The organism is Colwellia sp. 6M3, from assembly GCF_014077595.1.
GTDB lineage: Bacteria > Pseudomonadota > Gammaproteobacteria > Enterobacterales > Alteromonadaceae > Cognaticolwellia.
The window spans coordinates 1-57,671 of sequence record NZ_JACGWF010000016.1 but is presented as its reverse complement, the minus strand read 5'-3'; the positions used below and the strand labels follow the sequence as shown (position 1 = coordinate 57,671).

At 37.6% G+C, this 57,671-nt stretch carries 52 protein-coding genes and 1 tRNA gene (1 of these 53 running past the window's edge); 35 read left to right on the top strand and 18 right to left on the bottom strand.

What is annotated here, in order from left to right:
* The 6 genes from H4J50_RS05655 to H4J50_RS05630 all read right to left on the bottom strand — a co-directional run.
* Nucleotides 1-382: part of a cupin domain-containing protein coding region (locus H4J50_RS05655; RefSeq protein WP_182254982.1), annotated on the bottom strand (this coding region is incomplete at its 3' end). The annotated region extends 768 nt beyond the left edge of the window; the window shows 382 of its 1,150 annotated nt.
* A 148-nt stretch (nt 383-530) separates the two neighbouring features.
* The gene (purB, locus tag H4J50_RS05650; protein WP_108456011.1) at nt 531-1,901 is read right to left on the bottom strand and encodes an adenylosuccinate lyase; all 1,371 of its coding nucleotides are present in this window, start codon (nt 1,899-1,901) and stop codon (nt 531-533) included.
* A 21-nt stretch (nt 1,902-1,922) separates the two neighbouring features.
* Complete coding sequence (hflD, locus tag H4J50_RS05645) at nt 1,923-2,546, bottom strand: high frequency lysogenization protein HflD (protein ID WP_108456012.1); 624 nt, start codon at nt 2,544-2,546, stop codon at nt 1,923-1,925.
* A gap of 12 nt (nt 2,547-2,558) precedes the next feature.
* Nucleotides 2,559-3,704: a tRNA 2-thiouridine(34) synthase MnmA gene (gene mnmA, locus H4J50_RS05640; RefSeq protein WP_182254981.1), complete on the bottom strand. Its 1,146-nt coding sequence runs from the start codon at nt 3,702-3,704 to the stop codon at nt 2,559-2,561.
* Nucleotides 3,705-3,768: 64 nt separating this feature from the next.
* Nucleotides 3,769-4,248, bottom strand: a complete 480-nt coding sequence (locus tag H4J50_RS05635) for an NUDIX hydrolase (protein WP_108456014.1) — start codon at nt 4,246-4,248, stop codon at nt 3,769-3,771.
* Nucleotides 4,241-4,858, bottom strand: coding sequence for a pseudouridine synthase (locus H4J50_RS05630; RefSeq protein ID WP_239059154.1), 618 nt, complete (start codon nt 4,856-4,858; stop codon nt 4,241-4,243). The genes H4J50_RS05635 and H4J50_RS05630 overlap by 8 nt, the downstream gene beginning before the upstream one ends.
* Nucleotides 4,859-5,028: 170 nt before the next feature.
* On the opposite strand from H4J50_RS05630, the gene H4J50_RS05625 reads away from it, so the two are divergent.
* Both H4J50_RS05625 and icd read left to right on the top strand, forming a co-directional pair.
* Complete coding sequence (locus H4J50_RS05625; RefSeq protein WP_182254979.1) at nt 5,029-7,260, top strand: NADP-dependent isocitrate dehydrogenase; 2,232 nt, start codon at nt 5,029-5,031, stop codon at nt 7,258-7,260.
* Between the two features lie 269 nt (nt 7,261-7,529).
* Entirely contained in the window at nt 7,530-8,780 is a 1,251-nt protein-coding gene (gene icd, locus H4J50_RS05620; RefSeq protein WP_108456017.1) for an NADP-dependent isocitrate dehydrogenase, read from the top strand.
* A gap of 101 nt (nt 8,781-8,881) precedes the next feature.
* On the opposite strand, the gene cspD is transcribed toward icd, so the two are convergent.
* Complete coding sequence (gene cspD, locus H4J50_RS05615; protein ID WP_108456018.1) at nt 8,882-9,109, bottom strand: cold shock domain-containing protein CspD; 228 nt, start codon at nt 9,107-9,109, stop codon at nt 8,882-8,884.
* 219 nt (nt 9,110-9,328) lie between these two features.
* On the opposite strand from cspD, the gene clpS reads away from it, so the two are divergent.
* Complete coding sequence (gene clpS, locus H4J50_RS05610; protein WP_108456019.1) at nt 9,329-9,649, top strand: ATP-dependent Clp protease adapter ClpS; 321 nt, start codon at nt 9,329-9,331, stop codon at nt 9,647-9,649.
* A gap of 28 nt (nt 9,650-9,677) precedes the next feature.
* Entirely contained in the window at nt 9,678-11,933 is a 2,256-nt protein-coding gene (clpA, locus tag H4J50_RS05605) for an ATP-dependent Clp protease ATP-binding subunit ClpA (protein ID WP_108456020.1), read from the top strand.
* Nucleotides 11,934-12,170: 237 nt separating this feature from the next.
* On the opposite strand, the gene infA is transcribed toward clpA, so the two are convergent.
* From infA to ald, 6 genes are all read right to left on the bottom strand, one after another.
* Nucleotides 12,171-12,389: a translation initiation factor IF-1 gene (gene infA, locus H4J50_RS05600; RefSeq protein ID WP_011043571.1), complete on the bottom strand. Its 219-nt coding sequence runs from the start codon at nt 12,387-12,389 to the stop codon at nt 12,171-12,173.
* 84 nt (nt 12,390-12,473) lie between these two features.
* Complete coding sequence (locus H4J50_RS05595) at nt 12,474-13,175, bottom strand: arginyltransferase (RefSeq protein WP_182254977.1); 702 nt, start codon at nt 13,173-13,175, stop codon at nt 12,474-12,476.
* A 68-nt stretch (nt 13,176-13,243) separates the two neighbouring features.
* A complete protein-coding gene (locus H4J50_RS05590) occupies nt 13,244-14,347 on the bottom strand; it encodes a lipopolysaccharide assembly protein LapB (protein WP_182254975.1) in 1,104 nt (367 codons plus the stop codon).
* 103 nt (nt 14,348-14,450) lie between these two features.
* Entirely contained in the window at nt 14,451-15,161 is a 711-nt protein-coding gene (aat, locus tag H4J50_RS05585) for a leucyl/phenylalanyl-tRNA--protein transferase (RefSeq protein ID WP_182254973.1), read from the bottom strand.
* Between the two features lie 3 nt (nt 15,162-15,164).
* A complete protein-coding gene (trxB, locus tag H4J50_RS05580; RefSeq protein ID WP_182254971.1) occupies nt 15,165-16,124 on the bottom strand; it encodes a thioredoxin-disulfide reductase in 960 nt (319 codons plus the stop codon).
* A 231-nt stretch (nt 16,125-16,355) separates the two neighbouring features.
* A complete protein-coding gene (gene ald / locus H4J50_RS05575; protein ID WP_182254969.1) occupies nt 16,356-17,477 on the bottom strand; it encodes an alanine dehydrogenase in 1,122 nt (373 codons plus the stop codon).
* 123 nt (nt 17,478-17,600) lie between these two features.
* On the opposite strand from ald, the gene lrp reads away from it, so the two are divergent.
* The 7 genes from lrp (at nt 17,601) to H4J50_RS05540 (ending at nt 24,905) form a co-directional block, all read left to right on the top strand.
* Nucleotides 17,601-18,083, top strand: coding sequence for a leucine-responsive transcriptional regulator Lrp (gene lrp, locus H4J50_RS05570; protein WP_108456026.1), 483 nt, complete (start codon nt 17,601-17,603; stop codon nt 18,081-18,083).
* Nucleotides 18,084-18,262: 179 nt separating this feature from the next.
* Nucleotides 18,263-20,719, top strand: a complete 2,457-nt coding sequence (locus tag H4J50_RS05565) for a DNA translocase FtsK (RefSeq protein WP_404842744.1) — start codon at nt 18,263-18,265, stop codon at nt 20,717-20,719.
* A 1-nt stretch (nt 20,720) separates the two neighbouring features.
* Complete coding sequence (gene lolA / locus H4J50_RS05560) at nt 20,721-21,506, top strand: outer membrane lipoprotein chaperone LolA (protein ID WP_182254965.1); 786 nt, start codon at nt 20,721-20,723, stop codon at nt 21,504-21,506.
* Nucleotides 21,493-22,848, top strand: coding sequence for a replication-associated recombination protein A (locus H4J50_RS05555; protein WP_182254963.1), 1,356 nt, complete (start codon nt 21,493-21,495; stop codon nt 22,846-22,848). The genes lolA and H4J50_RS05555 overlap by 14 nt, the downstream gene beginning before the upstream one ends.
* Nucleotides 22,841-23,242: a fluoride efflux transporter CrcB gene (gene crcB, locus H4J50_RS05550; protein WP_108456030.1), complete on the top strand. Its 402-nt coding sequence runs from the start codon at nt 22,841-22,843 to the stop codon at nt 23,240-23,242. The genes H4J50_RS05555 and crcB overlap by 8 nt, the downstream gene beginning before the upstream one ends.
* A gap of 26 nt (nt 23,243-23,268) precedes the next feature.
* Nucleotides 23,269-24,555 carry a serine--tRNA ligase gene (gene serS, locus H4J50_RS05545; protein ID WP_108456031.1) on the top strand — a complete coding sequence of 429 codons (1,287 nt, stop codon included), beginning with the start codon at nt 23,269-23,271 and terminating at the stop codon, nt 24,553-24,555.
* Between the two features lie 143 nt (nt 24,556-24,698).
* Nucleotides 24,699-24,905, top strand: a complete 207-nt coding sequence (locus H4J50_RS05540) for a hypothetical protein (protein WP_108456032.1) — start codon at nt 24,699-24,701, stop codon at nt 24,903-24,905.
* Between the two features lie 81 nt (nt 24,906-24,986).
* On the opposite strand, the gene H4J50_RS05535 is transcribed toward H4J50_RS05540, so the two are convergent.
* Nucleotides 24,987-25,787 carry an ABC transporter substrate-binding protein gene (locus H4J50_RS05535; RefSeq protein WP_182254961.1) on the bottom strand — a complete coding sequence of 267 codons (801 nt, stop codon included), beginning with the start codon at nt 25,785-25,787 and terminating at the stop codon, nt 24,987-24,989.
* 274 nt (nt 25,788-26,061) lie between these two features.
* Here H4J50_RS05535 and H4J50_RS05530 point away from each other — a divergent pair, with 274 nt between their 5' ends.
* On the top strand, nt 26,062-26,475 hold the full coding sequence (locus H4J50_RS05530; protein WP_182254959.1) for a LexA family transcriptional regulator: 414 nt from the start codon (nt 26,062-26,064) through the stop codon (nt 26,473-26,475).
* Nucleotides 26,463-27,719, top strand: a complete 1,257-nt coding sequence (locus tag H4J50_RS05525; protein ID WP_182254957.1) for a Y-family DNA polymerase — start codon at nt 26,463-26,465, stop codon at nt 27,717-27,719. The genes H4J50_RS05530 and H4J50_RS05525 overlap by 13 nt, the downstream gene beginning before the upstream one ends.
* Before the next feature lie 197 nt (nt 27,720-27,916).
* On the opposite strand, the gene H4J50_RS05520 is transcribed toward H4J50_RS05525, so the two are convergent.
* From H4J50_RS05520 to H4J50_RS05510, 3 genes are all read right to left on the bottom strand, one after another.
* A tRNA-Pro gene (locus tag H4J50_RS05520) sits at nt 27,917-27,993 on the bottom strand.
* 99 nt (nt 27,994-28,092) lie between these two features.
* The gene (locus H4J50_RS05515) at nt 28,093-29,802 is read right to left on the bottom strand and encodes a DUF3413 domain-containing protein (RefSeq protein WP_182254955.1); all 1,710 of its coding nucleotides are present in this window, start codon (nt 29,800-29,802) and stop codon (nt 28,093-28,095) included.
* Nucleotides 29,803-29,857: 55 nt separating this feature from the next.
* Nucleotides 29,858-30,079 (bottom strand): DUF1414 domain-containing protein, encoded by a 222-nt coding sequence (locus H4J50_RS05510; RefSeq protein ID WP_081153610.1) that lies wholly within the window; start codon nt 30,077-30,079, stop codon nt 29,858-29,860.
* A 78-nt stretch (nt 30,080-30,157) separates the two neighbouring features.
* Here H4J50_RS05510 and yejK point away from each other — a divergent pair, with 78 nt between their 5' ends.
* The 6 genes from yejK to H4J50_RS05480 all read left to right on the top strand — a co-directional run bounded on the left by yejK (nt 30,158) and on the right by H4J50_RS05480 (nt 35,364).
* Nucleotides 30,158-31,276: a nucleoid-associated protein YejK gene (gene yejK / locus H4J50_RS05505; RefSeq protein ID WP_108456037.1), complete on the top strand. Its 1,119-nt coding sequence runs from the start codon at nt 30,158-30,160 to the stop codon at nt 31,274-31,276.
* Nucleotides 31,277-31,361: 85 nt separating this feature from the next.
* On the top strand, nt 31,362-32,390 hold the full coding sequence (gene pyrC, locus H4J50_RS05500; RefSeq protein ID WP_182254953.1) for a dihydroorotase: 1,029 nt from the start codon (nt 31,362-31,364) through the stop codon (nt 32,388-32,390).
* 17 nt (nt 32,391-32,407) lie between these two features.
* A complete protein-coding gene (locus H4J50_RS05495; RefSeq protein ID WP_182254951.1) occupies nt 32,408-33,289 on the top strand; it encodes a 6-carboxytetrahydropterin synthase in 882 nt (293 codons plus the stop codon).
* Complete coding sequence (locus H4J50_RS05490) at nt 33,282-34,121, top strand: M23 family metallopeptidase (RefSeq protein WP_182254949.1); 840 nt, start codon at nt 33,282-33,284, stop codon at nt 34,119-34,121. The genes H4J50_RS05495 and H4J50_RS05490 overlap by 8 nt, the downstream gene beginning before the upstream one ends.
* A gap of 49 nt (nt 34,122-34,170) precedes the next feature.
* The gene (locus H4J50_RS05485; protein ID WP_182254947.1) at nt 34,171-34,926 is read left to right on the top strand and encodes an ABC transporter substrate-binding protein; all 756 of its coding nucleotides are present in this window, start codon (nt 34,171-34,173) and stop codon (nt 34,924-34,926) included.
* A gap of 123 nt (nt 34,927-35,049) precedes the next feature.
* The gene (locus H4J50_RS05480) at nt 35,050-35,364 is read left to right on the top strand and encodes a cupin domain-containing protein (RefSeq protein ID WP_182254945.1); all 315 of its coding nucleotides are present in this window, start codon (nt 35,050-35,052) and stop codon (nt 35,362-35,364) included.
* Nucleotides 35,365-35,427: 63 nt separating this feature from the next.
* On the opposite strand, the gene H4J50_RS05475 is transcribed toward H4J50_RS05480, so the two are convergent.
* Complete coding sequence (locus tag H4J50_RS05475; RefSeq protein WP_108456043.1) at nt 35,428-36,327, bottom strand: LysR family transcriptional regulator; 900 nt, start codon at nt 36,325-36,327, stop codon at nt 35,428-35,430.
* A gap of 301 nt (nt 36,328-36,628) precedes the next feature.
* Between H4J50_RS05475 and H4J50_RS05470 the strand changes: the two genes are divergently transcribed.
* The 16 genes from H4J50_RS05470 to H4J50_RS05395 all read left to right on the top strand — a co-directional run bounded on the left by H4J50_RS05470 (nt 36,629) and on the right by H4J50_RS05395 (nt 57,420).
* Nucleotides 36,629-39,076 carry a TonB-dependent receptor gene (locus tag H4J50_RS05470; RefSeq protein ID WP_182254943.1) on the top strand — a complete coding sequence of 816 codons (2,448 nt, stop codon included), beginning with the start codon at nt 36,629-36,631 and terminating at the stop codon, nt 39,074-39,076.
* A gap of 465 nt (nt 39,077-39,541) precedes the next feature.
* Complete coding sequence (locus H4J50_RS05465; RefSeq protein ID WP_182254941.1) at nt 39,542-40,264, top strand: histidine phosphatase family protein; 723 nt, start codon at nt 39,542-39,544, stop codon at nt 40,262-40,264.
* 38 nt (nt 40,265-40,302) lie between these two features.
* The gene (locus H4J50_RS05460) at nt 40,303-41,070 is read left to right on the top strand and encodes an SDR family oxidoreductase (RefSeq protein ID WP_182254939.1); all 768 of its coding nucleotides are present in this window, start codon (nt 40,303-40,305) and stop codon (nt 41,068-41,070) included.
* Nucleotides 41,071-41,123: 53 nt separating this feature from the next.
* Nucleotides 41,124-42,245, top strand: coding sequence for an NADH:flavin oxidoreductase (locus H4J50_RS05455; RefSeq protein ID WP_182254937.1), 1,122 nt, complete (start codon nt 41,124-41,126; stop codon nt 42,243-42,245).
* A gap of 100 nt (nt 42,246-42,345) precedes the next feature.
* Nucleotides 42,346-43,554 (top strand): acyl-CoA dehydrogenase family protein, encoded by a 1,209-nt coding sequence (locus H4J50_RS05450; RefSeq protein ID WP_182254935.1) that lies wholly within the window; start codon nt 42,346-42,348, stop codon nt 43,552-43,554.
* Between the two features lie 59 nt (nt 43,555-43,613).
* A complete protein-coding gene (locus tag H4J50_RS05445) occupies nt 43,614-44,663 on the top strand; it encodes a phosphotransferase family protein (RefSeq protein ID WP_182254933.1) in 1,050 nt (349 codons plus the stop codon).
* 73 nt (nt 44,664-44,736) lie between these two features.
* Complete coding sequence (locus H4J50_RS05440) at nt 44,737-45,498, top strand: SDR family NAD(P)-dependent oxidoreductase (protein ID WP_108456050.1); 762 nt, start codon at nt 44,737-44,739, stop codon at nt 45,496-45,498.
* Nucleotides 45,499-45,575: 77 nt separating this feature from the next.
* Nucleotides 45,576-47,381 (top strand): acyl-CoA dehydrogenase, encoded by a 1,806-nt coding sequence (locus tag H4J50_RS05435; protein ID WP_182254931.1) that lies wholly within the window; start codon nt 45,576-45,578, stop codon nt 47,379-47,381.
* A 116-nt stretch (nt 47,382-47,497) separates the two neighbouring features.
* Nucleotides 47,498-47,962 carry a MaoC family dehydratase gene (locus H4J50_RS05430; RefSeq protein WP_108456052.1) on the top strand — a complete coding sequence of 155 codons (465 nt, stop codon included), beginning with the start codon at nt 47,498-47,500 and terminating at the stop codon, nt 47,960-47,962.
* Between the two features lie 51 nt (nt 47,963-48,013).
* Nucleotides 48,014-48,934 (top strand): SDR family NAD(P)-dependent oxidoreductase, encoded by a 921-nt coding sequence (locus H4J50_RS05425; RefSeq protein WP_182254929.1) that lies wholly within the window; start codon nt 48,014-48,016, stop codon nt 48,932-48,934.
* Between the two features lie 74 nt (nt 48,935-49,008).
* Nucleotides 49,009-50,190 carry an acetyl-CoA C-acyltransferase gene (locus tag H4J50_RS05420; RefSeq protein ID WP_182254927.1) on the top strand — a complete coding sequence of 394 codons (1,182 nt, stop codon included), beginning with the start codon at nt 49,009-49,011 and terminating at the stop codon, nt 50,188-50,190.
* Nucleotides 50,191-50,267: 77 nt separating this feature from the next.
* Nucleotides 50,268-51,926: an AMP-binding protein gene (locus H4J50_RS05415; protein ID WP_182254925.1), complete on the top strand. Its 1,659-nt coding sequence runs from the start codon at nt 50,268-50,270 to the stop codon at nt 51,924-51,926.
* An 83-nt stretch (nt 51,927-52,009) separates the two neighbouring features.
* Nucleotides 52,010-53,008, top strand: coding sequence for an NADP-dependent oxidoreductase (locus H4J50_RS05410; RefSeq protein ID WP_182254923.1), 999 nt, complete (start codon nt 52,010-52,012; stop codon nt 53,006-53,008).
* Between the two features lie 180 nt (nt 53,009-53,188).
* The gene (locus H4J50_RS05405; protein ID WP_182254921.1) at nt 53,189-55,306 is read left to right on the top strand and encodes a molybdopterin-dependent oxidoreductase; all 2,118 of its coding nucleotides are present in this window, start codon (nt 53,189-53,191) and stop codon (nt 55,304-55,306) included.
* A 102-nt stretch (nt 55,307-55,408) separates the two neighbouring features.
* The gene (locus H4J50_RS05400; protein ID WP_108456057.1) at nt 55,409-56,242 is read left to right on the top strand and encodes a MoxR family ATPase; all 834 of its coding nucleotides are present in this window, start codon (nt 55,409-55,411) and stop codon (nt 56,240-56,242) included.
* 5 nt (nt 56,243-56,247) lie between these two features.
* On the top strand, nt 56,248-57,420 hold the full coding sequence (locus tag H4J50_RS05395) for a VWA domain-containing protein (protein ID WP_182254919.1): 1,173 nt from the start codon (nt 56,248-56,250) through the stop codon (nt 57,418-57,420).
* Nucleotides 57,421-57,671 lie beyond the last annotated feature (251 nt).

The window sequence follows — 57,671 nt, the reverse complement described above, 5'->3', positions numbered from 1 at the left end:
CTACACCGCCTTTTGGTGTTGAAAAGCTTACCATCACATCATCTATGCGCCAGTTAGGTATGAACGAAAAAGGGCTAAGCAAGTTATGAGTGGGTCGAGACCAGTTGTTTACTGCTTGCACCAATAATGTCCAATTATCTTCCCCATACTTTGAGAAATCTTCAAATGGACCATGATCAACTTGCCAGTCACCTTGGTTGTTAACACTGATAATGCGAGACTCTATTTCTTGTTCCATCGCTAAGCCGGCAAGTTCATCCGCTGATATTGTGTCTTCAAAGTCAGTAAAAGCTTGTTTGATCAATAACGGTTTTTTTTGCCAGTATTGTTTAAGAAATATTTCTGGGGATAATTCCCCCCAATTGACTGATTCAATATTCATAGTGCAACCTTGTTATCAAAAGCTTACGAACAATGTAACTAGCATATCTAGTGAATTGTATAGTGCAGACCATTGATATTTATATTTAAATAACAAAAAGGGAGCCTATAGGATCCCTTTTTTAATCTTAAAAGCTTATGTTAATAAACTAGTCTAGCTCATTAATAAACTCTACAGCTCGACCAATGTAAGAGGCAGGTGTCATTTCACATAACTGTGCTTTTGCAGCGTCTGGTAATGCTAACGTCATAATAAATTCGCGCATTGAGTCACCGTTAACACGTTTACCACGGGTTAACTCTTTAAGTTTTTCATAAGGTTTTTCAATACCGTATCGACGCATTACAGTTTGAATTGGCTCGGCCAACACTTCCCAGTTTGAATCTAGTTCAGCTAACAAGTTTGCTTCATTAACTTGTAATTTACTGATACCTTTACGAGTTGCTTGATAAGCAATTAATGTATGTGCAAAACCAACCCCTAAGTTACGTAGAACAGTAGAGTCAGTTAGATCGCGCTGCCAGCGAGAAATAGGTAATTTTTGGGCTAAATGCGTAAACAAAGCATTGGCAATACCTAAGTTACCTTCAGAGTTTTCAAAATCGATAGGGTTAACTTTATGCGGCATAGTTGATGAGCCAATTTCACCGGCAATCGTTCTTTGCTTGAAATGTCCCATGGCGATATAACCCCAAATATCACGGTCGAAATCAATTAATATGGTGTTAAAGCGTGCAATAGCGTCGAATAGCTCTGCTATATAATCATGCGGTTCAATTTGTGTGGTAAACGCGTTAAAGCTTAAGCCTAACGAGTTAACAAATTCATCAGCAAAATTGTGCCAATTTACTTCAGGGTAAGCTGATAAGTGGGCATTATAATTACCCACAGCGCCATTAATTTTACCTAACATTTCAACTTCAGCAATTTGCTTACGTTGGCGCTTTAAGCGCACGTATACATTGGCCATTTCTTTACCTAGTGTACTAGGAGAAGCCGGTTGACCGTGTGTACGACACATCATAGGTATGTTTTTATATTCAATGGCTAACGCTTTAATATCAGCAAGAATATCGTCTATCATTGGCATCAATACTGTTTCACGACAGTCAGATAACATTAAACCGTGTGAAAGGTTATTGATGTCTTCAGATGTACAAGCAAAATGAATAAACTCAGTAATGGCATTTAATTCAGCATTATGGCTAATTTTTTCTTTTAGAAAATACTCAACGGCTTTTACATCATGGTTGGTTGTTGCTTCAATATCTTTAATATTTTGCGCGTCGGCTTCAGAGAAGTCGCTAACAATTGCATTTAATAACGCGTTAGCTTCTGCCGAAAACTCAGGTACTTCGGCTATTTCAGCAGTCGTAGCTAATTTTTGTAACCAGCGTACTTCAACCGTAACACGGTATTTTATTAAGCCAAATTCGCTGAAAATAGGGCGTAATGATTTAACTTTACTGCCATAACGACCGTCAACCGGTGATATCGCACTTAATGCTGAAAGTTCCATAGTATATTCCTGAGGTTATATTTAAATTTCTTTAAGTAATTGTTGAGCGCACGCGACCATTTTTGTGCGACCAAAGAGTATATTTCTACGTTTTCCACCGACTTGACGCCATAATACACTTGAACGAATACCAGCAAGTAATAGCGCACGGATTTTATGTTGATTGCTTTGCTGTTTTAGCAAATTAGGTTCGCCAGCAACTTGTATTGGCGTACCGATAGGACTAAGCAGGTCACTATAAATACTGGCTAAACTAGCGATAAGAGTCTCGCTCGTAATATCGTAATGCGCTAATTGTCGTTGACTTTGTTCAATGCGATCACCCAAAAGCGCTAATTGCCCTTTTTTGTTGGCTAATCGACGCTCTAACCCTAATAAACTGACAACATATCGGGTTAACTCTGGATCTTTCTCTTTAGTTTGACTGCCAAGTTGCTCTATTAAAGCTTTTAAACCGGACTTTAAATGCGCAATATCGTTGCTGTAAACTTCTAAAATGCTATCTGGTGATGTCACCATAATGCTGTTTAGCATAATAGCGAGTTCGGTTTCTTCTACTGAGCCAGTACGCGCTATATTTTGTACTAGCGCTGAGGCTTGACATATTGCAGCCAGGGTAATTGTTTGTTTTTCTAAATTATTCATGCATATCTTTTATTAACGAATAAGGGAATTAATAATACCGCCACCTAGGCAAATATTATCTTGATAAAACACCACAGACTGTCCGGGTGTTACTGAGCTTTGTGGCTCTTCAAACATCACTAAGTATTCACCATTAGCCATAGGTGAAAGGTTACATGCGACATCTTCTTGTCGATATCGTGTTTTTACTGTGCATGAAATTGGCGTGGTTAAGTCTATTCTGTCGACTAAGTGCAATTGATTTGCTACTAAACCTTTAGAGAATAGGCGAGGGTGATCATGGCCTTGACCAACGATTAAAACGTTACGCTCAAGATCTTTATCAACAACATACCATGGCGCTTCACCAGCATTTGCAAGCCCGCCGATACGTAAACCTTTGCGCTGACCTAAAGTGTGATACATCAAACCGTCATGCTCACCAATAGCTTCGCCTTCAGGTGTTTCTATTATGCCCGGTTGTGCGGGTAAATATTTACCCAAAAAATCTTTAAATTTGCGTTCACCAATAAAGCAAATACCGGTACTATCTTTTTTATTATGGGTGATCAAGTCAGCCTTTTCAGCGATAGCGCGTACTTCTGGCTTTTCAATATGTCCAACAGGAAATAGTGTTCTGCCTACTTGCAGGTGACTTAATGTGTAAAGGAAATAGCTTTGATCTTTATTACTGTCTAGACCGCGAAGCATTTGCCATTTACCATCATTAAACTCACGTTGCACATAATGGCCCGTAGCAATGTAGTCAGCGGCTAAATCTTCACATGCAAATTCAAGAAATGCTTTAAATTTAATTTCTTTATTACACATAATATCAGGATTAGGCGTTCTGCCTGCTTTATATTCAGCAAGAAAATACTCAAAAACATTATCCCAATATTCGGTAGCAAAATTAATGGTATGAAGCTTTATACCTAATTTCTCACAAACATTTTGTGCATCTGCTAAGTCTTCTGCTGCCGCACAATATTCGTCATTATCATCTTCTTCCCAATTTTTCATGAACAAGCCTTCAACTTGGTAGCCTTGTTCAATTAATAAATAAGCAGAAACAGATGAATCAACACCACCCGACATACCTACAATAACTTTAGTATCTTGGGGTAACTTTTCGTTTGGTGATATTGAGTTTACCTTTGCATGTTCGTTCGAGGTCATGACAACTATATTTCTATGGAAAATGGCGCGAAATTATAGCATGGTCATTTAGCCTGATGATAGATTAAAGATTAGATTTTAGGTGACTTAATGGTATTTTTTTACCACTGAGGTAATCTTCGATGCATTCAAGCACTAATGGACTACGTAATTGACTTGATTTTGCTTTAATCTCTTCAAATGTTAACCAATGACAGGCAATAATTTCTTCATCTTGTGGTTGGCATTCTTCAAATGATTCACGTTCTATAACAAAGCAAAATCGTAAATAATAGAGTGATATCGACTGTCGGTAATAATAGTAAATACCGCTAAGGTAATCGACCGAGCAAGTTAAGCCTGTTTCTTCTTCAAGCTCGCGCATTGCTGCATTTATTAGGTTTTCATTGGCTTCTAGATGACCCGCAGGTTGATTGTAAACAGTATTCCCGTTTTCTATCTCTTCAACCAATAAAAATTTTCCTTGGCAAAAAACAACAACGGCAACAGTCGTATTGGGTTTAAATTGCTCACTACCATGTGGGTTTGTTAACAGATCAGTCATGTATAATTCTCTTATATTCGCCGTTATTAATACCATCTAAAGTCCACTGACCTATGCTATAGCGAATTAGTCTTAATGTTGGGAAACCGATATGAGCAGTCATTCTTCTAACTTGTCGGTTTTTACCTTCTTGTATAGTAATAGCTAACCAAGAAGTTGGAATCGCTGCGCGCTCACGTATGGCGGGTATACGAGGCCAAATATTGGGTTCTTCAATCATGTTAACTTTTGCTGGCTTTGTCAGTCCATCTTTTAACTCTACCCCTTGGCGTAGCGCATCAAGATCATGCTCTTTTGGGACACCTTCAACTTGAACCCAATATGTTTTATTCGTTTTTTGGCTAGGGTTTGCGAGTTTATGTTGAAGTTTTCCGTCATTAGTTAATAAGAGTAGTCCTTCACTGTCTCTATCTAGTCGACCAGCAGCATAAACATCTTTTACATGAACATAATCCTTTAAGGTTTTTCGGTTTTGATCATCGGTAAATTGGCATAAAACATCAAAGGGTTTATTGAAAAGTACAATTTCGGCTTTGAAATCAACTGGTCGTACCTTTTGAGGTTTGCGCTTGTATTTGCTTGTAAGTTTTTGTTTTTGTTTTAATTCCACGAAAGTTGACTCTGTAAATTTTAGTTTGAAAATAATTCATCTATTTTAATACGCCTTGATTTCCTATATTATGCGCGCGAAAATATTTTTTATCGATAAAATGAATAATTATTCGTAAATGAATGTGTATTCATTTTATCGATATATGGCAAATCAGCAAAGGATTTTAAATGACCACAGATACATCAAAAATTATTTATACAATTACCGATGAAGCGCCTGCTTTAGCAACGCACTCTTTTTTACCTATCGTTAAAGCATTTACTGCTTCTTCAGCTATTGATGTTGAAACTCGCGATATTTCATTGGCTGGTCGTATTATATCTAATTTTCCTAAATATTTGACGCCTGAGCAACGTATTGAAGATGCTTTAGCTGAGCTTGGGGAATTAGCAAAAACACCTGAAGCCAATATTATTAAATTACCTAATATTTCTGCGTCTATACCTCAGTTACAAGCGGCAATAAAAGAATTACAAGCGAAAGGGTATAACTTACCTAATTACCCTGAAGAACCACAAAATGAAGCAGAAGAGTCAATTAAACTGACTTATGCCAAAGTGCTTGGCTCAGCGGTAAACCCGGTTTTACGTGAAGGTAACTCAGATCGTCGTGCGCCTGGCTCAGTTAAGCAATATGCTCGTACTAACCCGCATTCTATGGGCAAATGGTCACCTACGACTAAATCACACGTTGCACATATGCAGTCTGGTGATTTCTATGGTAGCGAGAAATCAGTCACCATTGATGGCGCAACTAACGTAAAAATTGAATTTGTTGCACAAAACGGCGACGTTACTTTACTAAAAGAGCATTTACCTCTTTTAGATTTAGAAGTTATCGATGCATCAGTTATGAGCAAAAAAGCGTTGGTTGAGTTTTTTGCTACTGAAACTGAAAAAGCAAAATCTGAAAATGTATTACTTTCTCTACATTTAAAAGCCACTATGATGAAAGTATCAGACCCTATAATGTTTGGTCATGCTGTTAAAGTGTTTTATAAAGATGTTTTTGCTAAGCACGGCGCTACTTTCAACCAATTAGGTGTTGATGCTAACAACGGTATTGGCGATGTTTACGCTAAAATCGACCGTTTAGCAGCCTCAAAGAAAGCTGAAATTGAAGCAGACATTAATGCTGTTTACGCGACACGTCCTGAACTCGCTATGGTTGATTCAGATAAAGGCATCACAAATTTACATGTACCAAGTGATGTTATTATTGATGCTTCTATGCCAGCAGCGTTACGTGCTTCAGGTATGATGTGGGCACCAGACGGAACTCAAAAAGAAACTAAATTCATGATCCCTGATCGTAACTATGCGGGTGTATTTTCTGCGGTAGTCGATTTTTGTCGTGAAAATGGTGCGTTTAACCCAACAACAATGGGCTCAGTTCCTAATGTTGGTTTAATGGCACAAAAAGCAGAAGAGTACGGTTCACATGACAAAACATTTACGATGTCTGGTGAAGGTACAATGCGAGTTGTTGACGATAACGGTACAACGTTATTAGAACATGCGGTAAGCGAAGGCGATATCTGGAGAATGTGTCAAGCGAAAGACGCACCAATCCAAGATTGGGTTAAATTAGCCGTAACACGCGCTAAAGCAACGAATGTTCCAGCCATATTCTGGTTAGACGCAAACCGTGGTCATGATGCGCAAATGATCAAGAAAGTTAATACTTATCTTGCAGATCACGACACAACTGGCCTAGACATTCAAATAATGGCTCCAGTTGAAGCCTGTGATTATACATTAGCACGCGTTGCTAAAGGCGAAGATACCATTTCAGTAACAGGTAACGTATTACGTGATTACTTAACTGATTTATTCCCAATTTTAGAGCTTGGTACCAGTGCCAAAATGCTTTCAATTGTACCATTAATGAATGGCGGTGGTTTATTCGAAACTGGTGCTGGTGGTTCAGCGCCTAAGCACGTACAACAGTTCGAAAAAGAAAACCACTTACGTTGGGACTCATTAGGTGAGTTTTTAGCTTTAGCGGCTTCTTTAGAGCACTTAAGCGTGAATACAGGTAATGCTAAAGCTCAAGTGTTGGCAGATACGTTGGACGAAGCAACAGCTAAGTTCTTGCAAGAAAATAAATCGCCTTCACGTCGTGTTAACGAATTGGATAACCGTGGTTCACATTTTTACCTTGCTATGTACTGGGCACAAGCCCTAGCAGAGCAAACAAAGGATGAAACCTTGAAATCAAGTTTCGTTGCTATTGCTCAAGCATTAACTAAGCAAGAAGCAAAAATTGTAGAAGAGTTAAATAGTGCTCAAGGTCCAAGCATGGATATAGGTGGTTATTATTTTGCTGATGCTGAATTAGCAGAGAAAGCAATGCGCCCAAGTGCAACGCTTAATACTATTTTATCAAACTTGCTTTAATCTTAAATTAAAAAAGTCAGTCAAAAGCTAGGCAATTGCCTAGCTTTTTTTTGTCTTAAATTTAACCCGTAACGCGAGCGATATTTAAATAGATATGAGTTTTTTTCTATAAAAGTTTGCAATTGAATTAAAGCAACGGTTTAATCATTCATGACGGTTATACTAATTATCATGATTTCAGTATTAGTGTCGCTGCACTTTTTCTATTAGTTTAAAGGAAAAGAAACTAGCAAACGGCTATTTTTATTAGTAAATTTAGGAGATCTCGTATGTCGAACCATGTAATTATTCCAAGTGCTGGTGCCAAAATCACCTCAGAACAAGGTCTGTTGAAAGTACCTAATAACCCTATTATCCCTTTTATTGAAGGTGACGGAATAGGTGTCGATGTAACACCACCTATGATGAAAGTTGTTGATGCTGCAGTAAATAAAGCATACGGCAGCGAAAGAAAAATTCATTGGATGGAAGTTTATGCCGGTGAAAAAGCAACGCAAATGTATGATTCAGAAACTTGGTTACCAGATGAAACCTTAGCGATGTTCAAAGAATATAAAGTGGGAATAAAAGGTCCACTTACAACACCTGTTGGTGGTGGTATGCGCTCTTTAAACGTTGCCTTAAGACAAATACTTGATTTGTATGTATGTCAACGCCCTGTGCAATGGTTTACCGGTGTGCCGAGCCCGGTAAAAAAACCTAGCGAAGTTGATATGGTTATTTTTAGAGAAAACTCTGAAGATATTTATGCTGGGATTGAATATCAAGCAGGTACTGATCAAGCTAAAAAAATGATCAAGTTTTTAACTGAAGAAATGGGTGTTACAAAAATTCGTTTCCAAGAAAATTGTGGTATCGGTATTAAACCTGTTTCTAAAGAAGGTACACAAAGACTAGTTCGTAAAGCTATTCAGTACGCCATAGATAATGATCGTGAATCTGTTACTTTAGTGCACAAAGGTAACATCATGAAATTCACTGAAGGTGCTTTCAAAGAGTGGGGCTATGAATTAGCAAGAGAAGAATTCGGCGCTGACTTAATGAATGGTGGTCCGTGGTGTAGTCTTAAAAACCCTAAAACGGGTAAAGAAATTATCATCAAAGATGTTATTGCTGATGCAATGTTACAACAAATATTATTACGCCCAGCAGAATATAGTGTTATTGCTACGCTAAATTTAAACGGTGATTATTTGTCAGATGCTTTAGCAGCTCAAGTTGGTGGTATTGGTATTGCACCTGGCGCTAACTTAAATGATGATGTAGCCATTTTTGAAGCAACACACGGAACAGCGCCAAAATATGCAGGTCTTAATAAAGTGAACCCAGGCTCTGTTATTTTATCTGCTGAAATGATGCTTAGACATATGGGTTGGACTGAAGCGGCTAACTTGCTTTTAAAAGGTATGTCTGGTGCTATTAATGCGAAAACAGTTACTTATGACTTTGAACGTTTAATGGACAATGCCACACTTGTTACTTGTTCTGAGTTCGGTGATTGTATAATTGAAAACATGTAAAAGTTAGTTTTACGAGTTTTGTAATTTTTTTATAAAGTACTAAGCATAAAAAACACAGCCAATTTGCTGTGTTTTTATTTTTCTATCTGTAAATTATTACATTAGTTGTCAGAATCTGCTTCTATCTCTGATGGCGTAATACTTGCTGCGTGATCACCTTTAGGGCCCGCATTTAGCTCGTAATTTACATCCTGTCCTGCTTTTAACGTACGGTATCCTTCCATTTGAATTGTTGAATAATGTGCAAATATATCTTCACCACCATCCTCAGGACGAATAAAACCAAACCCTTTCGCATTATTAAACCATTTAACTGTACCGTGAGCCATACTTCAACATCCTTCTAAATTCATCGGTAATTAGGTATGCTTTCCTCAAAGCATTATCTAAAGCATCAATATTTACAACAGATGACGAAAAATTAGCCATCAAAGTAAATCGTAGATAATAATTAAAAATAGTCAAGTGTTAAGTCACATATTTCGAGTTTTTAGTTATTATTTTTTTAAATCTTAAGCAAAATTTAACTGACAGACTAATATAGAATTATGAGTAAATGGAAAGAATTGATAGACGACCAAACTGTTCTTGATGACGAGGTTATTGAAAAATTTGAGAAACCCCCAATGTATACAGTTGTGCTATTAAATGATGACTATACACCAATGGACTTTGTCATTGATGTACTGTGTAGATTTTTTAATATGAATGCTGAGCAAGCGACAGATGTTATGTTAGCGATTCATTATAAAGGGAAAGGGCGTTGTGGTACCTTTACTGCTGAAGTAGCAGAAACTAAAGTCGATCAGGTCTTGAGTTACGCAACGAGCAACGAACATCCGCTTAAATGTACTATGGAAAAAGCGTAATTACGCAAGATTTTAATTGGAGCATCTTATGCTGAATAAAGATTTAGAAGTATCGTTAAATATGGCTTTTCGTCAGGCTAAAGAGTCTCGCCATGAATTTATGACGGTTGAACACTTATTGTTGGCATTGTTAGACAATCCTTCTTCTATCGATGCTTTAAAAGCATGCGGCGCAGATATCGCGAATTTAAGAAAAGAATTGTTAGCTTTTATTGCTGATACAACGCCAGTTATACCTGCTGGAGAAGCTGAACGAGAAACTCAACCCACACTGGGCTTTCAGCGAGTATTACAACGTGCTGTTTTTCATGTGCAATCTTCAGGGAAAAGCGAAGTTAATGGCGCGAATGTCCTCGTTGCTATTTTTAGTGAACAAGAGTCTCAGGCCGCTTATTTCCTTAAAAAGTCTGACATTACCCGTTTAGACATTGTTAACTTTATTTCTCATGGTATCGCGAAAATTGACCAAGAAGGTGCTAATAACGAAGATCAGCAAGCACCTGCTGGTGACGAAGAACCTCGTACGATTGATAATTTTTCAACAAACCTAAATGAAGTTGCTTTGAAAGGGGGCATTGACCCTCTTATTGGTCGCGATAACGAATTAGAACGAACTTTACAAGTATTGAGTCGCCGTAGAAAAAACAATCCTTTATTTGTTGGTGAGGCAGGTGTAGGTAAAACAGCAATAGCTGAAGGCTTAGCAAATTTACTGGTATCAGATAAAGCGCCTGAATTTTTAAAAGATGCGACCATTTATTCTCTTGATATGGGGGCTTTACTTGCGGGTACTAAATACCGTGGTGATTTTGAAAAGCGCTTTAAAGCACTGTTAAAGGAACTTGAGCAAGACGGTAATGCCATTCTATTCATTGATGAGATTCATACCATTATTGGAGCTGGTGCTGCGTCTGGCGGGATGTTAGATGCGTCTAATTTGATTAAACCATTATTATCATCAGGTAAACTGCGTTGCATGGGTTCAACAACGTACCAAGAATACCAAAGTATTTTTGAAAAAGATCGCGCATTAGCTCGTCGTTTCCAAAAAATTGATGTGGTTGAGCCGAGTGTTGATGACACCACTAAAATATTACATGGCTTAAAAGAAAAATATGAAAGTCATCATGGCGTTAAATATACCAATAGTGCATTGCGAGCCGCAGCGCAACTTTCAGCAAAATATATTAATGACCGATTTTTACCTGATAAAGCCATTGATGTAATTGATGAGGCAGGCGCACGTCAACAGTTGGTTGCAGCATCTAAACGTAAAAAAACAATCAACAACACCGACATTGAAAATATTGTTGCTAAAATGGCACGTATTCCTGAAAAATCAGTATCGTCGACAGAAGTTGATAGTTTAAAAACGCTCGATCGTAATCTAAAACTTGTTGTTTTCGGTCAAGATCATGCTATTGACGAACTATCATCTGTTATTCGTTTATCTCGAGCAGGTTTAGGTAATGAACATAAGCCTATTGGTTCATTTATATTCGCAGGTCCAACAGGTGTTGGTAAAACAGAAGTTACTCAACAACTTGCAAAAGTACTTGGTGTAGAGCTACTGCGCTATGACATGTCAGAATATATGGAGAAGCATGCCGTAAGTCGTTTGATTGGTGCTCCTCCTGGTTATGTTGGCTATGAGCAAGGTGGATTATTAACTGATGCTGTGATTAAAAACCCACATGCGGTTGTACTTCTTGATGAAATAGAAAAAGCACATGAAGATGTATACAACATATTATTACAAGTTATGGATCATGGCACATTAACCGATAATAACGGTCGTAAAGCCGATTTTAGAAATATTATTTTAGTATTAACCACTAATGCGGGTGTAGAGCACACTGTTAAGCAATCTATTGGCTTTAAACAACAAGATAATAGTCTTGATGCTATGGAGGAAATTAACAAGGTATTTTCACCTGAGTTTCGAAATCGCTTAGATAACATTGTCTGGTTTAATCATTTAGGTGATGAAGTTATTCAGCAAGTTGTCGATAAGTTCATCGTTGAGCTTCAAGTACAACTTGATGAGAAAGGCGTATCGCTAGAAATAACTAAAGATGCTAAAAAATGGATGGCAAACAAAGGCTACGATAAAGCGATGGGTGCACGTCCTATGGCGAGATTGATTCAAGAGCACTTGAAGAAGCCATTAGCCAATGAATTGCTCTTTGGCGAATTAACACAGGGTGGTGTAGCTAAAGTAGCAGTTAAGAAAGATAAATTAGTTATTAACTATGAATCTAAGAAAGAGTTAGTTGAGCATTAATTTTTGACTGACATGAAACACATAGATGTTAAGTCACATTTATGTGTTTATTGATTCGTACTATCAATAAACACAGTTGAAAAAATTGACTTAAATTTCATACTAATTTTTAGACATAAAAAAACCGAGCTAGCTCGGTTTTTTGTTTTTAAATTGGCAATAACAAAAATTTTAGTTATAAAAAAACGCTTTGTTAATAGAAAGCTAAAGCGCTTTTAAAACTAAAACTTTAAATTTCTATCTAGCACGGAAGATAATACGACCTTTAGATAAGTCATAAGGTGTTAATTCAACAGTAACTTTGTCGCCAGTTAAGATACGAATGTAGTTTTTGCGCATTTTTCCAGAAATATGTGCAGTAACAACATGACCATTTTCCAATTCAACTCGGAACATAGTATTTGGCAAAGTATCTAAAACAGTACCTTGCATTTCAATATTTTCTTCTTTCGCCATTGGGCGCCGAACCTCTAAATTAGTGCGTAAATAAAAAGCTGCGCAGATAATGCCGAATTGCAGCCCTAATGTAAAGCTATAGTGTTATTTATTTACGGTTTGCCATTGATTTTCTACTAAAATTTGATGAGGAGTATAACGGTTTTTATAATTCATTTTACTGCACTCTTCAATCTGATAACCGAGGTAAAGGAATTGTCGTTTCTGTTGTGATGCAATATCTATTTGTTTAAGAATAGAATAAACACCTAAGCCATCTTTTTTGTAGTTTGGATCATAAAACGTATACACAGCTGATAAAGCATCAGGGATGTCATCCGTTACGGCAACACTTATTAAAGCTTCGTTATGCCAAATTTCAATGTAGCATTGCGGTGTAATATTATTTTGAGTAAAGCTTTTGAACTGTTCTTCAGACGCTGGAAACATACTACCATCATGATGAATGGTATTAATATAGTTCTCATAAAGAGGGTAGTAACTTGCTTTTACTTCATTACTTATTAAAACAGTAAATTGCTGATTACGTTTCAATAAACGTTTTTGACTTTTTGACGGGATGAAGTCGTTAACTAATACGCGTAATGACTTACATGCTTGACAAGCAATACAATGGGGACGGTAAATATCGTTGCCACTGCGTCTAAATCCTTGCTGCATTAGCCAACCATAATGGTCTCGGTCATGTAAAACATCGTCAACAGCAATTAATAATCGCTCTTCTTGTTCGGGTAAATAATTACAAGGAAACGATTTAGTAATACCTAGCTTATAATTTGTACTCATGAATGTTTTACTCGAAACCTTTCTCTATCAGACGATTAAAAATCGCTATTCTTTGATCATTTTTATTATTAATTAGCCGATTTTAACGTTAGATATGCAGACTCAAAGTCGCCGAGACTATAGTGGGCTTCAGCTAACATATGTATTAATTCAATTTTATCTCTTTGCATCTGATAAGTCTCTGCGAGCGCAATGGTTTCAATAAGTAAGACTTTACACTCTATGAATTCTTTATTTTGAGCTAATATGTTTGCCATATTTTTACGAACATGAATTTTTACACGTTCTGACGCACTTAAATCTGCGGCAATAATAGCTTCATTTAAATACTCTTTTGCTTCTTTGAAGTTTCCTAAATTATTTTGATATTCTGATAATCTAGACAATGAAAAAGCCTGATTGAGCTTATTTTTATCTTTTAAAGCTTGTCGATAAGATTTTAACATCCAAACACTGGCATCCTGCCAGTTTTCAGTTTCTTGATATATTCGCGCAAGGTTATAATACCCAATAGATAAGTAATGAGGTGTATCTATTTTTTCATAAATAACATTAGCTTGATTTTGATATTTAAGCGCAATTTTTATTTTTCCAAGCCGTTTATTAACAGCACTATATCTTTCTAAAATTGTTGCCTTATCAAAAACATTAGGCATCAATTCTAAATACTTAATCGCAAGGGTTAAATCTTTTACTGCTTTATCATTATTGCCTAACAAATTATACGCATAGGCTCTTTCAACTAAAGCCGCTATTTTGTAATTCGATAAACTTGATTGTTCAGCTTTAATCACCGCCATATTAGCAGTAGCTAAAAACTCATTGAATTGTCCCCGCTGAAAGTACCCTCTAGATTGGCTAATCAGTACTCTGGTATGCCAAGTATCAGTTAATAAACCAGTAGCTAAGGCTGCTTTTGAATATTTTAAAATATTTTCAGGTTGGTCAATGATGTAAGCTATTTCTGATTGAAGTACCATCAACTTAGCTTTTAAGTTAACGGTAACTTCAGGGTCGACTAATAAAGACTCTATTTTATAAAAAACAGCTTTTGGGTTAATAGCAATTTGATGATTAAGTGTTTGTTCAATATTATTGGTAGTGAAAGAAAATGCATAGTTTGAATAAAATACAATTAATATTACCGTTAACCAACTAAGATTTTTATTCAAATTTTTCACCACGATTAAATTTTTTTATATCAGCACTCATTATTAACAAATTTCAACGGTTATTCATACTTAAAGTTTTAAACGCTGAATAACAATAAGAGCGTTAATCTAAAAATAACTGTCTAGTTTGCCAAAATTCTATTGGTGGGTTTATAGTTTTTGCAAGTGATTGCTGTTTTAAAAATTGTTGACGTGAAACTTCAATACAACCCATTCCTGCTAAAAAAGGGTTAAGCATTTGGCAATCTATAAATTCAACATTTATTGATTTAAGTAAGTTAGCCAAATACACAAGTGCGATCTTTGACGCATTGCTCTCTTTGTAAAACATTGACTCACCAGAGAAATAACCATTTACTGCTACGCCATATAATCCGCCAACTAGTTGCTCGTTATGCCAAACTTCAATTGAGTGTGCTCGGCCTTGATCATGTAATAACTTATAAGCAGCTATCATAGGGTTAACAATCCAGGTTTCTTCTTGACGGAAGGGAGCATCAGCACATAATGCAATAACTTGATTAAAGTCTTTATTAAGTGTGACGGTAAAGGTTTCGCGTTTAAGCACCTTTTTTAAGGTTTTATTAATCGTAAGTTGTGAAATATTAATAATGCCACGTGGATCAGGGCTCCACCACATGACAGGTTCGCCATCACTAAACCATGGGAATATCCCATTTTGATAAGCTTGATAAATTCGTTGAGGTGATAAGTCATCGCCGAAAGCGAGTAGGCCGTTGGGGTCGGTAAGAGCGGTAGATAAATCAGGGAAAATCGAGCTATTCGAAGTAATCCAAGGAATAGCTCGGGTCATTGATTAGTGACTACCTTTTGCGTCTAAGTAACGCTCTGCATCTAATGCAGCCATGCAACCGGCACCAGCAGAGGTAATTGCTTGACGGTAAATATGATCAGCAACATCTCCAGCCGCATAAATGCCTTCAACACTGGTTTGTGTGGCATTACCATTAGTACCACTTTGAATGGTTAAATAACCATCTTTCATGTCTAATTGATCTTTGAAAATATCAGTGTTTGGTTTATGGCCTATCGCTATAAACACACCCATAACGTCAAATTCTTCTGTTGCATCAGAGTTCATGTCTTTAATGCGAACACCAGTAACACCCATGTTATCGCCAAGTACTTCGTCTAATGTACGATCAAGGTGTAATACGATATTACCGTTAGCTACTTTGTCCATTAAACGCTTAGTTAATATTTTCTCTGAACGGAAAGTATCACGACGGTGAATTAAATGAACTTCAGAAGCTATGTTTGATAAGTATAAAGCTTCTTCTACAGCGGTATTACCACCACCAACAACAGCGACTTTTTGATTTTTATAGAAAAATCCATCACAAGTAGCACAGGCAGAAACACCTTTACCCATAAAGGCTTCTTCAGAAGGTAAACCAAGGTACATCGCAGATGCACCAGTACAAATAATAAGCGCATCACAAGTATAAACACCTGAGTCGCCTTTTAGTTTGTATGGCTTTTCACTGAAATCTACTTCATTGATATGGTCGAATATAATTTCAGTTTCAAATTTTTCAGCATGCTTTTGCATACGATCCATTAATGCAGGTCCAGTAAGGTCATCTGCATCACCAGGCCAGTTTTCTACTTCAGTGGTTGTGGTTAATTGACCACCTTGTTGTAAACCGGTGATCATCACAGGTTTTAAGTTAGCACGTGCTGCATATACTGCTGCGGTATATCCTGCAGGGCCTGAACCCAATATGAGTAACGGGCAATGTCTTGCTTCGCTCATGAACTACTCCAAAAATAAAATATGTTAATGTCTTAATAGTTGGGATTCTAAGTGATTATCTCAAGAGAGCAACAAAGAAATAATTATAAATAATAATTTCTTTGACAAAACTGCAAGGCTATTTTTACAAATGCACCTAGATAATTGTAATGTTGCTGCTAATTATAAATACTTAAAAAACACAAAAGCCGCTTTATGTAAGCGGCTTTAAACATTTTTTGATGTTACAAGTTATAAAGTAGCTAGAGCGACTTCTGGTGCAACATAATCATAGCCAAGTACATCAGCCACTGGTTTGTAAGTGATTTTACCACCTAAAACATTTAAACCGGCCATTAAGTGTACGTCATCAAGCAATGCTTGTTTTGCACCTTTGTTGGCTAGTGTAACGGTAAATGGCATAGTCGCATTGGTTAATGCCATTGTTGATGTTCTTGCAACACCACCTGGCATGTTAGCAACACAGTAATGCACAACATCATCAACTACATAAGTAGGGTCTTGATGTGTAGTCGCTTTAGATGTTTCAAAACAGCCGCCTTGGTCAATGGCTACATCAACAATAACAGCGCCTTTCTTCATCATTTTAATATGTTCAGCTGTCACTAACTTAGGCGCTGCTGCACCTGGAATTAAGACTGCACCGATAACTAAATCAGCTTCAACAATAAGTTGGTCCATAGCATCAGCCGTTGAGTAAACGGTTTTAAGACGACCATCAAACTCTGTGTCTAACTGACGTAAACGAGGTAATGAACGATCTAAAATAGTAACGTCAGCACCCATGCCTACAGCCATACGAGCTGCTTGCGTACCAACAACACCACCACCAACAATAAGTACTTTTGCTGGAGCAACACCTGGAACACCACCTAACAATGCACCTAAGCCACCTTGTGCTTTTTCTAGCGCATGTGCACCTGCTTGTATTGACATACGGCCTGCAACTTCAGACATAGGTGCTAGTAGTGGTAAACCACCGCCATTTTGTGTAACCGTTTCGTAAGCAATACAAGTTGCGCCAGAAGCTACAAGTAGTTCTGTTTGCTTTGGATCTGGGGCTAAATGTAAGTAAGTAAAAAGTACTTGACCAGGTCGAAGCATTTTACATTCAATTGGCTGTGGTTCTTTTACTTTAATGATCATGTCAGCGGTAGCAAATATCTCTGCTGCTGAATCAATAATTTTTGCACCAGCTGTGATGTATTGTTCATTTTCAAAGCCGATTGCTGCACCACCATTATTTTCAACGATAACGTCATGGCCATTAACAACTAACTCTTTAACACCAGCAGGAGTTAAGCCAATACGGTACTCGTGGTTTTTTATTTCTTTAGGTACACCGATAATCATAGTTTCTATCTCTGTTGTAAAATATGGAACTAGTATAGTGACTTTATCTCGAATTAACCTGTCGTTATTCTATCAATGTTAGGATATAATCCTGTAAATGTTTATTTTATTAGTGGATTGTATATGAATTCTGCAGTGACAAAAAAAATAGATCGAATAGATAAAAATATCTTGTTTGAATTACAAAAAAATGGTCGTTTATCCAATATTGAACTTTCTAAAAGAGTAGGTTTAAGCGCTACTCCTTGTCTTGAAAGGGTGAAGCGTTTAGAAAACGACCAATTTATTGTTGGTTATCAAGCTATTTTAAACCCAAGAAAATTGGATGCCGCATTATTAGTGATAGTAGAAATTACACTAACTAAAACCAGCCCTGATGTTTTTGACGATTTTTCTAAAGCGGTGCATGGCTTAGACGTGATTCAAGAATGTCATTTAGTTTCAGGAAATTTCGATTTTTTACTTAAAACACGTGTTGCAGATATGACCGCTTATCGCGAACTATTGGGAGACACCTTGTTAAGGTTACCTGCGGTTAGTGAAAGTAGAACCTATGTCGTTATGGAAGAGGTTAAATCCTCAAATCACTTACCTATAAAGCGTTAAAAGCCATTATTCACGGTAAATATTCGGTATTACGTTTTATTCATCGCTAATGTTTGGTATTTTAGCATTATTATAATGATAATTTTCAGAAGAGTGTGCATTTGTCTTCTCCATCTCCAAAGTTAAATGGCGTTCAACGCCTGCTCGAAGCCGGACTTTTAGTGTCCTGCGTTTTTGCTATGTTTATCATGCTAGCATTATTTAGTTTTGATCCCGCTGATCCCGGTTGGTCTCAAACGGGTTATCAAAATCCTGTCCGAAATTTAGGTGGCGCAGTTGGCGCATATTTATCTGATTTACTGCTAAATTTATTTGGGTTAATTGCCTATAGCTTACCTTTTGTTATTGCGATAACAGGTTGGTTGTTATTTCAAAAGTATCACCAGTTAATTCGACTTGATTACCTAACATTAGGCTTAAAGTTTATTGGCTTTATTTTGTTTTATATCGGTATAACCTCGATAGCTAGCATGAATTTTGACGACGTTTTTTATTTTTCTGCGGGTGGTATTTTAGGCGACGTACTCAGTAACTCACTGATACCTTATTTGTCATTTGTTGGTAGCACACTGTTATTTGTTACATTTTGTGGGTCAGGCTTCGTTTTGTTAACCGGCATTTCGTTACTTAATGCTATTGATAAAGTAGGGGAGTTAGCGATAAATGCTATTGAATATAGCTTAACTATACCTGCGGTTATTAAACATCATTTAGGTACAAGCCCAGAAAAAGAAACAGTAACAGCTCAATCATTAAATATTGAGCAAGCTGCTGAAAAACTCAATAGTACTAAAGCGACTTCAAACGATAATGTTCCAGAGCATTACATAGCTTTTGAAAAAGAGTCTGATGAAGTCAAAGACGCTATGGAAGCTATTAGTGATGCTAAGCATGACAGCCTTATTGCCAAGAGTATCGATGACAGCGCTTATAACTCTCGCGACAATGAACCTTATGTTGATATAGATGAATTAATGGGGGAGCCGCTTGCCATGAATGTGCAAGAGCATGTCAGCGATGATGAAATTGCTGCCGCTTTCGAGCCCGTTGAAAAAATTGTTGTTGAAGAGCCTGTAACCCTACATGATAAAATTTATCAGCAGTTAGACAAAGATAAACCGGCAGAGCCAAATTATAATGATATGCCTTCATTAGATTTGTTAGACAGAAAAGATAAAGTTGAAAACCCAATTGATCAAGAGCAACTTGATTTAGTGTCTAGCTTAGTAGAAGCAAAACTGTTGGAATTTGGTATCAAGGCTGAAGTTGTTGGTGTATTCCCAGGCCCGGTTATTACTCGCTTTGAGCTAAACTTAGCGCCAGGGGTTAAAGCCAGTAAAATTACCAATTTATCAAAAGATTTGGCACGTTCTTTATCGGCTAAAAGCGTACGAGTTGTTGAAGTTATTGAAGGCAAATCAGTTATTGGTATTGAATTACCTAACAAACATCGCGAAACCGTATTTTTCGCTGATGTTATCTCTTGTGAAAAATTTGCACTTTCAAAATCAAACTTAGCTATGGCTATCGGTAGCGATATTTCTGGCCAACCGGTTATTGCTGATTTGGCTAAAATGCCACATTTATTAGTGGCAGGTACTACCGGTTCAGGTAAATCTGTAGCTGTTAATACCATGATAGTCAGTATTTTGTATAAGTCTTCTCCTGAAGATGTACGCATGATAATGATTGACCCTAAACAAGTAGAATTATCGGTTTATGATGGTATTCCTCATCTTCTATCTGAAGTAGTAACCGACATGAAAGAAGCGGCGAATGCATTACGTTGGTGTGTTGGAGAAATGGAGCGACGTTATCAATTAATGTCTAAACTTGGCGTACGTAACCTCAAAGGTTATAACGATAAAGTGGCTAAAGCCATTGCTGCCGGGGAACCTTTAATAGACCCTTTATGGCAACCAAGTGATGCCTTTACACAAACGCCTCCAACATTAGAAAAGCTACCTTCGATTGTTATTATTGTTGACGAATTTGCTGACATGATGATGATAGTAGGTAAAAAAGTTGAAGAACTTATTGCTCGAATTGCTCAAAAAGCGCGTGCTGCTGGTATTCACTTGATTTTAGCGACTCAACGCCCGTCAGCCGATGTTATTACGGGCTTAATAAAAGCCAACATTCCAACACGTATGGCACTGAGAGTACAATCGCGTATTGAATCTCGTATTATTCTTGATCAACAAGGTGCTGATCAATTACTGGGCATGGGTGATATGTTCTATTTACCGCCTGGTGAAGCCGTACCTATTCGTGTTCATGGTGCTTTTGTTGACGACCACGAAGTTCACGCAGTAGTTAACGATTGGAAATCAAGAGCAGAGCCTAATTACATTGAAGAGATCCTTTCAGGCGATTCAGAACAAGATATTTTACTACCTGGTGAGCAAGCAGATGCCGATAGTGAAGAAGAAATAGATACATTGTATGATGAAGCATTAGCTTTTATTACAGAAAGTCGTCGAGTGTCAATTTCTAGCATCCAAAGAAAATTTAGAATTGGTTACAACCGTTCTGCGCGTATTGTTGAACAAATGGAATCACATGGTGTCGTAAGCAGACCAGGTAATAATGGCGCACGAGAAGTGTTAGCGCCACCGCCAATTAAGGAACACTAACATGCTATTTAAGATTAAATTAATAAAAAATAGCGTTGCCATTGCAACGCTATGTAGTGCGGTATTTTCAACGGTTAGTTTAGCGGTAAGTCATGACAATTTGGATGTTCATTCTATAAAGGTTAATCCAGATCATACTAAAATTACCAAGCCAGTAGATTTAACCAAAAAACTAACAGATAACGGCACAGCAGAGTATTCAGCTGATGTATCGGTAATGAATAAAGCCAATGATCACAAAAGTGAGTTAATGGCCAAATTAGCGAAAATTGACTTTTTCAGCGCAGATTTTACTCAACGCATATTTGATGAAGCAGGTAATGAATTACAACAAGGCAGTGGTTCACTTTCTGTCAGCAAGCCTAATTTAGTGCATTGGCAGACCCTAATGCCTGATGAGTCATTGATAGTATCAGATGGCGAAAATTTATGGTTTTATGATCTCTTTGTTGAACAGGTCAGTGTTTACACTTTAGAAAGCGCGATAGCCAATACGCCTATTTTATTAATTACCAGTAACAATGAGCAACTATGGCAAGATTACACCGTAAGCCAGTTAACGAATAATCGTTATTTGGTCACGGCAAATAATGAAAACTCGCGCGTTAAAAGTTTAGAGCTTAGCTTTACCGGCAATGCGCAGAAAGTTGAACTTTCAGCGTTTAATATTCTAGACGCAACAGGGCAGCTTAGTGTTATTAGCCTTGAAGATAAAAATACAAAACCCGAATCGAGTTTATTCCAGTTTACCGTCCCTGAAGGTGTTTATTTAGATGACCAACGCTAACGGCTCACTCGAACTAGAGTTTGCTGAAGATGACCGTTTTAAACCCTTAGCGGCTAAATTAAGGCCTAGATCGCTCGCAGATTATGAAGGCCAAGAACACATACTAGCTAAAGGTATGCCATTACCCTTGGCTATAGAGCAAGGTAAAGTACACTCTATTATATTCTGGGGGCCGCCAGGCACTGGAAAAACTACCATAGCTGAAATTATTGCACATCATGCTAATGCCGATATTGAGCGAGTTTCTGCAGTAACATCAGGCATTAAAGATATTCGCCAAGCCATTGAAAATGCAAAAAGTCGCGCAACCCATCAACAACGAAGGACGGTACTGTTTGTTGATGAAGTACATCGATTTAATAAAAGCCAGCAAGATGCATTTTTACCGCATATTGAAGACGGCACCATTATTTTTATTGGTGCAACAACTGAAAATCCTGCCTTTGAGCTAAATCAGGCTATTTTATCGCGTGCCCGTGTTTATACTTTAAAAAAACTCAGCGAAGCTAACCTAAGTAATGTACTTGCTCGTGCGATAACTTATCAAACAAACAGCACTCAACTTGATATCATTATTGATGAAGCCACTAAAAAGCAACTTATTGCTTTAGCCAATGGTGATGCACGTAGGTTATTAAATTTATTTGAAAATTGTTTAGAAATTACCAAGGTTGAAAAAAACCAACAAATACTCAGTAAAGAGCAGCTAATTCAAGTTGCAGGTAATAAAATTGCCCTTTATGACAAAGGCGGTGATGCTTTTTACGACCTCATTAGTGCTTTTCATAAATCGGTTCGAGGCTCAGATCCCGATGCCGCACTGTATTGGTATGCACGTATTTTAACCGGTGGCGGCGATGCACTTTATGTTGCACGACGTCTTCTTGCTATCGCCAGTGAAGATATTGGAAATGCTGACCCTCGTGCTATGCAATTAGCAATAAACGCTTGGGATACTTTTCAACGGGTTGGCCCAAGCGAAGGTGAACGCGCAATAGCCCAAGCTACGGTCTATATGGCACTTGCACCGAAAAGTAATGCCGTTTATATGGCATTTTCACAAGCAAAAGCCTTAGCAAAAGAAACCAGTGATCTTGACGTGCCATTGCATTTAAAAAATTCTACCAGTGCCATTACAAAAGAGTTGGGACATGGTGAAGAGTATCGCTATGCTCATAATGAAGTTGGGGGCTTTGCTGCAGGTGAGAATTACTTTCCAGAAGAAATCGCCCAAACAACTCTTTATCAACCCACTGACCGTGGTCTTGAAAAACAACTGCGTGAGAAACTAAATTATTTAAATCAGTTAAACCAACAATCTGACCAACGTCGATATGACTAACACTATTAGTAACTTCACTTTATATCTATTTGTTGCCTTAGGTGGCGCTTTTGGTGCGAGCTTTCGATTTTATATTTCACAATTAATTTTAAATTGGCTCGGAAAAGGATTCCCTTTTGCTACGTTGGCGGTTAATATTTCCGGATCCCTGATCATGGGAGCACTTTATGGGTTAATTGAACAAGGTGTGATTGAAGTAAGTGTTTATCGAACACTTATTGGTATTGGCTTTTTAGGCGCATTTACCACTTTCTCAACCTTCTCATTAGACACGTTGTTATTAATTCAACAAGGTGACATATTTAAAGCGACAATAAACATTTTACTTAATGTTTGCTTATGCATTTTTGCAGCAGCGTTAGGCATGTATATTGTATCTATTTTTAACAAGTAAATAACAAAGAAAACACGTGACATATCATGCTTGATCCAAAACTACTTAGAACAGATATAGAAAACACCGCAGCTGAACTTGCTAAACGTGGATATACGTTAGACACCGCAGAACTAATGGCGTTAGAAGAGCAACGTAAAGCTATCCAAATGAATACGCAAGACTTACAAAACCAGCGAAATACTCGTTCTAAGTCTATAGGACAAGCTAAAGCCCGTGGCGAAGATATTCAGCCTTTATTGGCCGAAGTGAGTAAACTGGGTGATGAGCTAGAAGCGGCAAAAGAAGAACAAACTCAAGTGCTTGCGAAAATTGATTTTATTGCCTCAGCAATACCAAACTTAATTCATGAGTCAGTACCAGCCGGTGCTAGCGAAGACGACAACGTAGAAATTAAACGTTGGGGTACGCCACGTGAATTTGATTTTGAAGTAAAAGACCATGTTGACGTTGCTACGGCACTAGACAAAGGCTTAGACTTTGAAAGTGGAGCAAAGCTTGCTGGTACTCGTTTCGCCGTTATGCGCGGTCAAATTGCTAAGTTGCACCGTGCATTAGCCCAATTTATGTTAGACGTGCATAGCGAAGAGCACGGCTACCAAGAAATGTACGTACCTTACTTAGTCAATCATGACTCTCTATATGGTACGGGTCAATTACCCAAATTTGGTGAAGATTTATTCCATACCGAATTAAACAACAAAAAGCTTTCTTTAATTCCAACCGCTGAAGTACCGTTAACTAACTTAGTGCGCGATGAAATTATCGAAGAAAGTGACTTGCCAATAAAAATGTGTGCACATACACCGTGTTTTCGAAGTGAAGCAGGTTCTTATGGTAGAGACATTCGCGGCTTGATCCGCCAACATCAATTCGACAAAGTTGAAATGGTGCAAATTGTTAAGCCAGAAGACTCTTTTCAAGCTTTAGAGGACTTAACGGGTCATGCAGAAAAAATTCTTGAAAAATTAGAATTACCTTATCGTACAGTAGTGTTGTGTACGGGTGATATTGGTTTTAGTGCAACTAAAACGTTTGATATTGAAGTATGGCTTCCTGCGCAAAATACTTACCGTGAAATTTCTTCTTGTTCAAATATGGGCGATTTCCAAGCACGTAGAATGCAAGCGAGATATCGTAGCAGTGAAAGCAATAAGCCAGAACTTGTACATACACTTAATGGCTCTGGTCTTGCTGTTGGTCGTACGTTAGTAGCGGTGCTTGAAAACTACCAACAAGCAGATGGTAGCGTTAACGTACCAACCGTTTTACAACCTTATATGAAAGGTTGTACTAACATTAATGTTGGTTAATTAATGTCAGCTTCAAAAAAATCCAATACCTAGGTATTGGATTTTTTTTATGTATAGAAAACACAAACCAATCGACTAGATAAACTAAAACAATAGTTATTGGTTCTTTACAGGTTGGTTAATAACTTAAAAAGGGATGTTATATGGATAGTTCTTCAATAATGCTTTGGAGCGTTTTATTTGGTGGTATTGGTATAGGTTATTTCATGTATGGTAGAAAACAAAAAGCAATTGTGCCGCTTTGCACAGGGCTAGCTTTATTTGTATTTCCATACTTTATGTCTAGCGTTACTATGCTGCTTATTGTTGGCGTAATTTTAGTTGCTATACCTTACTTTCTTAAAGTTTAAGTGCAGGTATGTGTGCAGGTGCAAGGGTAAATGACTTTTTCAGGTCAATGAGTTAAAGCTGTGTAGACTCTTAAATAGCAATTAATTGAATGCTTTTACCTTGTCTGGTTGTTCAGCGTTTGTGTTATCGAGCGTTAAGTAGCGATCAAATATTTTTTGATATTCACCTGTAGCCTTAAGGTGTCGTAATTGTGTATTAAACTTATTACGTAAGGCCTCTGACTTAAATAAAAAGCCATTAGGGCTTGCACCAAATAGCCCAAAACGATCGACTTGTTGAGCGGCATTAATTTTGCGGTTATTGATTATTTGAACGCGGTAATAATCAAAAATGTGCGCATCCATTTGTACTACGTCAAACTTCTCTAAAAACAGCATTTTAACTTGTACTAATTGATCAAATGTTTCGCTATAACTCGAGTGGTTATTTGCCATATTAGCGTATGCTTCACCTAAATGAATAGCAGCATCTTGCCATGAAAGTAAACTGTGGTTTTTAAGATCTTTTAATTCGTTAAATTCAAAGTTATTTTTATGTAAGCTAAAAGCAAAGTTCTCGTAAGCGTAGGCAGTATCTGAAAGATAACCTTTTAAACCGTGTTCGTTGATCGTGTTTAAATTCATATCAGATACCACATCAACTTCATCTGTTTTATAGGCATTAATTCGACGAGCATAAGGGAGGTACAATGGCTGTATTTCATAACCCAAGGGCTTCATTGTTGCTTTTAATAGATCGATAATAATACCTTCATTCGTGTCAGATAGAACCCAAGGCGCTAATTTACCACCAAATACTACCGTTAACTTTTCTGCTGCGTTGGCTGCATTGAACAATAATGAAAGTAACATCACCACCCATATAATATTGATCGATTTCATTTTCTTTTACCGAATGATAGATGCTATATAATACCGTAATTTTAGCGATTATATTGACTTCTAACAAGCTATGTATGTAACCATTTTTTGAAACAGAGGTTGTTGATGCGTAACCACTGTATATTATTTTTAAACTCACATTAGGTATAACGTAACTTCGCCTAGTGCGTTGTAGTATATTTATCCACACACTTGTAACTGCATATAATAAAAAGCTTCCTCAAATTTACGCAATAAATTATACTGTATAAATGTACAGTTATGGTTGTGTGTTATGAAAGTTATTCCGATTTATATTGAGGCCGGTATCTCTGGCTTTGAATCTCCTGCAGCTGAATATAAAGAGCTTGGCTTATCACTTGATCAACTTTTAATTTCAAACCCAGATGCAACGTTTATCGGTTTAGCACAGGGGGCCTCAATGCAAGGTTTAGGTATTTTCGATGGTGATTTATTACTCGTCGACCGTGGTGAAACAGTAAAAGACGGAGACGTGATTGTTGCTAACTACAACGGTTGTTTTACGTGCAAACTTATTGATAAAAAGAACGCTAGATTATTATCTGCCTCGTTCAAGCATAAACCTGTGAACATTACCCCAGAAGATGAATTTCAAATAGAAGGCGTTGTTACGCGCTCAATACGATTACATCGACCAGCAAGGGAGCTGAGCGCATGTATGCGTTAGTTGATGCGGTATCCTTTTATGCCTCTTGTGAAAAGGTATTTGACCCTTTAATTCGCAATAGGCCCGTAGTCGTACTAACAAATAACGATGGCTGTATTTGCGCTGTTTGCCCCATAGGCAGGCGTTTAGGTATACCTAAGTTTAAACCTTACTTTCAAATTAAACATTTCTTGGCAAAACATAATGTGGTTATTCGCTCGTCAAATTACGAGCTATATGCAGATTTGAGCGAAAAAATGATGAATGTTATTGGGCGTTTCTGTGATAACCAATATGTATACTCGATTGATGAGTCATTTTTACAATTCAAAAAATATAATCAAATTATTATGGATTGGCAGCAATATGGTCACAACATACGCCGTGCTGTTTGGCAAGAAACACGCTTACCCGTTGGTGTAGGATTTGGCTCGACACCAACGTTAGCCAAAGCGGCTAACCATGCGGCTAAAAAGTTACCGGGTTATAACGGGGTTGCGGTGGTTGACGATATAGCATCACGCAAAGACGTGTTATCAAAAATGACAGTAACTGACGTATGGGGAATTGGCAGCCGATTAGGCAAACGTTTAAATGTATTAGGTATTGCTACCGCGTGGGATTTAGCCAATCAGTCACCTAAAGCTATGCGCAGCCAATTTAGCGTACTGGTTGAGCGAACCGTTAATGAGCTTAACGGTATTGTTTGTATTCATTGGGATGAGGTAAAACAACCCAAAAAAGAAATTTTTTCAACGAGAAGCTTTGGACAGCGTGTTAATGAAACTCATCAATTAAAAACAGCACTGGTCAGCCACGGAGTCATTGTAGCTCGAAAATTAAGAAAACAGCATTCTCGGGTAAAACGCCTAGCAATTTTTGCAGCAAGTTCACCTCATGACGATAACTACTACAATCAATCGATTATTTATGAATTTAGCATTGCAACTGATAACACGCTCAGTATTGCCAATGCCATATCAACGGTATTTAACCGTATTTATGCCAGTGGTGTTAATTTCTATCGCTGCGGTGTAGGTGCTATTGAGCTTGAAAATAACCAGTTTCAACAACAGGATCTATTCTGGCCAAATAGTGACGACCCTAAATTAATGCACTGCTACGACGGTATAAATAATCGTTACGGTAATGAAACATTACAGCTAGCAGCGCAGGGCCGCATTGAAAAATGGCATATGCGACGTGAATTTCTTTCCCCGAGCTTTACCAGTAAGTGGCGAGATATACCGAAAATTAATTGTTAACGGCATAAGAATAGGGCACTAGTGACGATACAATTGGTTTCTATAATTAAATGCATAACACTAAGGTTTGAAGTTAACAAAAGTGGATTTTTGTTAGACATGCGTTAGATATAGGTTAGTTAAATATTAATAGGTACAAAAAAGCCACTTAAGAGTTTTTGTTTACTCTATAAGCGGCTAATTTATATTACTTAATGTGGTCGGAGTAGCAAGATTCGAACTTGCGACCTCACGTCCCCCAGACGCACGCGCTACCAAGCTGCGCTATACCCCGAATAATAAGCTTAATGGGGATAAAAGCTTATGCGAGCTATATTAATGATTTATGGGTCGAATGCAATTAAAAAACGTTACCGTTAAGCTAAGCGACTAATTATTGAACACTTTGTGCTTGCTTACTGAATTGCTTAATAAAATTAACACCATCAATCATTAATGGAAAGTCAGGTTTTGCCGTAATAGGCGCGGCAAGCTGAATAGAATAACTTTGGAAGTTACCATTTTGGTCAACAAACATTGATTTATCTTTATTAAAAACAACAATACCATTATCCATAGTATTCGCAATAATGCGGTCATAAGTTAACGCTTTGATGTCAGTGCCATTGCTATAGCCTTTTTCATCAATATCGCAACCTAACCAACGTTTAATTAAGGTGGGTTGTACATCCATATGGCTTGTCAGGTTATTAATAAACGTATTCTTACTTTCAGGTAAAACAAATAACGCAGGTTTAGTTGATAAGCTTGTATCTATTGTGCTGTTACCAACCGAGCTGATCCAAAGAATATCGTTAATTTCATTATCATTTTGCTGTTTATTTTGTGCTGACATTAAAGCATCTAAAAACAATTCATACTGATAACTATTGTCACCTTTAAAGTAAAATACGTGTAAGCCTGGCGAGTAGCTATTCAATTTATCAGCAAAAATTAAGCTAGAAATATCATTTAGTTTCGTTGTGCTAGAGAATAATTCATTAGTAATATTCAGTAAGCCATTTGAGTTAATGATTGACGCTTCACTGTTATCTTCACCAATAATAGTAAACGATTTAGCAAGATTTTTTTGTTCTATAATCTGAAAAAGTAATGGTTGAGCGTGTTGTTCAATTAACGATTCTTTATAAATACTCGGCAAGCTATAAAACAGATTAAACCAAGCATCTTTTGGTAACGCGTTATCAACATGGTTATCCAGCGAGAGTATGCCGTGCTTGACTCTTTGCTTAATTTTATCCAACTGTGCAACTTGTAAGGTTTGGTCGGTAATAACCATAAAAACTGATTGTTTTAAGGCGGAATTATTCGGGCATTGACCCTGATATTGCGGGTACTGAGGAACGGCATCAGTAAAGGCTAACGGGCTAGTACGACGAGCAATATAATCAACTCTGTCGAACATGCCATATTTAGTTAATAAGGTTTTTGCCGTAGACGGATAAGTCAACGGTAAAACGGTATCTTGACGCAACACATCATATTCAAGATTAGCATCAGCCCAAATATGAATAATGTGACTAAAAAAGAAAAAGCTAACAAGTGGAATAACAATAAAGCGTGCAAAAATGGTTTTTTGTAAATCTTTTAAGTGTTTCCATGCATAGTTTGACGTAATAAGTTCAAACGACAAAATAACCATGGTTAACACTAAACTAACGAACCAAAAAACGCGGCTATTTTGTTGAATTTCGTTGGTAATAAGTTCAAGAATTGGTGCACTTGATGAAATATTTAAATGATAACCTAAACGATTATAAATAAAGGCATCTAATAAAAGCAGTAATAGTTCAATGGTAAAAATAATGGAAGCGGTAACTCGAATAAACCGAGTGCGAGGAAATAATAAGGTGATCGGAAACAAAATGAGTACAAAACTCATAAAGGTTAGAAAAGCCATATGGCTTAACCACGTAGTAACTAAATACGTTTGGCCTAATAAAGTCTCGGGCATTGATTCACTAAATACATAAATTGACGATAATAATATCGCCGCAATAATATTAAAAAAAGTGAACCAGTGGCTCCAACTAACTAACTGTAATAGGCGCTTACTATAGGGTTTAGATTCAAATGAAGCCATTGCGTCGTAAATACTCTTATTATTGTTGAGGAATGTCGCTTATTATTTATACTTTTTATTTAGAATTTTGTATAGATTGTTTTAATGCGTTGGTAAAATTGTTTACTATTGCTTCTCGTTCCTTTTTAGGAACATTATTTATAATAATTTCAGTTAGGGTGTTTCCTAAGCACATCAGCGCTAGATCAGGGGTTGCAGACTCGTTGACGAGTACATCAAGCAAATCTTTAATAATTTTTTCTACACGTTCGTTGGAATACTTGGATACAATAGGCATCTTAAACACTTAATGGTAATTGAATAAACTGACTTAAGTTTATCAAATGCCCGAACAATATAATACTGGCCTTTATCTATGAGCTTAATAATTTCGAATATAACACTGCATTTTTTATCAAAAAAAGAAGAAACAGGTGAAGTTGTACTCAGGTTAGGGCCTGAAAACGTTGCGGCGAGTAGCAAAATAGAAAGTTTTGTTGATGCACTACATAAAATTTATAATAGTAAAGGTAGTAAGGCTTACGGACATTTTTCATCAATGCCAGCTGAAGGCGACAGTGCCCGATTTGTTGATGTAATGGAAAGTTATTTAAGTGATGCGCAAACTTTTCATCAATTTAGTGGCCAAGCCGGTAATTTACTTAAAAATGAATTAGAAAAATATGACCTAGCTGAAACGGGCTATTTAATTGTTTGTCATTATGAATATATGGGCGGTCGTTACTTACTGGTGGCTATTATTCCTATTTCTGAACATTACTCTGTTGATGGTGAATTAAATATTTCAGCGGATCAGCACCTTGATACCAATAAATTACAGTTAGCGGCTCGAATTGATTTATTCGATTATCAAAATAATGCTGAAGGCAACCGTTACATTTCATTTATTAAAGGCCGTGCGGGCAGAAAAGTATCTGACTTTTTCTTAGACTTTTTAAGTTGTGAAGAAGGGCTAAACTCGAAAGAGCAAACCCAAACCTTAGTACAAGCCGTTGAAGACTATGTTGCCGTTAATCAGTTTGACGCGAATGAAAAGCAACAAACGCGTAAAGAGCTATTAAGTTACTGTAAAGAGCAAAAAGAGTCAGCGCAAGATGTGTCATTGCAAGAAATTGGTAATGTAATTAAAACAGAAGAAAGTGGACAAGACTTTTATAAATTCTGCCAAGAGCAATCATATCCAATTGAAGAGTCATTTCCGCATGACCAAGCTGTAGTCAATAAAGTGACTAAATATGCAGGCTATGGTAACGGCATTAGTTTGAGTTTTGAGCGTAGCCATTTTGGTCAAGATGTTGTTTATAGCCCCGCTAATGAAAGCATTACTATTTATAAAGTACCGCCAAATTTAAAAGATCAATTATTAGCATTAATGGAAAGTAATGCTAATCAAAGCGCGAATTCAAACCAAGCTACAGCGCAAAATAATGAAAACTCGAGCCTAGAGCAAACGCAACATTCAGAAAGCGAATAATTAACGTTTACTCAGTTAGGCATCAACCATATATAAATCCTATTGCTGAAGTTAAGCGATAGCAAATGAAAAAATTAGGAAAAAAATGAGCACATTAACCATTACTAGACCAGACGACTGGCATGTACATTTACGTGACGGTGAAGCCTTAAATAATACCGTTGCTGATATTAGTCGCTACTTTGGTCGCGCTATTATAATGCCAAACCTTGTACCGCCAGTAACTAATGCAGAATTAGCAACCCAGTATCATCAACGTATTATGGCTGCTAATCCGAGTAAGCAATTTCAACCTTTAATGGTGTTGTACTTAACGGATAAGACTACGGCTGAAGATATTAAAGCCGCTAAAGCATCGGGTATTGTATACGCCGCGAAGCTTTATCCAGCAGGTGCAACCACCAATTCTTCTTCAGGTGTTACTAACGTCGATAACATTGCGCCAGTTTTAGCCGCAATGGAAGAAGTTAACATGCCATTATTGGTACATGGTGAAGTAACGGATCATGATATTGATATTTTTGATCGTGAAGCTATCTTCATTGATACTATTTTGCGCCCATTAGTTGCAAAGTATCCAACATTAAAAATTGTTTTAGAACATATTACGACTAAAAATGCGGTTGATTTCGTTAAAGAAGCCAGTGATAACGTTGCGGCAACCATTACCGTTCATCATTTGTTATTTAACCGTAATCACATGTTAGTTGGCGGTATTCGTCCTCATTTCTACTGTTTACCTATATTGAAGCGTAATACTCATCAACATGCCTTAATTGAAGCGGCAACCAGTGGTAGCGAAAAGTTTTTTCTAGGTACAGATTCTGCGCCGCATCCACAAGGTGCTAAAGAAGCAGCATGTGGATGTGCCGGTGCTTACACAGCGCATGCCGCTATTGAACTTTATGCAGAAGCATTCGAACAAGCCGGTGCACTTGATAAGCTTGAAGGTTTTGCCAGCTTGAACGGTCCTAAATTTTATAACTTACCGGTAAACAGCGATAAAATAACCTTAGTAAAACAAGCATGGAACGTACCGGCAACCATGGCATTTGGTGATGACGTTGTTGTACCTATTCGTGCAGATGAAACCATCGCTTGGCAAGTGAAATAGTAGGGGGATAATAATAAATGCAGTTATTTGTAAATGATTTAACCGTAATCGACTTCTCTTATTGTTGTAGTGCACGTGGCATAGTGGGTGAAAGCTGGATTGTAGATGTTTTACTTGATGGCAGTTTAAATGAAATGAGCATGGTGCTTGATTTTGCCGTGGTTAAAAAGCAAATCAAAGCCATTATTGATGATGCTGTTGATCATAAACTATTATTGCCAATGCAAGATAATAATATTAATGCAGAGCCATCAACGCAAAGAGATGGTCATGAGTTTGTAAATTTTGAATCAAAACAAGGTGCGTACTATTTACAGTCACCTAGTTGTGCTTTTGCAAAAATAGACACTAAGCAAATAGATATAGAGTCAGTTACCGCATATTTAACGACCATCATTCTTACGCATTTACCTAAAAATGTTCAAGGCTTAACGCTAAATTTAAGACCAGAAGTTATTGATGGTGCCTACTATCATTATACCCATGGCTTGAAATTGCATGACGGTAATTGTCAGCGCATTGCCCATGGCCATCGCTCTAAAATTCATATCTATAAAAATGGTAAACGTTCATCAGCACTTGAAGAAGTGTGGAGTTTACGTTGGCAAGATATTTACCTTGCCAGTGAAGCTGATCGTATAGCGCTAAGTGATTTAGAGTTATCTGAAGTAGCTATCGCTAATTTGACACCCGATCACCAATTATTTTCTTACTATGCACCGCAAGGCCGATTTGATATTGCGGTACCAAGTAACATATTAGATGTGGTTGATTGCGATTCAACGGTGGAGTTACTTGCTGATTTTATTGTTCGACAACTTAAAAAGCAATCACCTAATGATGAGTTTAAAGTTGTTGCATTTGAAGGTGTTGCAAAAGGTGCCATTGCTCATGGGTAAACACAGAACAATTTTATTAAAGCTGTATATTGTATCTGGTTTGTTATTTGCAAATGTTGTATCAACACAAGCAGAAACCGTATCAAGTGAACCTTTTTTTCAAGGTTCACTGATTGTGGGTAAAACGAAGCCAGAAAACACAGTAACGTTAAATGGAAATAAAATTAAGGTTTCTAAGCAGGGCGACTATGCTTTGGGTTTTAGCCGAGATGAGAAAAATAACAGTGAGTTATTGATCATAAGCCCAAGTGGTGAAACTGAAAAGCGTTTACTAAAACCTTTAAAGCGAAATTATAACATTCAACGTGTGAATGGTATTTCGAAAAAAATTATGAACCCCAACAAAAAAGCCATCAGCCGAGTTGGGGAAGATAATAAAAAAATTAGAGCTGCGCGCCAGGTTGATAGCGATTTAACGGCATTTTCTCAAGGCTTTATCGCGCCTATTGATGGCATAATTACCGGTGTATATGGTAGTCAACGTTATTATAATGGTGTACCTAAAACACCACATTATGGTTTAGATTATGCGGGTAAAAAAGGCGATCCGGTAAAATCTCCTGCAGACGGTAAAATATTAATGTATGTAGCTGACATGTTTTACTCGGGTGGTACTATGATTATTGATCATGGACACGGCGTTACTTCAACATTTTTACACTTAAGCGATTCATACGTTAAAGAAGGTGATGATGTTAAGCAAGGTGAACTAATCGCAGCAGTAGGCGCAAGTGGCAGAGCAACAGGACCACATTTAGATTGGCGAGTTAACTGGTTCAACATGAGGTTAGACCCTGCATTGGTGCTAAAATTAAAACCTTCAAATTTATAAGGTCTACTATTAGCTAAGTCGGTAATGAACAAGGTATGAAAGGCATAACATGAAAAACTTATTTATCATTTTTGTACTTATTATCAACATTACTGCCAATGCTAAAGAGTTACAGGTCGGTTGGGAACTCTGGTACCCATATCAATATCGAACTAGTCAACAAGATCTCGTGGGTTTAGATTTTGAAATTTTTAATACTATTTTGGCTAAAGTTGGTTATGAAACAGCTTATACTGAATTACCGTGGAAACGACATCTACACTATATAAAATTAGGTGAATTGGATGTTGCTATGGGCGCGTCATATAGTGAAGAAAGGTTACACTATGCTATGTTTACACAAGCTTATAGGCAAGAAACAGTTAATCTATATGTCAGAAGTGGCCAAACTAAAGCGATTAAATTAGACACTTTATCTGATCTTATAAATAGTGATTATATGATAGGGGTCGAGAGTGGATATTATTATGGAGAAGCGTACAAAGAATTAATGAAAACCACTCATTTTCAAGAGCATATCATTGAAGTTGTTGATATTGAAGAAAATGTAACATTACTGATGCAAGGTCATATTGATGGTTTTTTAGTTGACCCAGCCACCATTACAGCGTTCTCAAACAAATATCAAATGAACGGTGAATTTGAGCAGCATAAAATAACTATTTATCAATCAGGTATTCACTTCATGTTTAGTAAACATTCAGTAGACCCTAAAACGGTATACATGATTGATGACGCAATTAGCGAGCTAAAAAAATCTGGTGAGTTAGACGCTATTATTAATAAATGGAGTAAATTGCAGTAGTATTACGATGAGTCTCCTTTCAAAAAACCACCTTACTATATTGTCTGTTGTACTAAATAAAGCTTGAATATAACGCTTTAAATTGCACATTATATCTTTTAAAGAAACAGTATAGGAAAGCTAATGGCAGGCGAATATCCAAGCAAGATAAAAACACTTCCACTATTTGACGGCAGATTTGACGCATATAAATTAGCGGCAAATGGCAGTGATGTGCTTTTTGCCTCTTACCCAGCAGGAACAGAAATACCACCTCATCAACACGACACGGATAACTATGGTGTGATAACGCGTGGCGAATTACAGTTGACTATGCAAGGTGAAACTCAGTATATAAAAGTTGGGCAGTGGTATCATGTACCCGCAAATGTAGTGCACAGTGCTAAATTTGAAGTCGTAACAGATGAAATTGAAATATGGTTTCACCCTGATGAATAAAAGTTAACTCCAGCTAAAAATAAAGCCAAAACTATTTACCTAAAAATAATACTTAACGTTAACTTATGTATTTGAAGTTGTTTGAATAATTTGATTTCTGAGCCATTTGTTCGCTGGATCAAAGTCAACATTGTTATGCCAATATAAATGAACGTCAATATCGTGCAAGCTTACAGGTAAAGGAAATATAACTAAATCAAGCACTTCACTATACATCTTCGCTGTTGTTTCAATCAGTGTTAATAACATGTTGTTCTGAGCAATTACTTGGCAAGCAGAAAATGCATGTTGACACCTAAGACCAATCTTTCGCTGTAAACCCAATCGACCTAACTCAAAATCTTCTATACTTGGCCCGATTGTGCGAGATGAAACTAAAACATGATCTTGGGATAGATAGGTATCTAAATCAAGTACAGACTTTACAATAGGGTGGTTCTTACGTACTAGAACAACCAGTTTATTTTGATCTAATTGTGTATGTAAAATATTGTCACTAACGGGGACTAAAGTGTCTATCGCTAAATCAATATCACCACTGGCTAGTTTATTTTCTAATTCGCTGCGATTAACGCGTCGGCTACTTTGTAAATTGATTAAAGGGGCTTCTTTCTTTATTCGTTGCATCAGTGGCGGTAAAAATGATGCCTCTAATCCACCATGAAGAGATATATTAAAGTTATTTCTAGAGACTAAAGGTTCAAATTGTCGAGATTGCGCCAAACAGACTTTTAATTGCTGTAATGCTTCTCTAACGTCGGCAATAACATTGTTTGCTACAGGCGTTGGGCGCATTTCATTACCTTGACGAATAAATAAAGCATCATCAAAATTATGGCGAAGTTTGCTTAAAGAGTGACTCACTGCAGGCTGTGATAAGTTTAAAGCTGATGCCGCTTTAGTAATATTACCTTCACAATAAATGGCTTCAAATACCACAAATAAATTTAAGTCTACCTTCATACTATCTCCACTTTATTGATCAATTATCATTGAGCCCAGCAAGTTACAGTATGCATAATAAGAATAATACATTATTAAATCTATTCATTTGTTTAATTTAATTTCTACACTAGCATATAAAGTAGTACAAAAAATGTGCTGCACGCACCATGAGTATTTTATGTATGGTGCATAAGTACGGTTTATTCATTAAGGCTAAATCGGATTTAATAATAATTCATGCTCAAACAATGTATTTGAGCAGGATGAAATACATTAAATATCTAAATATAGGTATTTAAAGTAATACTGGGGATTCAAGATGAAACAAAGATTAACAACAAAGTATTTTAAAAAAACAATACTCGTTTCAGCAATGATCAGTGCAATCAGTGCTAACGCTGAACAAACAAACATACCTGCAAAAGATGATAGTGAAGATGTAGAAAGGATTATGATCACAGCATCTAAGCGACTGAAGGGTCTACAGGAGTCACCTGTTGCTGTTACCGTTGTGAGTAGCCAAGCTATTGAACAAGCAAAAATATTAGATATTAATGACTTACAAACGTTGGTGCCAACATTAAGAGTTACCCCTTTACAACGTTCAACTAACACTAACTTTTCAATTCGTGGTTTTGGTAACGGCACTAATAATACCGGTATTGAACCGTCAGTAGGGGTTTTTATTGATGGCGTTTATCGATCACGCGCTGCGGCTCAAATTGGTGATTTACCACGTTTACAACAAATAGAAGTACTCAGTGGTCCACAAAGCACCTTATTTGGTAAAAATGCTTCAGCAGGTGTGATTAGTGTTCGTACATTAGCTCCCTCTCATGATTTGCAAGGTAAAGTAGAGCTTGGCATTGGAAACTATAATCAACAATTAGCGAAAGGTTATATTACAAATGGTATAACAGACGAGTTAGCTATCAGCCTGTCGGGTGGTTATAACAAACGAGATGGATATACCGACAGCGTTGTCGGGTTAAATGAAATTAACAATCGTGACCGTTGGAATATACGTGGGCAAGCATTATACGAACCAACCGATAATATAACACTACGATTTATTGCTGATTACAGCGAAATCGATGAAGCTTGTTGTACTGTTGCTGATGTTATAAACGGACCAACAACTGGCGCAGTACGTGCGTTAGGAGGCATTGTTTTAGAAGATACTAACCCTTTCTCTTATCAATCATCACTTAATATTGACCCGAGTAATCAAGTTGAAGATGGTGGGGTATCATTACAAGTTGATGTCGATTTTGACCGTTATACTTTTACGTCTATTACAGCAATACGTAGCAACGATTCAAATTTTTACAATGACGTAGATTATACGTCTTTAGATATACTTCAAGAAGGTGGTCATACCGAAATTGATACCACAACACAGGAGTTTCGTTTAACGTCGACGGCTACTCAGAGGCTAGAATGGATGGTAGGTGCCTATATTTTCAAAGAAGATGTAGAAACTGGTGATACCTTATTTTATGGCAACGATATCAGAAATTATTTTGATGTTTTAATGGCAGCTGGTGGAGCCGCTGGGTTATTAGGGGGAGTTGAAGGGGTATATGGACTTGAGCCTGGCACTTTTTTTTCAAATAAATCATCAGTCAATTCAGAATTTAAGCAAGAAAATGATGCCTATTCTATCTTTGCAAACTTTGATTATCATATTTCAGATGAACTAACGGCTATTTTTGGTGTTAGCTTTACCAAAGATGAAAAAGAATTATCAATAAACCAAATAAATAGTGATGTACTTTCGGGTATTAATTTAGACACAGATTTAACCGTATTCAACGTTCCTTTACCATTTATACCTACCTTAGCGCCTGCCATTCCAACATTAAAAAGTTTACAGTTTTTACCACCCATGTTGAATTTACCGAATGCCGTTGAGCAGCACCGAACAGATGACAGTAAAACAACTTGGTCAATGCGCTTAGCTTATGAAGTGAACGATAATATAAATGTTTTTGCATCTGCAGCAACTGGTTTTAAAGCATCATCGTGGAACTTATCTAGAAATAGTAACCCGTTTGCCAGAGATCAGTCAGGTATAGATGCGGCAGGTATTGCGATGGCAAATCAAAATTATGGTGGACGTTATGCATCCCCTGAAGAGTCAAAGGTTTATGAATTAGGTTTAAAAGCTCGATACAAAAAAGGGGCATTTAACATTACTTTGTTTGATCAAACTATTGAAGGCTTTCAGTCCTCAATATTCATTGGTACGGGCTATGTGTTAGCTAATGCGGGTAAACAAAGCACTAAAGGACTTGAATTTGACGCGGCTTATAACCCGACAGAAAATTGGTCATTTACATTAGCAGGAACATTTCTTGACCCTGTTTATGACGCTTTTGAAGGCGCATCAGGACTAACTGGCCCAGTAGATCTGTCAGGTGAAAAACCAGCGGGTATTCATGAACAAAGCATAACTGCCGGGATTACTTATAGTTATGAACTTGAAAATGGTGCATATGGCTATGTAAGAACAGACTATTTATATGAGAGTGAGGTACATCTCGTTGAGAACGTACCAGAGTCTTTAACGCGTGAAGTCAGTACTTTAAATGCTAGTGCAGGTTTGAATTTTGTAAATGGAGTTCACCTACAGGTGTGGGTACGAAATTTAAATAATGATGAATACTACTTATCAGCGTTCCCGCCACCTATTCAAGCAGGTAGCTTTAATGCGTACCCAAATCAGCCACGTACATTTGGTGCAACACTATCATATGAATTTTAACTGAAAGTATGGAAATAATAGGTTTACATATAAACCTTTAAGTCATCTTTTATCAACATAAGTTAGTGTTGATTTTTTAGCAACAGTCTTGCTTTATTGTATTACATTGCCTAGCAAGGCTGTTGTTAACATACAAAGTAAATAGCAATAACATCAATAAAGTTCAAACAATAAATCACTTTATGTTTTATTTAATATTCAAGTTTATGTACCTGAATCTTATCTAAAGTGAGCAATCATCAACTAAAAATCTACATGACATTATTCGTAATTTGAATAACAAGTTATAACAACTATTCATTTGTTTAATTTATAGGGTGCGATTAACATGGGTTTATAGGCTGATGTTAGTTCATCACATCATTTCTTTAAATCATGTTATGCATGTTGGAGAATCGCAAATGAAAGTAGTTAAGTTTATTACATTTACTAATCCTCCATTATCTATGGCGATGGATTAGTCTTATGTCAGCTATTTATCTTATTCGTCACGGGCAAGCATCGTTTGGTAAAGCTGATTATGATCAACTTTCTGCTAAAGGTATTAGTCAATCTGAGTTATTGGGTAAATTTTGGCAAGCAATGTCAGCACCTAATAAAGTTTTTACTGGTGACTTACTGCGCCATGAGCAAACACTGAAAAATTTCTTACAAGGTTATCAAGGCAATCATCCTTCTACGGTTTTACATTCTGGATTTAATGAATTTAATCATGTCGATATGCTAACGCGATATGATGCCCAGTGGAAAGATTTTGCTTCCATTGCCGCTAAATACAATCAACAACCTGACGCTAATAAAATATTCCAAAAAGAGTTTTCACTTGCGCTTAAACGTTGGGTTAGCGGTAAGTATGATAGTGATTACATTGAAAGCTGGTCACAATTTAAAAAGCGGTGCATTGCTGCGCTACAAGATGTTGTGCACCAAGAACTCTTTATTAAAAAAAACGCTGAGAATCTTAACCCAGCTAAAAATATTTGTATCTTTACATCAGGTGGCACTATCTCGGTACTTGTTCAGCACATTCTCGGCCTATCAGATGAAAATACACTCGCAGTTATTCAACAATTACGTAATACAGGCGTAACTAAATTATTTTATTCAAAAAATAAACTCACTCTTGATTATTTAAATAATTATGCTCATTTAACCCAAGCGGGTGCAGACTGGGTAACGTTTAGATAAACATAGATCACAAGAAATTTATAAATAGGAAGATAGATATGAGTACCAATTTATTCGATTTAACGGGCAAAGTTGCTTTAGTTACTGGCGCAAGCAGAGGCATTGGCGAGCATATAGCAAAATTACTCGCGCAAAACGGCGCCCACGTTATTGTATCTAGTCGTAAAGTTGAAGGTTGCCAGGCTATTGTTGAGCAGATAATTGCCGAAGGTGGCAGTGCACAAGCTATTGCATGTCATATTGGCGAGCTAGATCAAATAGAAGCTATTTTTGAACAAATCTCATCAGAGCACGGTAAGTTAGATATTTTAGTCAACAATGCGGCAGCAAATCCCTATTTTGGTCATGTACTTGATACTGATTTATCCGCATTTCAAAAAACAGTCGACGTTAATATTCGCGGTTACTTTTTCATGTCGACTTTGGGCGCTAAATTAATGAAGAAAAATGCAGGTGGCGCAATCGTTAATGTTGCATCTATCAATGGTGTTATACCTGGCGATTATCAAGGTATTTATTCGATAACTAAAGCTGCTGTTATCTCCATGACTAAAACCTTTGCTAAAGAATGTGCGCAATTTAATATTCGGGTTAACGCATTACTGCCTGGTGGCACAGATACTAAATTTGCCTCAACGTTAGTTAATAATCCTAAAATACTTAATCAATTGCTACAACATGTTCCGATGAACCGTGTAGCTCAACCTGAAGAAATGGCAGGCACAGTTTTGTATTTGGTGTCTAATGCTTCGAGCTACACCACAGGTACGGCCATTAATGTTGATGGCGGCTATTTAATCGGTTAATTGTTGTACCCGTGGTATAGCAAATCAGTATATATAAGAGTTCAGGAACAATTATGAGTAACAATAACGCAGCAACAGCAAAACTTTTTCAGTCATTCTCTACAGGTGGATTAACATTAAAAAATCGTACCGTTATGGCGCCTATGACACGTACGTTTTCACCAAATTATATCCCTACAGCAGATGTAGCTAAATATTATCGTCGAAGAGCAGAAGGTAATGTCGGTCTAATCATCACTGAAGGCACATTTATCTCGCATAAAGCCGCTAATGGTTACGAACGTGTTCCAGCCATTTTTGGCGAAGAAGCACTAGCAGGTTGGAAAACTGTGGTTGATGAAGTTCATGCAGCCGGTGGCAAAATTGCACCACAGCTATGGCATGTAGGTTCAGTACGAAAAGAAGGTATTGGTCCAGATAAAACTATACCCGCTTATAGTCCATCGGGTTTGTATAAACCAGGATCCCCTAATGGTGTCGCTATGAGCCAAGCTGATATTGACGAAGTCGTTGCCTCGTTTGCGCAAGCGGCGTCAGATGCTAAGGCTATCGGATTTGATGCTATTGAAGTGCATGGTGCCCACGGTTATTTAGTGGATCAGTTCTTTTGGGAAGGCACAAATCAACGTAGCGATAAATATGGTGGCTCATTAGAAAACAGAGCGCAATTCGCTGTTGAAATAGTAGAAGCTATTCGCGTTGCTGTCGGTGAAGACTTTCCAATAATTTTTAGATTTTCACAATGGAAGCAGCAAGACTACAACGCCAAGCTTTGCCAAACACCTGAAGAGTTAGCAACATTTTTAACACTATTAAGTAATGCTGGTGTTGATGTCTTTCATGCCAGTACCCGCCGTTTTTGGTTACCTGAATTTGAAGGCTCAGATCTTAACCTTGCTGGTTGGACAAAAAAACTCACCAATAAACCTGTTATCACGGTTGGCAGTGTTGGATTAGATAGTGACTTTACCGGTGAAGGTAGTGCTGATCTTGGAGGCACATCAAACCCTACCGGTATCGAAGGTTTATTAACGCGTTTGAATAATGATGAATTTGACCTAGTTGCTATTGGCCGAGCTTTGTTAGTGGATCCTGAGTGGGTCAACAAAATTCAAAGTAATAAAGAAGACGAAATATCGCCATTTAATAAAGATGCATTGATGAAGCTGAGCTAATTGTTTCAGCATATAGTTTATATAAATCAATTATCTAGAATTAAAAGTATTAACATAAATTGACATATTAAATGTCATTAATAAATATAAGGATCCCCCCATGGATTTTGAATATAGCGACAAAGTAAAAGAATTAATTGCTCGTGTAACTGTGTTTATGGACGAGCATGTTTATCCCGTTGAAGCACTAATGCATGAACAAGTCGCCGAAAATCCATGGTCTACGCCTCCATTAATGGAAGAACTTAAGGCCAAGGCTAAAGCACAAGGTTTATGGAACTTATTTTTGCCTGTAAGTTACGGTAAATATAGTGCTGGCTTAACCAATTTAGAATATGCCCCATTAGCAGAGTTAATGGGCAAAATTATGTGGGCACCTGAAGTATTTAACTGCGCCGCACCTGATACTGGCAATATGGAAGTATTAGCCAAATATGGTAACGAAACGCAAAAGAAACAATGGTTAGAGCCTTTGTTAGAAGGAAAAATTCGCTCCGCATTTGCCATGACAGAGCCAGAAGTAGCCTCAAGTGATGCCACTAACATTGAAATGCGTATAGAACGCGACGGTGACGAATATGTTATTAACGGTCGTAAGTTTTATATCAGCGGTGCGTGTCGTAAACAATGTGAAATTATGATCGTGATGGGTAAAACCGATCCAGGCAATAGCAACCGATATATTCAACAATCACAAGTATTAGTACCCATGAAAACTCCTGGTGTAACCATAGTGCGACCGATGCAAGTCTTTGGTTATAACGACTCTCCAGAAGGGCATGCAGAAATTACTTTCGAAAATGTTCGCGTACCAGTAGAAAATATTATTGTTGGTGAAGGTAAAGGATTTGAAATCGCCCAAGGTCGCTTAGGACCAGGACGTATCCACCATTGTATGCGTTCTATCGGTATTGCACAGCGTGCTTTAGATTTAATGTGTAAGCGTGTTAATGAACGTATTGTCTTTGGTCGACCCATGATTAAACAGCAATCGGTGCGTGAAGACATTGCCATTTCTGCTTGCCAAATTGAACAAGCACGTTTAATGACTTTAAAAGCGGCGCAAAAAATGGATCTTGAAGGTAATAAAGCTGCAAAAGATATTATTGCCATGATCAAGATTGTTGCACCCAATATGTCACTCGATGTTATCGATCGCGCAATACAATGTCATGGCGCGCTTGGTGTCAGCCAAGATACTTTCTTAGCACATGCCTATGCTGGTCAAAGAACTTTGCGCTTAGCAGATGGGCCAGATCAAGTACACATGATGCAACTGGGTCGAGACTTAGTTAAAAAATCTACCTAACGTTAAAACCGGTAAAGATTAAAGCTCTGGCTTAAAGACAACAAATAAAGAGAATATGTATGACAGCGACGGTTACTTTTGATGTAGAAAAACTTACGCAATATCTTGAATCTCATGTAACAGGATTTAAGGGTCCTATGACCTTGAGTAAGTTTAGTGGTGGGCAATCAAATCCAACTTTTAAAGTAACAGCGCAGTCTGGAACTTATGTTCTGCGCAGCCAACCGGCAGGGAAGTTATTAAAGTCTGCTCATGCGGTTGATAGAGAATATGAAGTTCTTGATGCATTAAAAGAGACAGACGTTGCCGTTGCCAAGGTGTATCACCTGTGTCGAGACACCAGCATTATTGGGTCAATGTTTTACTTGATGGAGTTTTGTGACGGCATTGTTTATTGGAGCGCTTCATTAGCTGAAATTACCAGTAATACCGTTCGTTGCCAAATGTACGATGCGATGAATAAATCATTAGTCGCGCTTCACAGTGTTGATATTAATGCTGTAGGGCTTCAAGACTACGGAAAAGCGGGCAATTATTTTGAACGCCAATTTGGTCGCTGGACTTCGCAATATCGCTCAACAGAGTTACAAGAAATAAAAGCCATGGATCAGTTGATGTTGTGGCTTGAAAATCACTTACCCGAAGACGACGGAAAAGTGTGTTTAGTTCATGGCGATTTTCGTTTAGACAACATGATGTTTGCCAAAGATAAACCCGAAGTTATTGCGGTACTTGATTGGGAGTTATCTACTTTAGGTCATCCTTATTCTGATTTAGCTTACCAGTGTATGCAATTACGTATGCCACAAGGTATGGGTACTATTGATGGCTTAAAAGGCGTTGATAGGGAAAGTTTAGGGATACCAACAGAAGAACAATATGTCGCTGACTATTGTAAACGTATGGGTATTGAGCAAATAGAAAACTGGAGCTTTTACTTAGCGTTTAGTTTTTTTAGGTTGGCTGCGATAGTTCAAGGTGTAGCGAAAAGAGCATCCGAGGGGAATGCATCCAATGAACATGCCAATAAAGTTGGGGCATTTGTAGAGCCACTTGCACAAATGGCGCTAAGTATTATCGAGCAATCATCAAACTCAGCAGAATCATAAGCGTCATCAGGCTAAGTTCGAGTCTATAACAATAATAACGTATCAGAGCATAATTTTAAGGTAAGGAATAAGCATGGACCCACTATTAGATTTTACTAACAAAGTCGCTGTTATCACTGGCGCAGCACAAGGTTTTGGCAAGTTACTAGCAGAAGAGCTAGCTAAGCGTGGCGCGAAGCTTGTGATCAGTGATGTTAATGAATCAGGGGTATTAAAAGTTGCTCAGGATATTAAATCCACTGGAGCTGAAGTTATAGCACTTGCCTGCAATGTATCAAAAAATGAAGATTGTAAAGCCATGGTAGATGCGGCCATTAAAAATTATGGACGTGTCGATATCGGCGTTAATAACGCCGGAGTAGCACATGAGTTTATGCCATTGCACGACATCGACGAGTCAATAATGGACAGCCAATTTGCCATTAATGTTAAAGGTGTGCAATTTGGTATGCGTTATCAAATTCAACAAATGTTAAAACAAGGCGAAGGTGCCATTCTTAATGTTAGTTCAATGGCTGGTCTTAGTGGAGCAGCACGAGGCAGTGCTTATTCTATGGCAAAACATGCGGTTATCGGGTTAACCAAATCTGGCGCTGTAGAATATGGTCGTAATAATATTAGAATTAATGCCATTTGCCCATTTTTTACCTTAACGCCTATGGTGACTAATTTTGCGGATGAAGAGCAACAAAAAAGAATGAGTAGAGGCGCACCTATGCATCGTTTAGGTGAGCCTAAAGAAATTGTCGCTATGATGCTGATGATGTTATCGCCAGCTAATACTTACATGACAGGTCAATGTATCGCAATTGATGGCGGAGTTTCCGCTCAATAATAGACTGTAATACCCTTTATTAATGACAAAACAATGCACGCTATAATTTAGCTAAGTAAAAATGAGAATATAACTTTATGTCTGCAACCTTAATGAATGAACGTGATCTTGAATTTTTGCTCTACGAGCTTTTTGACAGTGAGGCATTGATAAAAAGAGATCGCTATCAAGATCACGATCGCCAAACATTTAATGAAGTTATGCATACGGCAAAAGCGATAGCAGAAAAACATTTTCTACCGATAAGGCAGAAGCTTGATACGCATCAACCTACTTTTGACGGCAAAAATGTCAGCCTTATTCCTGAACTAAAACCGGCTATTGAAGCAGTGATCGCCTCTGGTATTTCTTCAGCAACCGCAGATTATGAATCAAACGGTATGCAATTACCTCCCATTATTGCCAGTGCGGCAAGTACCTTTCTAACTGCTGCGGGTGGGGTTGGCTTAGGCTATAACATGTTAACTAACGCGAATGCCAATCTTCTTCAAGCCCACGGTAGTCCTGAACTTATTGATAAGTGGGTTAAACCCATGCGCTCAGGACGGTTCATGGGCACTATGGCAATGACAGAGCCAGGCAGTGGCTCGGGCCTTGGTGATTTAATTACAAAAGCCGTTATGTCTGAAGATGGTACTTATCGCATTAGTGGCAATAAAATTTATATCTCAGGGGGTGATCATAACTTAAGTGAGAATATCGTTCATTTGGTACTCGCACGTGTTCAAGGTGCACCCAAAGGCGTTAAAGGTATTTCTTTGTTTGTAGTGCCTAAATACCTAGTGAACGACGATGGTACGATTGGTGAAGAAAATGAAGTTGCACTTGCTGGCTTATTTCACAAAATGGGTGGGCGTGCTCAAACGTCAACCGCGTTAAGCTTTGGTGAAAAAAATGGCGCTATTGGTTATCTGGTAGGTGAAGAGAACCAAGGACTTAAGTACATGTTTCATATGATGAATGAGGCACGTATTATGGTGGGTACCAGTGGCGCTACATTAGCGGTTGCAGGCTATCAATATGCGGTTGAGTACGCAAAAAATCGTCCACAAGGGCGTTTGCCTTCTTGTAAAGATCCGCTTTCTGCCATGGTTAATATTATTGAACACGCCGATGTTCGCCGCATGTTATTGGCTCAAAAAGCTTACGCTGAAGGCGCACTTTCATTAGTGCTTTATGGCTCACAACTGAGTGATGACGAAAAAACTGCGCCAACCAAAGAAGCGCGCGAACATGCCCATGTGTTATTAGACTTTCTGACCCCCATCATTAAAACGTGGCCATCTGAATATGGCACAAAAGCAAATGACTTAGCTATTCAGGTACTTGGCGGTCATGGTTATATTAACGAACATCCTGTTGAGTTGTTTTATCGAGACAATCGCTTAAATGCTATTCATGAAGGTACTACAGGCATACAGTCGTTAGATTTATTAACCCGAAAAGTACCGATGCATGACATGGCAGGATATTCTGCAACATTAGCTGAAATTATGAAAACTATTGAGGAAGCTAAACAGCATACAAACCTCGATGAATTTTCGCTTCAGCTTAGCCAAGCTGTTGAAACATTAAAGCAAACGACACAATCTGTCTTGGGCGCTATGTCGAGCAAAAATATTGATTTGGCCTTAGCTAATTCAGTTAAGTACCTTGAATTGTTTGGTCACGTTATTGTCGCTTGGTTATGGTTAAAACAGGGCATTGTTGCTAGTCAAGCGCTTAAAAATAAACCACATAAAACCGATGAAAATTTTTATAACGGTAAACTTCAAGCGTTGCAGTATTTTTACCGTTTTGAGCTGCCAGAAATTACATTATGGTCAACTATTTTATGTCACACCGATAGTACAACCTATGACATGAAAGCAGATTGGTTTTAACGGCTATGTTGTGCGGCATAGCAGCAGAGTATTTATTCGCACAACGTATAGCGTTAAGTTGTAGAGATAATTTACATAAAAACATTACATAACAAGCAGTTAGATGGAGTTTAACTATGACAAAAACAATAATAAATAAAGATGAAATAGCCAATTACATTGATTTTGAAGCTAAGCCAACACCTTGGCATAACATAACGCAAACACAAATTAATCAGTTTGCTGATTGTACGATCGATCATCAATTTATTCATGTTGATGAAGAAAAAGCAAAAGCTACCCCATTTGGTTCAACCATAGCGCACGGCTTTTTATCCTTATCTATGCTTTCACATTTTGCAGACAGTTTCAGTGTCATTATCGACGGTTGTTATATGGGTTTAAACGCAGGCTTCGATAAAGTCAGGTTTCTTCAACCCGTAAAAGTAAATAGTCGGGTAAGAGCACATGCTAAAACTTTACATATTGAAGAGAAAAAGCCGGGGCAATTTCGTTTGTGTACACAAGTAACCATTGAAATTGAAGGCTGTGACACACCGGCGTTAATCGCTGAGTGGATCACTGTTCAAATGGTGAAGTAAAACGATAAATCATCTATATCATTTTTATTAAATAAAATATCAGGAAGTATTATGTCAATTAGCTTTGAAGGTAAAGTCGCCATAGTGACTGGTGCGGGTAATGGGTTAGGTCGTTCACATGCATTAGCGCTGGCTGCCCGTGGCGCTAAGGTTGTGGTTAATGATTTAGGTGGAGCGCGCGATGGCAGTGGTGCATCGTCAGTAGCATCTCAAGAAGTTGTTCGTTTAATTGAAGAAAATGGCGGTGAAGCGATAAGTCATGGCGCTAACGTAGCAAACTTTGATGAAGTGCAAGACATGGTGAATCAAGCGATGGAAAAGTGGGGCCGTGTAGATATTCTTATCAACAATGCCGGTATTCTTCGTGATAAATCGTTTTCTAAAATGACATTAGATGATTTTAAATTGGTTATGGATGTTCATGTTATGGGCACCGTTAATTGTACAAAAGCTGTTTGGGAAATCATGCGTGCACAAAATTATGGCCGTATTGTTATGACAACGTCATCAAGTGGCATGTACGGTAACTTTGGTCAGTCAAATTACGGTGCCGCTAAAATGGCTGTATTAGGTTTGATGAATACCTTAGTCCTTGAAGGGGCAAAAAATAATGTTAGAGTCAACGCACTTGCACCAACAGCAGGTACACGTATGACAGAAGATTTAATGCCACCAGAAATTGTACAAGCATTTGCACCCGAAGCGGTTACCGCAGGCCTTTTAACACTTTGTGATGATGAAGCACCTAATCGATTTATTTTATGTGCTGGCGCTGGCGGTTACTCAAGTGCTAGTGTTGTTGAAACCGATGGCTGTTTTCTTTCGCTCGACAAACAATCACCTGAAACTGTGCGAGAGCAATGGCCAGTAATATCAGATAGCAGCACACAGGTACCTTTAGATTCTGGTGCTAAACAGGGTGAAAAGTTTGTTTTGAAAGCAATGGCTTTCATGAAATCACACAATAAATAGTTACGCGTTACAAAATTGTTTTTATATGTCTTTGTAAATTATAATATATTAAGTTAGTTAAAAGGAAATACATCATGAGAGAAGCCGTAATAGTATCCGTTGCACGCACACCGATTGGTAAAGCATATCGAGGTGCATTTAATGATTTATCAGCTCCAACATTGGCAGCTGTTGCCGTAAAAGCAGCAGTAAATCGTGCGGGAGTTGATGTCAGTGAAATTGAAGATTGTATTTTTGGCGCCGCTTTAACCCAAGGTAATCAAGGCATGAATTTTGGCCGTCAAGTTGCCATGGCTGCAGAATTACCGGTGTCAGTTGCAGGAATGACAATAGATCGCCAATGTTCTTCAGGTTTAATGTCAATTGCTGTTGCGGCTAATCATATTGTATGTGATGGCGCTCAGGTTATGGTTGCGGGTGGGTGTGACTCAATCAGTTTAGTGCAAAATGATAAAATGAATATGCATCGATTGGTCGACCCTAGTGTAAAAGCTTACCGACCAGCAATATATATGCCTATGCTAGATACTGCTGAAGTCGTTGCTAAACGTTATGATATTTCAAGAGCAGTACAAGACGCTTACGCACTTAAATCTCAGCAACGTACAGCAAGTGCGCAAGCCGCTAATAAGTTTGATGATGAAATTGTGCCTGTTACAGCCACGCAATTGGTTATGGATAAAGCAACAGGTGACATTAGTAAACAAGAAGTCACCTTAACCAAAGATGAAGGTAACCGTCCAACAACCAATATTGAAGGTTTATCATCATTAAAAGCGGTTAGAGAAAACGGAACCATTACGGGAGGTAATGCTTCACAGTTATCAGACGGTGCAGCGGCTGTTGTGCTAATGGAACGTGAGTTAGCTGAGCAACGTGGTCTTAAGCCTTTAGGTGTTTATCGAGGCATGGCAGTGGCAGGGTGTGAACCGGATGAAATGGGCATAGGCCCAATTTATGCTATACCCAAATTGCTAGCGCGTAATAATTTAACGATAGATGATATTGGTTTATGGGAAATTAACGAAGCATTTGCTGTGCAAGTGATCTATTGTGCAGATAAGTTAGGTATTCCAGAAGATAGATTAAACGTAAATGGTGGTGCTATTTCAATTGGTCATCCATATGGTATGAGCGGCACAAGAATGGTAATGCATGCACTTATTGAAGGTAAACGCCGTGGTGTTAAATATGTTGTGATCAGTATGTGCATTGGTGGTGGTCAAGGTGCTGCGGGTTTGTTTGAAGTATTATAGAAAACCTATTTAGCTATAGAATAAGAAATAAAACATGAAAAGCTATGCTTTAAATAATTGATTGGGGAGATTAAAAAATGGAAAAAATTTGGCTAGAAAAAAGTTACCCGCCTGGTGTTGAGTTCGAAATTAACCCAGACAAATATAAATCTTTGGCAGAATTATTTTTAAAATATACCAAGCTTTATAAAGATAACATTGCCTTTATCAACATGGGTTCAAGCATTACTTATCAAGAGCTAGGGCAACAAGCGAATGATTTTGCTGCTTATTTACAACAAGATCTAGGATTGGTAAAAGGTGATAAATTTGCCATCATGATCCCCAATCTTTTACAGTATCCAGTTGCTTTATTTGGTGCGCTTATCGCAGGGTTAACGGTCGTTAATGTTAATCCTTTATACACTGCGCGTGAATTACAGCATCAATTAAAAAATTCAGGTACCAAAGGCATTCTTATTCTTGAAAACTTTGCACACGTACTTGAAAATGTTATTGAAAAAACTGACGTAGAGCATATTATCACCACTGGGGTTGGCGATCGTCTCAGTAAAATTAAGGGCACCTTAGTTAATTTCGCTTTAAAGTACGTTAAAAAACAAGTACCTGCATATCACTTTAAACGTTCAATAACTTTCAATGACGCTCTTGCAAAGGGTGCCGCGCTTAATTTTAATCCCGTTGAAGTTGTAGGCACTGATCTCGCCTTTTTACAATATACCGGTGGTACTACTGGCCCCTCTAAAGGCGCAATGTTGACCCATCGTAATATGGTTGCCAACCTTGAGCAATCTAACGCCGCCACTAAAAATATTTATGAAGTGGGTAAAGAAATGATGGTTACTGCTTTACCGCTTTATCATATCTTTGCATTAACATCGAACTGCCTGTGTTTTATTCCATTTGGTGGTACTAATTTGTTAATTACTAATCCACGAGATATGCCTGGTTTTGTTAAAGAATTATCTAAATATCCTTTTACGGCCATTACCGGTGTTAATACATTATTTAATGGTTTATTAAATACTCCTGGCTTTGACAAACTTGACTTTAGTCCATTAAAACTTGGTTTTGCTGGCGGTATGTCAGTACAACGTCCTGTTGCTGAGTTATGGGAAAAAGTGACTGGAACACGATTGTTAGAAGGTTATGGCTTAACTGAGTGTGCTCCATTAGTTACTATGAGCCCTTATAATCAAGAAAGTTACAATGGCACTATTGGTATTCCTGCCTCTTCAACCGATATTCGTTTAATTGGTGACGACGGTGAGGAAGTTGCTTTAGGACAACCTGGTGAAATGTGGGTTAAAGGTCCACAAGTTATGAAAGGTTATTACAATCGTCAAGAAGCAACTGATGAAGTATTAAAAGACGGATGGTTAGCAACTGGTGATATTGCCACCATGGATGAAAATGGTTTCTTTACGATTGTCGATCGTAAAAAAGACATGATCATAGTATCGGGCTTTAACGTTTTTCCTAATGAAATAGAAGAAGTGCTTGTGATGCATGCAGGTGTATTAGAAGCCGCCGCTATTGGTGTTAAAAATGATACAACCGGTGAAGCAGTTAAAGCGTTTATTGTTAAAAAAGATCCTAACTTAACTGAACAAGATATATTCGATCATTGTCACACCATGCTTACCAACTATAAGCGTCCTAAGTTTGTTGAATTTATGAATGAACTACCCAAAACTAATGTCGGTAAAGTATTAAGAAAAGAATTACGACAATAAGTATTTAACCATTTACTTACTAATTTAATGGGCTTGGTTAACAAGCCCATTAATATCGCTTTAAAACTATAATGAGAATAATAATGACTACTTATACTGCAATTAATTTAATAGCCCGTCCAACAGGCGGCCCAATTGGCCCAGAGCTATTTGAAGTAGTAGAAAAAGAATTACCCAGTATCGGCAAAGGTCAATTTTTAGTTAAACAAAACCATATGTCGCTAGATCCCGCCATGTTTGGTTGGATGAGTCCGGATACCGAGAGCTATATTCCGCCTGTTGCTCTTGGCGATGTTATGCGCAGTTCTGGTATCGGCGAAGTGGTAGAAAGTAATCATGAAGGCTTTCAAGTTGGCGATAGAGTGATGGGTTTAATGGGATGGACACAGTACTATTTATCTGATGGTGCAGGTCTAAATAAAGTTGCCGCGCCACTACCAGATGAAGCCATTCTTTCAGTGTTCGCATTACCGGGTTTAACGGCTACTCAAGGTTTATACAGCATAGGTAAACCTAAAAGTGGTGAAACCTTGGTGGTTTCAGGTGCCGCAGGCTCTGTTGGCTCAATTGTAGGCCAATTGGCGAAAGCTGATGGTCTTACGGTTATTGGTATTGTAGGTAGTGATGAAAAAGCTGATTGGATAATTAACGAGTTAGGTTTTGATGGTGCGGTAAATTACAAAACTGATAATTTAGCCGAACAATTAGCCGAATTAACCCCTCGCGGTATTGACGTTTACTTTGAAAACACCGGCGGACCCATTCAACATCATGTATACCAAAGAATGAATGCGCATGGTCGCATTGCTGTTTGTGGCATGATCGCAGACTACTCGAAAGAAATACCTGATTTGGCTCCAAGTTGGATTAATATCATCAAAAAACGTCTGACTATACAAGGTTTTACTATGCCTGATCACTTTGGTGAAATTCCGGCGTTATTAGAAAAACTTACCCCTTATGTTATGCAAGGTAAAATCAAGCATCGTGCACACGTTTTACAAGGCCTTGAATCAGCAATAACAGGTTTGAACTTGTTCTTTACAGGTAAGAACAAAGGTAAGCTAATCGTTAAGCTTTAATCTGTTTAAAAGTTAATGCTGTAGCCGTTATGACTAAAATTAAGCCACAGCATTAACTTCAGAAATACTTCCAACAAACTTCTTTAACGTGATAACAAGTAAACTATCAATATTACATGCTTGGGTTATTAATTCTCAATGTACTCAAAAATGTAGTTATTGTTAACTTAGGTGATATTTATGAGCGAAATTAAAACCCATTACCGCAATTGTAATATCTGTGAAGCCATGTGCGGTTTGGAAATTAAGTATCAAGATAAAAATATAATTTCTATCAAAGGCGATAAAGATGACCCATTCAGTAAAGGTTATAATTGCCCCAAAGCTACAGCCTTGCAAGATTTTTACGAAGATAAAGACCGTTTAAAAACACCGATTAGACGAACTAAAACCGGTTGGGAAGATATTTCGTGGGAAGAAGCTTACACAGAAATAGCAGAAAAATTTAAAACCATTCAAGCAAAACATGGCAAAAACTCATTAGCCTTATATTTAGGAAACCCTAACGCTCATAATCTCGGTAATACATTATTTTTAAAACCTTTTATGAAGTCACTTGGTACTATTAATCGTTTTAGTTCTGCTTCAGCTGACCAAATGCCACATCATGTGGCTTCAAACTTTATGTTTGGCGCAGGTATGCTCATTCCTGTTCCAGATATTGACCGTACTGATTTTATGCTAATTATTGGCGGTAACCCTGTTGTTTCAAACGGAAGTATGATGACAGCCCCTAATGTAATCGGACGCTTAAAGGCCATCCAAAAGCGTTCAGGTAAGGTGGTCGTGGTAGATCCTCGTCGAACTCATACCGCAAAAGTTGCTGATCAACATTTGTTTATTCGTCCGGAAAAAGATGCTTTATTACTTCTAGCACTGATCAATCGTGTTTTCGCGAAAAATGCCGTTAAATTACGCCACTTAGAAGAGATAATAGACGATATAGAGGTTTTTAAGACCATTTCAGAAGCATATTCAGCAGATGCCGTTGCTGAATTCGTAGGTATTTCCGCGCAAGACATTTATACCTTAGCAGACGAATTTATGTCGGCAAACTCAGCCGTTTGTTATAGCCGTATGGGAGCTTCAACACAAACCTTCGGCGGTTTATGTCAGTGGTTAACGAATGTGCTAAATATAATTACGGGTAATTTTGATCGAGCAGGCGGGGCGATGTTTCCTCAACCGGCTTTCGATCTATTAAGAAATTATAAAAAAGGTTTTAAAAGCTCCTTTGGACAATACCATTCACGAGTGAGAAAACTGCCATTTTTTAATGGTGAATTTCCTGTCGCCGCACTTGCAGAAGAAATCCAAACAGCGGGTGAAGGTCAAATTAAAAGTTTGATCACTGTGGCTGGTAATCCCGTACTTTCAAGCCCTAGTGGTCATAAGTTAGCCGAAGCATTTCAAGAACTAGATTATATGGTGTGTGTTGATATTTATTTAAACGAAACCACCAAATATGCCAATATTATTTTACCGGCAACTACGGGGGTTGAAAACGCTCACTATGACATTTTCTTTAATTCATTTTCTGTACGTAATACCGTAAAATATTCAGCGCCATTGTTTGAAAGAGAAGAGTACCAGCGTAACGATTATGAAATATTAAAAGAATTAACCATCAGAATGTCTGACGAAGAAGTACCAGCACATGTAAAAAGTTTGACACCTGAAATAATCTTAGATGTTGAGTTAAAAAAAGGTCCTTATGGTGAGCAAGGCTTTAGTTTACAAAAACTTATTGATAACCCTCACGGTATCGATATTGGTCCTTTAATGCCATGTGCGGCAGAACGTATTAAAACATCTGATGGTAAAATAAACCTATTACCGCAACTTTATGTAGATGATTTAGTTAGGCTTAATGCCGTTATGTCACAACCTGCGCGAAATAAAAACTATCCCTTTGACTTAATTGGCCGTCGATTAGTTAAAAGTCACAATACGTGGACGCAAAACTCTGCTCGTTTAGTTAAAGGTAAGAATCCATGCACTTTAGAAATTCACCCTGATGATGCTCAGCAGTTAGGCGTTTCAAACGGCCAGTTAGTAAACGTGAGTTCAATATCAGGTGAAGTATTGATTAACGCGGTTATTACTGATGATGTGCAACGCGGTGTTGTTACTATGCCTCAAGGCTGGGGACATAATCAAAAAGGTACCAATATGTCGATAGCAGCGACTCAACCCGGTGTTAGTATTAATGACTTAACCGATGTTAATCGAGTTGATTTACTCACAGGTAATGCAGCATTCAATGGTACGCCTGTCGCTATTAAAGTGGCAACCTAAAGCTAGGCGTAACTCATTATATAGTGATATATAGCTTTAATATCATTCAAATATTTTACAGATGTCTAAACATTAAACGACATCATATTTATAGGTAAGCACATGTTTAAAAGTACAGAAAATTATATCGCATCTGACGAATTACGTTTAGCAGTAAATGCGGCCATTACCCTAGAAAAACCCTTGTTGATCAAAGGTGAGCCTGGAACGGGTAAAACTCAACTCGCAGAAGAGTTAGCAAAGTCATTAAACTGTAAACTATACCAATGGCACATTAAATCTACTACCAAAGCACAGCAAGGGCTTTACGAGTATGACGCAGTGTCGCGATTAAGAGATAGTCAACTAGGTGATGAAAAAGTAAATGACATTTCAAATTACATTGTTAAAGGTAAGCTTTGGCAAGCATTTGAAGAAGAGCAGCGCCCAATACTGTTAATTGATGAAATTGACAAAGCAGATATAGAGTTTCCAAACGACTTATTGCAAGAGCTTGATAAAATGGAGTTCTTTGTTTATGAAACTCAACAAGTAATTAAAGCAAAACAACGTCCCATTATTATTATTACCTCAAATAATGAAAAAGAACTGCCCGATGCTTTTTTACGTCGTTGTTTCTTTCATTACATTAAGTTTCCAACCAAAGTTGAAATGGAACAAATCATTGCTGTGCATCATCCTCATGTAAAACAAGATTTGTTAAAGCACACTTTAGAAGTGTTTTTTGATCTGAGAGATCTACAGGGGATTAAGAAAAAGCCTTCAACGTCAGAATTAATTGATTGGTTAAAGCTGTTAGTTGCCGACGATGTTGCACAAGACGTTTTAATAAATAAAAAGTCTGATGTTATTCCTTTGTTTGGTGCCTTACTTAAAAATGAGCAAGATGTTTCGTTACTTGAAAAACTTGCCTTTATTAGCCGAAGAAATAGGTAATAACGGTGTTTATAGATTTATTTCTGACGCTGAGAAAACACAAAGTACCAGTAAGCCTGCGTGAACTGCTCGATCTTATCGCTGTTTTAAAAAAGGGCGTTGTTTTTGCTGATGTAGAAGGGTTTTATCATTTAGCTAAAATAGTGATGGTTAAAGATGAAATACATTACGACAAATTCGATGGCGCATTTGCAGAATACTTTGACGGTGTTCAAAAAATCGATATTTTCGACCATGTTGTTCCAGAAGATTGGTTACGTAAAAAGTTTGAAAACCAACTTAGTCAAGCTGAAAAAGATGAGTTAAAGGCACTTGGTGGCCTAGACGAATTAATGAAAACCCTTAAAGAACGTCTTGCTGAGCAGGAAAAGAGGCATGAAGGTGGCAGCAAATGGGTAGGCACTGGCGGCAAATCACCATTTGGAGCTTATGGCTATAACCCTGAAGGTATTCGTGTTGGGCAAGACGGTAATCGAAATAACCGCGCCGTAAAAGTTTGGGATAAACGTGAATTTAAAAACTTTGATCAAGATAGAGAGCTAGGGACACGTAATATAAAGTTAGCCCTTAAAAAACTGAGAAAATTTGCTCGTACAGGCGCCAGTGAAAAGCTTGATATTAACACCACTATTCGGTCAACAGCGAAAAATGGTGGTTTGCTCGATGTGCATATGGAACCAGAGCGTCATAATTCGGTAAAAGTGTTAATGTTTTTTGATATTGGCGGCTCTATGGATGAATACATTCATACCTGTGAAGAATTATTCTCTGCCGCGCATACCGAATTTAAACATCTCGAATTTTTCTATTTTCATAACTGTGTTTACGAACGTTTATGGAAAGACAATAGTCGTCGAAGACATGATACCGTTGATTTAGATGAAATAATTAGAACCTTTGGTAGTGATTACAAAGTTATATTTGTCGGTGACGCAACAATGGGGCCTTATGAAATAGTTGCACCTGGTGGCAGTGTTGAGCATTGGAATGAAAAGCCTGGACTTGAATATATGCGCAAAATTTTAGCTCATTTCACTAAAGTTGCTTGGTTAAATCCTCAACCTGAAAATCAATGGGATTATTATCACTCTATCTCAATCATCAAAGATATTATTAGCGATAAAATGTTTCCTTTAACCGTTGATGGTATAGGTCGCGCCATTAAAGAAATTAGCTAAACTGCCGGTGATTACTTGAATAATATGACAACAAAAACTTAACGTATTAATCATAATAAGGTCTATGAGGTTTACATGAATTATCTGCGCACTGACGATAGCTGTTTTGACAAACTTGAAGCTTATAACTCAAGTTTCGGGGTTCACTTTTAACCAATAAAAGTGAATTATCCCTCATTCTAAGGCTTCTTGCCGCAAAGTAAAATTATCCATTTGCATGACTTGCGTAAAAAAATCGACAACCGTCTGTT

Bases quoted from the DNA above. Each gene is read 5' to 3' on its own strand.
- H4J50_RS05480 (WP_182254945.1), top strand. From the start codon at position 35,050: ATGGCAGGCGAATATCCAAGCAAGATAAAAACACTTCCACTATTTGAC.
- clpA (WP_108456020.1), top strand. From the start codon at position 9,678: ATGCTGAATAAAGATTTAGAAGTATCGTTAAATATGGCTTTTCGTCAG.
- H4J50_RS05625 (WP_182254979.1), top strand. From the start codon at position 5,029: ATGACCACAGATACATCAAAAATTATTTATACAATTACCGATGAAGCG.
- H4J50_RS05445 (WP_182254933.1), top strand. From the start codon at position 43,614: ATGACAGCGACGGTTACTTTTGATGTAGAAAAACTTACGCAATATCTT.
- H4J50_RS05435 (WP_182254931.1), top strand. From the start codon at position 45,576: ATGTCTGCAACCTTAATGAATGAACGTGATCTTGAATTTTTGCTCTAC.
- yejK (WP_108456037.1), top strand. From the start codon at position 30,158: ATGAGCTTAATAATTTCGAATATAACACTGCATTTTTTATCAAAAAAA.
- H4J50_RS05455 (WP_182254937.1), top strand. From the start codon at position 41,124: ATGAGTAACAATAACGCAGCAACAGCAAAACTTTTTCAGTCATTCTCT.
- H4J50_RS05490 (WP_182254949.1), top strand. From the start codon at position 33,282: ATGGGTAAACACAGAACAATTTTATTAAAGCTGTATATTGTATCTGGT.
- hflD (WP_108456012.1), bottom strand. From the start codon at position 2,546: ATGAATAATTTAGAAAAACAAACAATTACCCTGGCTGCAATATGTCAA.
- H4J50_RS05450 (WP_182254935.1), top strand. From the start codon at position 42,346: ATGGATTTTGAATATAGCGACAAAGTAAAAGAATTAATTGCTCGTGTA.
- lrp (WP_108456026.1), top strand. From the start codon at position 17,601: ATGAATTCTGCAGTGACAAAAAAAATAGATCGAATAGATAAAAATATC.
- serS (WP_108456031.1), top strand. From the start codon at position 23,269: ATGCTTGATCCAAAACTACTTAGAACAGATATAGAAAACACCGCAGCT.
- ald (WP_182254969.1), bottom strand. From the start codon at position 17,477: ATGATTATCGGTGTACCTAAAGAAATAAAAAACCACGAGTACCGTATT.
- H4J50_RS05440 (WP_108456050.1), top strand. From the start codon at position 44,737: ATGGACCCACTATTAGATTTTACTAACAAAGTCGCTGTTATCACTGGC.
- H4J50_RS05475 (WP_108456043.1), bottom strand. From the start codon at position 36,327: ATGAAGGTAGACTTAAATTTATTTGTGGTATTTGAAGCCATTTATTGT.
- H4J50_RS05525 (WP_182254957.1), top strand. From the start codon at position 26,463: ATGTATGCGTTAGTTGATGCGGTATCCTTTTATGCCTCTTGTGAAAAG.
- H4J50_RS05555 (WP_182254963.1), top strand. From the start codon at position 21,493: ATGACCAACGCTAACGGCTCACTCGAACTAGAGTTTGCTGAAGATGAC.
- H4J50_RS05485 (WP_182254947.1), top strand. From the start codon at position 34,171: ATGAAAAACTTATTTATCATTTTTGTACTTATTATCAACATTACTGCC.
- H4J50_RS05465 (WP_182254941.1), top strand. From the start codon at position 39,542: ATGTCAGCTATTTATCTTATTCGTCACGGGCAAGCATCGTTTGGTAAA.
- H4J50_RS05415 (WP_182254925.1), top strand. From the start codon at position 50,268: ATGGAAAAAATTTGGCTAGAAAAAAGTTACCCGCCTGGTGTTGAGTTC.
- H4J50_RS05535 (WP_182254961.1), bottom strand. From the start codon at position 25,787: ATGAAATCGATCAATATTATATGGGTGGTGATGTTACTTTCATTATTG.
- H4J50_RS05595 (WP_182254977.1), bottom strand. From the start codon at position 13,175: ATGAGTACAAATTATAAGCTAGGTATTACTAAATCGTTTCCTTGTAAT.
- H4J50_RS05400 (WP_108456057.1), top strand. From the start codon at position 55,409: ATGTTTAAAAGTACAGAAAATTATATCGCATCTGACGAATTACGTTTA.
- clpS (WP_108456019.1), top strand. From the start codon at position 9,329: ATGAGTAAATGGAAAGAATTGATAGACGACCAAACTGTTCTTGATGAC.
- cspD (WP_108456018.1), bottom strand. From the start codon at position 9,109: ATGGCTCACGGTACAGTTAAATGGTTTAATAATGCGAAAGGGTTTGGT.
- pyrC (WP_182254953.1), top strand. From the start codon at position 31,362: ATGAGCACATTAACCATTACTAGACCAGACGACTGGCATGTACATTTA.
- H4J50_RS05540 (WP_108456032.1), top strand. From the start codon at position 24,699: ATGGATAGTTCTTCAATAATGCTTTGGAGCGTTTTATTTGGTGGTATT.
- H4J50_RS05565 (WP_404842744.1), top strand. From the start codon at position 18,263: ATGTTTATCATGCTAGCATTATTTAGTTTTGATCCCGCTGATCCCGGT.
- H4J50_RS05470 (WP_182254943.1), top strand. From the start codon at position 36,629: ATGAAACAAAGATTAACAACAAAGTATTTTAAAAAAACAATACTCGTT.
- H4J50_RS05635 (WP_108456014.1), bottom strand. From the start codon at position 4,248: ATGACTGATCTGTTAACAAACCCACATGGTAGTGAGCAATTTAAACCC.
- H4J50_RS05460 (WP_182254939.1), top strand. From the start codon at position 40,303: ATGAGTACCAATTTATTCGATTTAACGGGCAAAGTTGCTTTAGTTACT.
- H4J50_RS05530 (WP_182254959.1), top strand. From the start codon at position 26,062: ATGAAAGTTATTCCGATTTATATTGAGGCCGGTATCTCTGGCTTTGAA.
- purB (WP_108456011.1), bottom strand. From the start codon at position 1,901: ATGGAACTTTCAGCATTAAGTGCGATATCACCGGTTGACGGTCGTTAT.
- H4J50_RS05510 (WP_081153610.1), bottom strand. From the start codon at position 30,079: ATGCCTATTGTATCCAAGTATTCCAACGAACGTGTAGAAAAAATTATT.
- trxB (WP_182254971.1), bottom strand. From the start codon at position 16,124: ATGAGCGAAGCAAGACATTGCCCGTTACTCATATTGGGTTCAGGCCCT.
- lolA (WP_182254965.1), top strand. From the start codon at position 20,721: ATGCTATTTAAGATTAAATTAATAAAAAATAGCGTTGCCATTGCAACG.
- mnmA (WP_182254981.1), bottom strand. From the start codon at position 3,704: ATGACCTCGAACGAACATGCAAAGGTAAACTCAATATCACCAAACGAA.
- H4J50_RS05420 (WP_182254927.1), top strand. From the start codon at position 49,009: ATGAGAGAAGCCGTAATAGTATCCGTTGCACGCACACCGATTGGTAAA.
- H4J50_RS05405 (WP_182254921.1), top strand. From the start codon at position 53,189: ATGAGCGAAATTAAAACCCATTACCGCAATTGTAATATCTGTGAAGCC.
- icd (WP_108456017.1), top strand. From the start codon at position 7,530: ATGTCGAACCATGTAATTATTCCAAGTGCTGGTGCCAAAATCACCTCA.
- H4J50_RS05430 (WP_108456052.1), top strand. From the start codon at position 47,498: ATGACAAAAACAATAATAAATAAAGATGAAATAGCCAATTACATTGAT.
- crcB (WP_108456030.1), top strand. From the start codon at position 22,841: ATGACTAACACTATTAGTAACTTCACTTTATATCTATTTGTTGCCTTA.
- H4J50_RS05425 (WP_182254929.1), top strand. From the start codon at position 48,014: ATGTCAATTAGCTTTGAAGGTAAAGTCGCCATAGTGACTGGTGCGGGT.
- H4J50_RS05410 (WP_182254923.1), top strand. From the start codon at position 52,010: ATGACTACTTATACTGCAATTAATTTAATAGCCCGTCCAACAGGCGGC.
- infA (WP_011043571.1), bottom strand. From the start codon at position 12,389: ATGGCGAAAGAAGAAAATATTGAAATGCAAGGTACTGTTTTAGATACT.
- H4J50_RS05515 (WP_182254955.1), bottom strand. From the start codon at position 29,802: ATGGCTTCATTTGAATCTAAACCCTATAGTAAGCGCCTATTACAGTTA.
- aat (WP_182254973.1), bottom strand. From the start codon at position 15,161: ATGACCCGAGCTATTCCTTGGATTACTTCGAATAGCTCGATTTTCCCT.
- H4J50_RS05495 (WP_182254951.1), top strand. From the start codon at position 32,408: ATGCAGTTATTTGTAAATGATTTAACCGTAATCGACTTCTCTTATTGT.